Origin of the sequence: Streptomyces sp. NPDC007905 (assembly GCF_042959345.1) — a bacterium.
Classification (GTDB): Bacteria; Actinomycetota; Actinomycetes; order Streptomycetales; family Streptomycetaceae; genus Streptomyces.
On sequence record NZ_JBIBKS010000001.1, the window covers coordinates 412,856 to 466,267 of the forward strand.

At 73.0% G+C, this 53,412-nt stretch carries 58 protein-coding genes and 6 pseudogenes (2 of these 64 only partly in view); 36 read left to right on the forward strand and 28 right to left on the reverse strand.

Annotated features, from left to right (window positions below; all coding sequences use genetic code 11):
* Positions 1-1,136, forward strand: partial view of a SpoIIE family protein phosphatase gene (locus ACFZDC_RS02040; protein WP_391319422.1) — the 3' end only. 1,246 nt of this gene lie to the left of the window's left edge; only the last 1,136 of its 2,382 coding nucleotides appear in the window; the start codon falls outside the window, past its left edge; it ends in the stop codon at positions 1,134-1,136.
* On the opposite strand, the gene ACFZDC_RS02045 is transcribed toward ACFZDC_RS02040, so the two are convergent.
* A complete protein-coding gene (locus tag ACFZDC_RS02045) occupies positions 1,130-1,678 on the reverse strand; it encodes a sigma-70 family RNA polymerase sigma factor (RefSeq protein ID WP_391319423.1) in 549 nt (182 codons plus the stop codon). The two genes, ACFZDC_RS02040 and ACFZDC_RS02045, sit on opposite strands and share 7 nt — an antisense overlap.
* Positions 1,679-1,724: 46 nt before the next feature.
* Between ACFZDC_RS02045 and ACFZDC_RS02050 the strand changes: the two genes are divergently transcribed.
* From ACFZDC_RS02050 to ACFZDC_RS02070, 5 genes are all read left to right on the forward strand, one after another.
* Positions 1,725-3,113, forward strand: coding sequence for a protein kinase (locus tag ACFZDC_RS02050; RefSeq protein WP_391319424.1), 1,389 nt, complete (start codon positions 1,725-1,727; stop codon positions 3,111-3,113).
* A gap of 157 nt (positions 3,114-3,270) precedes the next feature.
* The gene (locus tag ACFZDC_RS02055; protein WP_391319425.1) at positions 3,271-3,960 is read left to right on the forward strand and encodes a DUF4232 domain-containing protein; all 690 of its coding nucleotides are present in this window, start codon (positions 3,271-3,273) and stop codon (positions 3,958-3,960) included.
* A gap of 189 nt (positions 3,961-4,149) precedes the next feature.
* Positions 4,150-5,394, forward strand: coding sequence for a hypothetical protein (locus tag ACFZDC_RS02060; RefSeq protein WP_391319426.1), 1,245 nt, complete (start codon positions 4,150-4,152; stop codon positions 5,392-5,394).
* Positions 5,395-5,457: 63 nt separating this feature from the next.
* Positions 5,458-6,723, forward strand: coding sequence for an SLC13 family permease (locus ACFZDC_RS02065; RefSeq protein WP_391319708.1), 1,266 nt, complete (start codon positions 5,458-5,460; stop codon positions 6,721-6,723).
* A 19-nt stretch (positions 6,724-6,742) separates the two neighbouring features.
* Positions 6,743-7,234, forward strand: coding sequence for a universal stress protein (locus tag ACFZDC_RS02070; protein WP_391319427.1), 492 nt, complete (start codon positions 6,743-6,745; stop codon positions 7,232-7,234).
* A 264-nt stretch (positions 7,235-7,498) separates the two neighbouring features.
* Here the strand turns inward: ACFZDC_RS02070 and ACFZDC_RS02075 are convergent, their stop codons facing one another.
* Positions 7,499-9,463, reverse strand: a complete 1,965-nt coding sequence (locus ACFZDC_RS02075) for a ricin-type beta-trefoil lectin domain protein (RefSeq protein ID WP_391319428.1) — start codon at positions 9,461-9,463, stop codon at positions 7,499-7,501.
* Positions 9,464-9,738: 275 nt separating this feature from the next.
* Positions 9,739-10,171 (reverse strand): annotated as a pseudogene (locus ACFZDC_RS02080) (helix-turn-helix domain-containing protein); the annotation flags it as partial.
* Positions 10,172-10,182: 11 nt separating this feature from the next.
* On the opposite strand from ACFZDC_RS02080, the pseudogene ACFZDC_RS02085 reads away from it, so the two are divergent.
* Positions 10,183-10,308, forward strand: a pseudogene (locus ACFZDC_RS02085) (phytanoyl-CoA dioxygenase family protein); the annotation flags it as partial.
* 4 nt (positions 10,309-10,312) lie between these two features.
* Here the strand turns inward: ACFZDC_RS02085 and ACFZDC_RS02090 are convergent.
* Positions 10,313-11,281, reverse strand: a complete 969-nt coding sequence (locus ACFZDC_RS02090; protein WP_391319429.1) for an aldo/keto reductase — start codon at positions 11,279-11,281, stop codon at positions 10,313-10,315.
* Positions 11,282-11,505: 224 nt separating this feature from the next.
* Here ACFZDC_RS02090 and ACFZDC_RS02095 point away from each other — a divergent pair, with 224 nt between their 5' ends.
* A complete protein-coding gene (locus ACFZDC_RS02095) occupies positions 11,506-12,291 on the forward strand; it encodes an endo alpha-1,4 polygalactosaminidase (RefSeq protein ID WP_391319709.1) in 786 nt (261 codons plus the stop codon).
* Between the two features lie 12 nt (positions 12,292-12,303).
* Here the strand turns inward: ACFZDC_RS02095 and ACFZDC_RS02100 are convergent, their stop codons facing one another.
* Positions 12,304-12,837, reverse strand: coding sequence for a flavoprotein (locus tag ACFZDC_RS02100; RefSeq protein ID WP_391319430.1), 534 nt, complete (start codon positions 12,835-12,837; stop codon positions 12,304-12,306).
* A 9-nt stretch (positions 12,838-12,846) separates the two neighbouring features.
* Positions 12,847-13,305 (reverse strand): DUF1348 family protein, encoded by a 459-nt coding sequence (locus ACFZDC_RS02105; protein ID WP_391319431.1) that lies wholly within the window; start codon positions 13,303-13,305, stop codon positions 12,847-12,849.
* A gap of 104 nt (positions 13,306-13,409) precedes the next feature.
* On the opposite strand from ACFZDC_RS02105, the pseudogene ACFZDC_RS02110 reads away from it, so the two are divergent.
* A pseudogene (locus ACFZDC_RS02110) lies at positions 13,410-13,964 on the forward strand (TetR/AcrR family transcriptional regulator).
* A 7-nt stretch (positions 13,965-13,971) separates the two neighbouring features.
* Here ACFZDC_RS02110 and ACFZDC_RS02115 read toward each other — a convergent pair.
* Positions 13,972-14,178, reverse strand: coding sequence for a ferredoxin (locus tag ACFZDC_RS02115; RefSeq protein ID WP_391319432.1), 207 nt, complete (start codon positions 14,176-14,178; stop codon positions 13,972-13,974).
* Positions 14,179-14,190: 12 nt separating this feature from the next.
* Positions 14,191-15,420 (reverse strand): cytochrome P450, encoded by a 1,230-nt coding sequence (locus tag ACFZDC_RS02120; RefSeq protein WP_391319433.1) that lies wholly within the window; start codon positions 15,418-15,420, stop codon positions 14,191-14,193.
* A 293-nt stretch (positions 15,421-15,713) separates the two neighbouring features.
* On the opposite strand from ACFZDC_RS02120, the gene ACFZDC_RS02125 reads away from it, so the two are divergent.
* Complete coding sequence (locus ACFZDC_RS02125) at positions 15,714-16,346, forward strand: LysE family transporter (protein WP_391319434.1); 633 nt, start codon at positions 15,714-15,716, stop codon at positions 16,344-16,346.
* A 51-nt stretch (positions 16,347-16,397) separates the two neighbouring features.
* Here ACFZDC_RS02125 and ACFZDC_RS02130 read toward each other — a convergent pair whose 3' ends face one another.
* Positions 16,398-16,886: a nuclear transport factor 2 family protein gene (locus ACFZDC_RS02130; protein ID WP_391319711.1), complete on the reverse strand. Its 489-nt coding sequence runs from the start codon at positions 16,884-16,886 to the stop codon at positions 16,398-16,400.
* Positions 16,887-17,048: 162 nt separating this feature from the next.
* On the opposite strand from ACFZDC_RS02130, the gene ACFZDC_RS02135 reads away from it, so the two are divergent.
* Positions 17,049-17,498: a nitroreductase/quinone reductase family protein gene (locus ACFZDC_RS02135; RefSeq protein ID WP_391319435.1), complete on the forward strand. Its 450-nt coding sequence runs from the start codon at positions 17,049-17,051 to the stop codon at positions 17,496-17,498.
* Between the two features lie 78 nt (positions 17,499-17,576).
* Here ACFZDC_RS02135 and ACFZDC_RS02140 read toward each other — a convergent pair whose 3' ends face one another.
* The gene (locus tag ACFZDC_RS02140; protein WP_391319436.1) at positions 17,577-18,497 is read right to left on the reverse strand and encodes a cation diffusion facilitator family transporter; all 921 of its coding nucleotides are present in this window, start codon (positions 18,495-18,497) and stop codon (positions 17,577-17,579) included.
* Positions 18,498-18,981: 484 nt separating this feature from the next.
* Here ACFZDC_RS02140 and ACFZDC_RS02145 point away from each other — a divergent pair, with 484 nt between their 5' ends.
* Together ACFZDC_RS02145 and ACFZDC_RS02150 are read left to right on the forward strand one after the other, a co-directional pair.
* Positions 18,982-19,998, forward strand: coding sequence for a glutathione S-transferase C-terminal domain-containing protein (locus ACFZDC_RS02145; protein WP_391319437.1), 1,017 nt, complete (start codon positions 18,982-18,984; stop codon positions 19,996-19,998).
* A gap of 28 nt (positions 19,999-20,026) precedes the next feature.
* Positions 20,027-20,332 carry a DUF4235 domain-containing protein gene (locus ACFZDC_RS02150; protein ID WP_391319438.1) on the forward strand — a complete coding sequence of 102 codons (306 nt, stop codon included), beginning with the start codon at positions 20,027-20,029 and terminating at the stop codon, positions 20,330-20,332.
* 21 nt (positions 20,333-20,353) lie between these two features.
* Here ACFZDC_RS02150 and ACFZDC_RS02155 read toward each other — a convergent pair whose 3' ends face one another.
* Positions 20,354-20,746, reverse strand: a complete 393-nt coding sequence (locus ACFZDC_RS02155; protein ID WP_391319439.1) for a VOC family protein — start codon at positions 20,744-20,746, stop codon at positions 20,354-20,356.
* Between the two features lie 54 nt (positions 20,747-20,800).
* Complete coding sequence (locus ACFZDC_RS02160) at positions 20,801-21,265, reverse strand: pyridoxamine 5'-phosphate oxidase family protein (RefSeq protein ID WP_391319440.1); 465 nt, start codon at positions 21,263-21,265, stop codon at positions 20,801-20,803.
* Between the two features lie 113 nt (positions 21,266-21,378).
* On the opposite strand from ACFZDC_RS02160, the pseudogene ACFZDC_RS02165 reads away from it, so the two are divergent.
* From ACFZDC_RS02165 to ACFZDC_RS02175, 3 genes and pseudogenes are all read left to right on the forward strand, one after another.
* Positions 21,379-22,369 (forward strand): annotated as a pseudogene (locus ACFZDC_RS02165) (amidohydrolase); the annotation flags it as partial.
* Positions 22,370-22,531: 162 nt separating this feature from the next.
* Complete coding sequence (locus ACFZDC_RS02170; RefSeq protein ID WP_391319441.1) at positions 22,532-22,894, forward strand: DUF1304 family protein; 363 nt, start codon at positions 22,532-22,534, stop codon at positions 22,892-22,894.
* Positions 22,891-23,454, forward strand: a complete 564-nt coding sequence (locus tag ACFZDC_RS02175) for a TetR family transcriptional regulator (protein WP_391319442.1) — start codon at positions 22,891-22,893, stop codon at positions 23,452-23,454. Before ACFZDC_RS02170 ends, ACFZDC_RS02175 begins: the two co-directional genes overlap by 4 nt.
* 4 nt (positions 23,455-23,458) lie before the next feature.
* On the opposite strand, the gene ACFZDC_RS02180 is transcribed toward ACFZDC_RS02175, so the two are convergent.
* Both ACFZDC_RS02180 and ACFZDC_RS02185 read right to left on the reverse strand, forming a co-directional pair.
* Positions 23,459-23,755 (reverse strand): hypothetical protein, encoded by a 297-nt coding sequence (locus ACFZDC_RS02180; RefSeq protein ID WP_391319443.1) that lies wholly within the window; start codon positions 23,753-23,755, stop codon positions 23,459-23,461.
* A 27-nt stretch (positions 23,756-23,782) separates the two neighbouring features.
* Positions 23,783-24,001 (reverse strand): hypothetical protein, encoded by a 219-nt coding sequence (locus ACFZDC_RS02185; RefSeq protein WP_391319444.1) that lies wholly within the window; start codon positions 23,999-24,001, stop codon positions 23,783-23,785.
* Between the two features lie 220 nt (positions 24,002-24,221).
* Here ACFZDC_RS02185 and ACFZDC_RS02190 point away from each other — a divergent pair, with 220 nt between their 5' ends.
* The 4 genes from ACFZDC_RS02190 to ACFZDC_RS02205 all read left to right on the forward strand — a co-directional run bounded on the left by ACFZDC_RS02190 (position 24,222) and on the right by ACFZDC_RS02205 (position 27,418).
* Positions 24,222-25,172: a zinc-binding dehydrogenase gene (locus tag ACFZDC_RS02190; RefSeq protein WP_391319445.1), complete on the forward strand. Its 951-nt coding sequence runs from the start codon at positions 24,222-24,224 to the stop codon at positions 25,170-25,172.
* Positions 25,173-25,420: 248 nt separating this feature from the next.
* Positions 25,421-25,801 (forward strand): anti-sigma factor antagonist, encoded by a 381-nt coding sequence (locus ACFZDC_RS02195; protein WP_391319446.1) that lies wholly within the window; start codon positions 25,421-25,423, stop codon positions 25,799-25,801.
* Positions 25,802-25,934: 133 nt separating this feature from the next.
* On the forward strand, positions 25,935-26,408 hold the full coding sequence (locus ACFZDC_RS02200) for a carboxymuconolactone decarboxylase family protein (protein WP_391319447.1): 474 nt from the start codon (positions 25,935-25,937) through the stop codon (positions 26,406-26,408).
* 86 nt (positions 26,409-26,494) lie between these two features.
* Positions 26,495-27,418 carry an RNA polymerase sigma-70 factor gene (locus ACFZDC_RS02205; RefSeq protein ID WP_391319448.1) on the forward strand — a complete coding sequence of 308 codons (924 nt, stop codon included), beginning with the start codon at positions 26,495-26,497 and terminating at the stop codon, positions 27,416-27,418.
* A 24-nt stretch (positions 27,419-27,442) separates the two neighbouring features.
* On the opposite strand, the gene ACFZDC_RS02210 is transcribed toward ACFZDC_RS02205, so the two are convergent.
* Entirely contained in the window at positions 27,443-28,396 is a 954-nt protein-coding gene (locus tag ACFZDC_RS02210; RefSeq protein WP_391319449.1) for a ribose-phosphate diphosphokinase, read from the reverse strand.
* A 264-nt stretch (positions 28,397-28,660) separates the two neighbouring features.
* Here ACFZDC_RS02210 and ACFZDC_RS02215 point away from each other — a divergent pair, with 264 nt between their 5' ends.
* Positions 28,661-29,323, forward strand: coding sequence for a DUF4230 domain-containing protein (locus ACFZDC_RS02215; protein ID WP_391319450.1), 663 nt, complete (start codon positions 28,661-28,663; stop codon positions 29,321-29,323).
* 14 nt (positions 29,324-29,337) lie between these two features.
* On the opposite strand, the gene ACFZDC_RS02220 is transcribed toward ACFZDC_RS02215, so the two are convergent.
* Genes ACFZDC_RS02220 through ACFZDC_RS02245 form a run of 6 tightly spaced genes read right to left on the reverse strand, consistent with a single transcriptional unit; the run spans position 29,338 to position 33,132 of the window.
* Complete coding sequence (locus tag ACFZDC_RS02220) at positions 29,338-31,104, reverse strand: proton-conducting transporter membrane subunit (protein WP_391319451.1); 1,767 nt, start codon at positions 31,102-31,104, stop codon at positions 29,338-29,340.
* Positions 31,104-31,451, reverse strand: coding sequence for an NADH-quinone oxidoreductase subunit K (locus ACFZDC_RS02225; protein ID WP_391319713.1), 348 nt, complete (start codon positions 31,449-31,451; stop codon positions 31,104-31,106). The genes ACFZDC_RS02220 and ACFZDC_RS02225 overlap by 1 nt, the downstream gene beginning before the upstream one ends.
* A 10-nt stretch (positions 31,452-31,461) precedes the next feature.
* Positions 31,462-32,202, reverse strand: coding sequence for an MnhB domain-containing protein (locus tag ACFZDC_RS02230; RefSeq protein ID WP_391319452.1), 741 nt, complete (start codon positions 32,200-32,202; stop codon positions 31,462-31,464).
* On the reverse strand, positions 32,199-32,459 hold the full coding sequence (locus ACFZDC_RS02235; protein WP_391319453.1) for a hydrogenase subunit MbhD domain-containing protein: 261 nt from the start codon (positions 32,457-32,459) through the stop codon (positions 32,199-32,201). The genes ACFZDC_RS02230 and ACFZDC_RS02235 overlap by 4 nt, the downstream gene beginning before the upstream one ends.
* A gap of 29 nt (positions 32,460-32,488) precedes the next feature.
* Positions 32,489-32,941, reverse strand: a complete 453-nt coding sequence (locus tag ACFZDC_RS02240) for a monovalent cation/H+ antiporter complex subunit F (RefSeq protein WP_391319454.1) — start codon at positions 32,939-32,941, stop codon at positions 32,489-32,491.
* Entirely contained in the window at positions 32,938-33,132 is a 195-nt protein-coding gene (locus ACFZDC_RS02245; protein WP_391319455.1) for a hypothetical protein, read from the reverse strand. Before ACFZDC_RS02245 ends, ACFZDC_RS02240 begins: the two co-directional genes overlap by 4 nt.
* 241 nt (positions 33,133-33,373) lie before the next feature.
* On the opposite strand from ACFZDC_RS02245, the gene ACFZDC_RS02250 reads away from it, so the two are divergent.
* Both ACFZDC_RS02250 and ACFZDC_RS02255 read left to right on the forward strand, forming a co-directional pair.
* The gene (locus ACFZDC_RS02250; protein ID WP_391319456.1) at positions 33,374-33,931 is read left to right on the forward strand and encodes a VanZ family protein; all 558 of its coding nucleotides are present in this window, start codon (positions 33,374-33,376) and stop codon (positions 33,929-33,931) included.
* A 118-nt stretch (positions 33,932-34,049) separates the two neighbouring features.
* The gene (locus ACFZDC_RS02255) at positions 34,050-35,282 is read left to right on the forward strand and encodes a ricin-type beta-trefoil lectin domain protein (RefSeq protein ID WP_391319457.1); all 1,233 of its coding nucleotides are present in this window, start codon (positions 34,050-34,052) and stop codon (positions 35,280-35,282) included.
* Between the two features lie 9 nt (positions 35,283-35,291).
* Here ACFZDC_RS02255 and ACFZDC_RS02260 read toward each other — a convergent pair whose 3' ends face one another.
* On the reverse strand, positions 35,292-35,537 hold the full coding sequence (locus ACFZDC_RS02260; protein ID WP_391319458.1) for a hypothetical protein: 246 nt from the start codon (positions 35,535-35,537) through the stop codon (positions 35,292-35,294).
* A gap of 471 nt (positions 35,538-36,008) precedes the next feature.
* A complete protein-coding gene (locus tag ACFZDC_RS02265) occupies positions 36,009-36,812 on the reverse strand; it encodes an SDR family oxidoreductase (RefSeq protein WP_391319459.1) in 804 nt (267 codons plus the stop codon).
* Between the two features lie 168 nt (positions 36,813-36,980).
* Here ACFZDC_RS02265 and ACFZDC_RS02270 point away from each other — a divergent pair, with 168 nt between their 5' ends.
* The 4 genes from ACFZDC_RS02270 (at position 36,981) to ACFZDC_RS02285 (ending at position 40,366) form a co-directional block, all read left to right on the forward strand.
* Positions 36,981-38,021 (forward strand): PHP domain-containing protein, encoded by a 1,041-nt coding sequence (locus ACFZDC_RS02270; protein WP_391319460.1) that lies wholly within the window; start codon positions 36,981-36,983, stop codon positions 38,019-38,021.
* 39 nt (positions 38,022-38,060) lie between these two features.
* On the forward strand, positions 38,061-38,717 hold the full coding sequence (locus tag ACFZDC_RS02275; protein WP_391319461.1) for an HAD-IA family hydrolase: 657 nt from the start codon (positions 38,061-38,063) through the stop codon (positions 38,715-38,717).
* A 310-nt stretch (positions 38,718-39,027) separates the two neighbouring features.
* Positions 39,028-40,059 carry an NAD-dependent epimerase/dehydratase family protein gene (locus tag ACFZDC_RS02280; RefSeq protein WP_391319462.1) on the forward strand — a complete coding sequence of 344 codons (1,032 nt, stop codon included), beginning with the start codon at positions 39,028-39,030 and terminating at the stop codon, positions 40,057-40,059.
* A gap of 61 nt (positions 40,060-40,120) precedes the next feature.
* Entirely contained in the window at positions 40,121-40,366 is a 246-nt protein-coding gene (locus tag ACFZDC_RS02285) for a hypothetical protein (RefSeq protein ID WP_391319463.1), read from the forward strand.
* Between the two features lie 15 nt (positions 40,367-40,381).
* Here ACFZDC_RS02285 and ACFZDC_RS02290 read toward each other — a convergent pair whose 3' ends face one another.
* Positions 40,382-41,671, reverse strand: a complete 1,290-nt coding sequence (locus tag ACFZDC_RS02290) for an ROK family protein (RefSeq protein WP_391319464.1) — start codon at positions 41,669-41,671, stop codon at positions 40,382-40,384.
* Positions 41,672-42,053: 382 nt separating this feature from the next.
* Positions 42,054-42,125 (reverse strand): annotated as a pseudogene (locus ACFZDC_RS02295) (M1 family aminopeptidase); the annotation flags it as partial.
* Between the two features lie 224 nt (positions 42,126-42,349).
* Here ACFZDC_RS02295 and ACFZDC_RS02300 point away from each other — a divergent pair.
* Positions 42,350-42,844: an FBP domain-containing protein gene (locus ACFZDC_RS02300; protein ID WP_391319465.1), complete on the forward strand. Its 495-nt coding sequence runs from the start codon at positions 42,350-42,352 to the stop codon at positions 42,842-42,844.
* Positions 42,845-43,120: 276 nt separating this feature from the next.
* Here the strand turns inward: ACFZDC_RS02300 and ACFZDC_RS02305 are convergent.
* Positions 43,121-43,675: pseudogene (locus ACFZDC_RS02305) on the reverse strand (TIGR03086 family metal-binding protein); the annotation flags it as partial.
* A gap of 167 nt (positions 43,676-43,842) precedes the next feature.
* Here ACFZDC_RS02305 and ACFZDC_RS02310 point away from each other — a divergent pair.
* The 8 genes from ACFZDC_RS02310 to ACFZDC_RS02345 all read left to right on the forward strand — a co-directional run bounded on the left by ACFZDC_RS02310 (position 43,843) and on the right by ACFZDC_RS02345 (position 52,040).
* On the forward strand, positions 43,843-45,096 hold the full coding sequence (locus ACFZDC_RS02310; protein WP_391319466.1) for an aromatic acid exporter family protein: 1,254 nt from the start codon (positions 43,843-43,845) through the stop codon (positions 45,094-45,096).
* A 46-nt stretch (positions 45,097-45,142) separates the two neighbouring features.
* Positions 45,143-46,228: a hypothetical protein gene (locus ACFZDC_RS02315; RefSeq protein ID WP_391319467.1), complete on the forward strand. Its 1,086-nt coding sequence runs from the start codon at positions 45,143-45,145 to the stop codon at positions 46,226-46,228.
* Between the two features lie 237 nt (positions 46,229-46,465).
* Positions 46,466-47,590, forward strand: a complete 1,125-nt coding sequence (locus ACFZDC_RS02320) for a beta-propeller fold lactonase family protein (protein WP_391319715.1) — start codon at positions 46,466-46,468, stop codon at positions 47,588-47,590.
* A gap of 117 nt (positions 47,591-47,707) precedes the next feature.
* On the forward strand, positions 47,708-49,345 hold the full coding sequence (locus ACFZDC_RS02325) for an AAA family ATPase (protein ID WP_391319468.1): 1,638 nt from the start codon (positions 47,708-47,710) through the stop codon (positions 49,343-49,345).
* A complete protein-coding gene (locus tag ACFZDC_RS02330; protein ID WP_391319469.1) occupies positions 49,261-49,881 on the forward strand; it encodes a hypothetical protein in 621 nt (206 codons plus the stop codon). Before ACFZDC_RS02325 ends, ACFZDC_RS02330 begins: the two co-directional genes overlap by 85 nt.
* A complete protein-coding gene (locus ACFZDC_RS02335) occupies positions 49,812-50,003 on the forward strand; it encodes a LuxR C-terminal-related transcriptional regulator (RefSeq protein ID WP_391319470.1) in 192 nt (63 codons plus the stop codon). Before ACFZDC_RS02330 ends, ACFZDC_RS02335 begins: the two co-directional genes overlap by 70 nt.
* 395 nt (positions 50,004-50,398) lie before the next feature.
* A complete protein-coding gene (locus ACFZDC_RS02340) occupies positions 50,399-51,889 on the forward strand; it encodes a hypothetical protein (RefSeq protein ID WP_391319471.1) in 1,491 nt (496 codons plus the stop codon).
* A 19-nt stretch (positions 51,890-51,908) separates the two neighbouring features.
* Positions 51,909-52,040, forward strand: a complete 132-nt coding sequence (locus ACFZDC_RS02345) for a hypothetical protein (RefSeq protein WP_391319472.1) — start codon at positions 51,909-51,911, stop codon at positions 52,038-52,040.
* Between the two features lie 196 nt (positions 52,041-52,236).
* On the opposite strand, the gene ACFZDC_RS02350 is transcribed toward ACFZDC_RS02345, so the two are convergent.
* Positions 52,237-52,974, reverse strand: a complete 738-nt coding sequence (locus tag ACFZDC_RS02350) for a DUF2470 domain-containing protein (RefSeq protein ID WP_391319473.1) — start codon at positions 52,972-52,974, stop codon at positions 52,237-52,239.
* 90 nt (positions 52,975-53,064) lie between these two features.
* Positions 53,065-53,412: the 3' portion of a TetR family transcriptional regulator gene (locus ACFZDC_RS02355; protein ID WP_391319474.1), read on the reverse strand. 258 nt of this gene lie beyond the right edge of the window; the window shows 348 of its 606 coding nt (coding positions 259-606); its start codon lies beyond the right edge, outside the window; it ends in the stop codon at positions 53,065-53,067.

Here is a 53,412-nt window from a genome sequence, read left to right on the forward strand (position 1 = left end):
GCCGCTACTCCCGCGAGCGCGACACCGCCCTCGCGCTGCAGCGCAGCCTGCTGCCCCGCAGCCTCCCGCGCACGGCCGCCCTGGAGGCCTCCTCCCGGTATCTGCCGGCGGCCCGGGCCGGGGTGGGCGGCGACTGGTTCGACGTGATCCCGCTGTCCGGGATGCGGGTGGCGATGGTCGTCGGGGACGTCGTCGGGCACGGTATCCAGGCCTCGGCCACGATGGGCCGGCTGCGCACCGCCGTCCGTACCCTCGCCGACATCGACCTGGCCCCGGACGAACTGCTCACCCACCTCGACGACCTGGTGGTCCGGCTGTCGGAGGAGTCCGGCGGCGACGGCAGCACCGGCGAGGTCGGCGCCACCTGCCTGTACGCCGTGTACGACCCGGTGTCGCGGCGCTGCACCCTGGCCCGGGCCGGGCTGCCGCCGCCCGTGGTGCTGGAGCCGGGCGGCGAGCCCCACCAGCTGGACCTGCCCGCCGGGCCCCCGCTCGGCCTGGGCGGGCTGCCCTTCGAGTCGGCCGAGGTGGAGCTGCCCGAGGGCACCGTCCTGGCCCTGTACACGGACGGTCTGATGCTGTCGCCGGAGCGCGCCGTGGATGCCGGGCGGGAGCCGCTGTTCCAGGCGCTCAGGACGTACGCGGACTCCCTGGACGAGACCTGCGACCGCATCCTGCACGCCCTGCTGCCGCGGGGCGGCGCCCCCGACGACGTGGCGCTGCTGCTGGCCCGCACCCGGGGGCTGCCCGCCTCCCAGGTGGCGACCTGGGACATCCCCGCCGACCCGGCGCTGGTCGCGCCGGTCCGCAAGCAGGTCGTGGAGCAGCTGGAGCGCTGGTCGCTGAGCGGGATCGCGTTCACGGCGGAGCTCGTGGTGAGCGAGCTGGTCACCAACGCCATCCGGTACGGCTCGCGCCCGATCCGGCTGCGGCTGATCCACGACGCGGCCACGCTGATCGTCGAGGTGTCCGACACCAGCCACACCGCCCCGCACCTCAGGCGTGCCAAGACCTTCGACGAGGGCGGCCGCGGGCTGCTGCTGGTCGCCCAGCTCACCCAGCGGTGGGGCAGCAGGCACACCGCGGAGGGCAAGACGATCTGGGCCGAGCTGGGCCTGCTGGAGGAGGATCAGTAGCCCCGCAGCCAGGGCCGCACCTGTTTGCGGGCCTCGTGCAGCCGGGACTTGAGGGTGCCGAGCGGGATACCGACGCGCTCGGCGACCTCGGCGTACTCCAGTTGGCAGATGTCCCGGTAGACCAGGGGTGCGACCAGGTGCGGGTGCTCGCGCTCCAGCCGGTCCAGGGCCTCCAGCAGATCGATCCGCGAGCCCGCGATGACGCTGGTGGTGCGCGGGTCGATGTGCTCGGCGGGCTGGATGACCGCGGGCTGTTCCGCGGCCCGCCGCTTCAGCTCGCGGTACTTCTGCCGGCAGCAGTTGGCGACGACGGTGTACAGCCAGGTGCTGAAGCGGCTGCGGCCCTCGAAGGCGGAGATGTGCCGGGCCACCTGGAGCAGCACGTCCTGCGCGGCCTCCTCGGCGTCCTCACGGCACGGCAGGAAGCGCCCGCAGCGGCGCACGACCTCGGGCCGCAGCTCGGTCAGCAGCCGGTCAAGGGCCGCCCGGTCACCCGCCGCGGCGCGCCGGGCGAGGTCTTCGGCGGTCACCGCGTCCTGCACGTCAGGGCCCCCTCCAAGTCGATCTCAGGCCAGGCATGATAGTCGTATGCACTCCCTGGAGCGGATCGGCCGCTACCGCCTCGAACGACGCCTGGGCAGCGGCGCCTTCGCCACGGTGTGGCTCGCCCACGACGACGAGCTGGACGCGCCGGTGGCGGTGAAGGTCCTCGCCGAGAACTGGGCGCACCGGCTGGACATCCGGGAGCGCTTCCTGTCCGAGGCGCGGCTGCTGCGCCGGGCCGGCTCCAGCAGGGTGGTACAGGTCTACGACATCGGTGAACTACCGGACGGCAGGCCGTACTTCGTGATGGAGTACGCCGACGGCGGCACCCTCGCCGATCTGCTGGCGGCCGGTCCGCTGCCGGTGCCCCAGGCGCTGGTACTGACCGCGCTGGCCGCGCGGAGCGCCGCCGCGCTGCACGAGGCGGGCATCGTGCACCGCGACATCAAGCCGACCAACGTGCTGCTGCACACCGCCCCGGACGGCGAACGGCGGGTGCTCCTGGCCGATCTGGGGCTGGCCAAGAGCCTCGCGCAGGCCTCGGTGCTCACGCTCGCGGCGGGCTCCGCGGGCTACCAGCCACCGGAGCAGGCCGAGCCCGGAGAGGGCATCGACGCGCGCGCCGACGTCTACAGCCTGGGCGCGGTCGGCTACGAGCTGGTCACCGGGAGCGTGCCGGGCCCGCCGGGGAAGGTCGTGCCGCCCGGGCGGCTGCGACCGGACCTCGGCGAGGACGTCGAGCGGGCCCTGTTGCGGGCCCTGGAGCCCGACCGGGAGCGGCGCTGGCCGGGGGCGCAGGCGTTCGCTGACGAGCTGGACCGACTGGCGGCTGCCTCCTGCGCCCGGGCGGGCAAGCGGCTCGACGGCGTCCGGGGCCGGCTCAGCACCGTGACGCTGGTGGTGGCCGCGGTGCTCGCCGCCGCGGCCGCCGCCGTCACGGTGACGGCGGTGCTCCACCGGCCCGGCACCGCCGACGGCGCGACGGTGAAGGACTCCACCGGCCGGGTCGCCGTCCAGGTGCCCGCGGCCTGGGCCCGTGAGCTGCGTGACTCCGGCTGGGACCCGCACACGCTCGGGCTGACAGCGGGACACGAGCCGGGCCTGGTGGTCGCCGACGACCTGGCGCACTGGTCCGACCTGAGGTCCGCGGTCGACGGCGTGTTCGTCGGGCTCAGCGAGCACGGCGACGTCACCGCCCGGGTGAACGCCCTCGCCCACTCCGGTTGCCGCTACGCCGGCAGCCGCACCTTCGCCGACGCCGAGTGGCACGGCCGGATCCGGACCTGGCACGCGTGTCCGGACGGCGGCTCGGTCACCGAGTCCGCGCTCGGCCCGGCGGACGGCTCCGCTCGGCCGCAGGTGTATGTGCAGGTGCGCCAGCGGGGTGACGCGGACGCGACCGACGGCATACTCCGCTCGCTGCAGGTCACCTGACACACGAAGGCGTCGGCCCGCGGTCAAGGCGGGGAAAAGAAGTCCGCGGGGACCGAACTTTTCCGGTGGCCCGTGCATCGAAGTGTGGTGACGGCGCACCCGGCGCCGTAGGCGCGCGTCCGCCGCGTGCCATGACGATCCAGGAGTGTTGAGCGACATGGCGTACTCATCCCAGTCATTGCAGCGCGGGGCCCTGCTCGCGGGCGCGGTCGCCGTACTGGGCCTCCTGACCGCGTGCGGCAGCCCGGACATCCACTCCGCGCCGCAGCAGGTGTCGGGCACGGCCGGTCCGGCGACCGAGGCCTCGAAGGGCTCGGCTCCCTCCTCCGCGTCCGCCGCCGTCTCCACGCCGAAGGGCACGACGCCGTCCTCCGCCCCGGCGGCGGCCACCTCCGGCAGCGGCACCGGCACCAGGACCGACAGCACCAGCGGCCGGTGCCACACCTCCGAGCTGCGCGCCTCCGTCGGGCGCAACAACCCGGGCGCCGGCCAGGAGAACTTCCCCGTCGTGCTCACCAACAAGTCCGGCCGGACCTGCACCGTGCGCGGCTATCCGGGCGCGGCGTTCGTGAACGCCTCCGGCTCCCAGCTCGGCGCCGACCCCAAGCGTGAGTCCGGCTCGCCGGTGACGGTCACGCTGAAGCCGGGCCAGAGCGCCTGGGCGGGCCTGACCTTCTCCAACCCGGAGGTCAGCGGCGCGAAGTCGGCCACGCCCGCGGCGCTGCTGGTCACCCCGCCGGACGAGCGGGACCAGCTGAAGGTGGCGTGGACGGCCGGTCCGGTCCCCGTCTCCGGGAACTCGTCCTCCGTCTTCCTGACCGTCTTCAACTCCGGCACCGGCGCCTGACCGAACGCCCCGTCGACCCCGCTGTCCGCTCCCGGGCAGCGGGGTTCGTCATGTGCGCGCCACAAGTGTCACAGGACGGCAACACGTCCCGGTCGCCGCGATCTTTCCCCGACTCCCCCTCATCGAACCCGTCGACCACACAGCGAGAAGGCTCCGCAGGGAGCCGCGACGAGGAAATCGGGGTAGACCATGACCGGCATCTCACGCAGGCGAGTGCTGACGGCGGCGGCGACTGCGGGCGCCCTCGGGGCCCTGCCCGCCTGCTCCTCCGACGGCCTCGGGCTGTCCGTGGGCGGAAAGGACCCGGCGTACGGCAAGGGCACCACGCAGGCCCGGCCGGTCAAGCCCATCGGGGACGGCTCCACCGCCGACACCGGCGCCCAGCCGCACCAGCCGCGGCCGACCCGGCTGAAGCCGGGCCAGAAACCCCCGCAGTTCGTGGTGTTCTCCTGGGACGGCGCCGGCGAGCTGAGCAACGGGCTGTTCTCCCGGTTCCGCAAGGTCGCGGCCGACCACGGCGCCAGGATGACCTTCTTCCTCAGCGGCATCTACACCCTGCCGGAGTCCAGGAAGAACCTCTATCGTCCGCCGCAGCACGCGGTCGGCGCGTCCGCGATCGGCTACCTCGCCGACCGGCACATCCACGCCACGCTCCAGCAGGTGCGGTCCGCCTGGCTGGAGGGTCATGAGATCGGCACCCATTTCAACGGGCACTTCTGCGGGGCGAACGGCGTGCGCAACTGGTCACCGGCCGAGTGGCGCAGCGAGATCGAACAGGCGATCGACTTCGTCACCAAGTGGAAGACGAACACCGGGTTCACCGACCTCGAACCGCTTCCCTTCGACTACCGCAAGGAGCTGATCGGCGGCCGCACCCCGTGCCTGGAGGGCCAGGCCAACCTGCTGCCCACCGCGGCCGCGCTCGGCTGGAAGTACGACGCCAGCAGCCCGGGCGGGCTGCAGATCTGGCCGGGCAAGGTGCAGGGCAACCGGATCTGGGACTTCCCGCTGCAGTCCATACCGTTCTCCGGCCACTCCTTCCAAGTGCTCTCGATGGACTACAACATGATGTTCAACCAGTCCGGCGGCAACCCGTTGGGCGACCGCACCCGTTACGACGCCTGGCGCGCGCAGGCCCGGGACACCTACCTGGCGGGGTTCCGGCGCGCGTACGACAGCAACCGCGCTCCCCTCTTCATCGGCAACCACTTCGAACGCTGGAACGGCGGCATCTACATGGACGCCGTCGAGGAGGCGATCGGCCGGATGGCGGAGTACGACGAGGTGCGGTTCGTGTCCTTCAAGCAGCTCGTGGCCTGGCTGGAGGCGCAGGACCCGGCGGTGCTGCGCAAACTGCGCACGCTGGCGCCGGGTCAGGCCCCGGTGGCCGGCTGGGACGAGTTCCTGGGCCCGGCGGGTACCCGAACCCCGTGACCCGTTCACCGACACGTCTGTTTTCATGGGCGGGCACCACGTGATCGATCCGGAGGACCCGCCCTGAACACCCCCCTCGCCGAGGTCCTGTCCGCCGTTCTGCTGGCCGCCGTGCTCGCCTGGGCCGTCGTACGGCCCTTCGGGTGGCCGGAGGCGGTGACGGCCGTCCCGGCCGCCGGGATCGCCATCGCCACCGGGGCGATCTCGCTGGAGCACGCCCGGGCCGAGGCGGAACGGCTCGGGCCCGTGGTGGGGTTCCTGGCGGCGGTGCTGGTGCTCGCCCATTTCTGCGACGTGGAGGGCCTGTTCCAGGCGTGCGGGGCATGGATGGCGCGCTGGGCGGCGGGCCGTCCGGTGCGGCTGCTGACGGCGGTGTTCGCACTGGCTTCGGCGATCACGGCGGTGCTCAGCCTGGACGCCACGATCGTGCTGCTGACGCCGGTCGTCTTCGCGACCGCCGCGCGGACGGGCGTACGGCCGAAACCGCACGTGTACGCCTGCACGCATCTGTCGAACACGGCCTCGCTGCTGCTGCCCGTGTCCAACCTGACGAACCTCCTCGCCTTCGCCGCGAGCGGGCTGAGCTTCACCCGGTTCGCGGCGCTGATGGCGCTGCCCTGGCTGGTGGCGATCGGCGCCGAGTACGCGGTGTTCCGGCGGTTCTTCGCCCGGGACCTCACCGCGGCGGCCCCGGCGGGCGGGGAGGCCGGTGAGGCGCCGGGGCTGCCGCTGTTCGCGCTGGTGACCGTGGGCTGCACGCTGGCGGGGTTCGTGGTGGCGTCGGCGTTCGGGGTGGAGCCGGCGTGGGTGGCGGCGGCCGGGGCGCTGGTGCTGGCCGGGCGGGCGCTGGTACGGCGGCAGACGACCCCGCTGGCCGTGGTGCGCGCGGCGGCGCCGGCCTTCCTGGTCTTCGTGCTGGCGCTGGGCATCGTGGTGCGCGCCGTCGTCGACAACGGGCTCGCCGACGTGCTCGGGCACGTCCTGCCCGGCGGCACGGGGCTGCCCGCGCTGCTCGGGACCGCCGCGCTGGCCGCCGTCCTCGCGAACCTCATCAACAACCTGCCCGCGGTCCTGGTGCTGCTGCCGCTCGCCGCTCCCACGGGTTCCGGCGCGGTGCTCGCGGTGCTGCTCGGGGTGAACATCGGCCCCAACCTCACCTACGCGGGGTCGCTCGCCACGCTGCTGTGGCGGCGGATCGTGCACCAGCACGAGCACGACGTGGACCTCGGGGAGTTCACCCGTCTCGGCCTGCTCGCCGTGCCCTCGGCGCTGGCCCTGTCCGTGGTGGCACTGTGGGGGTCGCTGCAGGTTCTCCGAGGGTATCCATGAGCCGAGGGAGGCCGACCGGATGCGCGTGATCGCCTGGCTCGTCGAGGGCACCTGGCCCGCCTGCGTGGACGCCGTCCGCACCCACGCCCCGCATGCCGCCGAGGTGGTGCTGCTGCACGTGACCGGTCCGGACGTGCCCGGGGTGGCGCACGGCGCGTTCGCCGGGCTGCTCGGCCGCGGCCACCCGGAGCGCGACCCGGGCGGCCGGCTGGAGGCGCTCGGCGGCAGCTCGGCGGCCGAACTCCTGGACGCGGCGGCCGAGCGGCTGGGGCGGCCGTGTGCCCGCGAGGAGCGGTCCGGGCGGGTCGAGCGGGAGGTGGTGGCGGCGGCCGACGGGGCCGATCTGCTGGTGCTGGCCCGGGACGGCGACCGCTCCCGGCTGGGGCCGCGCAGCCTGGGCCCGGCCGTCCGGTTCGCCGTCGACCACGCGCCCTGCCCGGTGCTGCTGGTGTGGCCCGAGCCGGCACCCGGCCTGGGGACGATCCCGCCCCCGCCGCCGCACCACCGCTAGGTCCTGGTGCGAAGGTCCGGTCGTTCGCCCGGAGGGCGGCCCCGCGGCGTCCGGTGCGTGCTCTCGGCGTGCCGGGTGACGCCTTCGTACTGGACGTACTTGGGCTTGTGCCCGGTGCGGCGAGTGAAGGGGATCCCCACGCCCTCAAGGCAGTGGGGAGGCGTGCCGGGCGTCGCGGGGCGGGCGGGACCTTCGCACCAGGCCCTGGGCGGCGGGCCGCCTCACGGTGTGCCGCCGTGCCGGCTGCCGGAGCCGCACCGCCGTTCAGCGGTGGCGCCGCCCGGTGCCGTCGCCGTAACCACCGCCGCCGTAGCCACCGCCCCCGTCGCAGTAGTACGGGTGGACCGAGCAGAAGTCGGGCGTGGCGCCGCGCGACGGCGTGGGGCTGGACTTGGCCGCCGCCGGGGTGGGGGCCGGCGACGGTGTCCTGGAGGCCTTGGGCGTGGCCTTCGCCGACGGAGACGGCGACGGCGACGGCGACGGCGACGGCGACAGGGGGCTGTCGGCGTCCCAGTTGACGTTCTCCATCTGCAGGTCGGGCTTGGTGGTGTCGACGGTCCAGCGCTGGGCGGAGGTCGCGGTGCGGTTCTTGAGGACGAGGGCGCCGGAACCGTCGGTCGCGGCGGGGGTCAGCGCCAAGTCCTGGTCCGAGCGGGGGATCAGGGCGCCCTGCAGGGTGAAGTCGTAGCGGATGTCCCTGGCGGCCTTCCCGGTGACCGAGCAGGGGGCGAGCCGCACCGAGTAGCCGAGGTGGGAGTCCAGACACAGGCCCGGGGCGGAGGAGTTGCGCAGCAGTCCGTCCGTCTCGTACGTCCACTGCTGGCTCGCCTTCGAGGAACAGGTGGCGAGTTCGGTCTCCGCGCCCTTGACGGCCTTCTTGCCGACGACGCCCACGCACAGGCCCGAGGCGAGGTTGTGCAGCCGGCCGCGCAGCGCGCCCTGGGCGGTTCCGCTCGCACCGGCCAAGGACGGGCCCGGTGTCGTGGAGTCCTTGCCCGGAGTCCTGGAGGGTGTGGCGCCCGGGGCCGGGGCGGGGTCGTCGCCCGAGCCGAGCACCGCCCACAGGACCAGCGGGAGGACGACCAGCCCGCTGACCGTGACGACGGCCAGGGAGAGGTTGCGGCGGCGGGCGCGGCGGGCGGCCCGGTGCGCGGGACGGCCGGTGGGGGCAGCGGTGTCGGCGGCCGGCCCGGCAGCGGGACCCTTCCGCCGCCGGGGTCCCCTACCCGCGTCCGCGCTCCGGGCGGGGCTCTGGCGCCGGATGGGTCCCGGACCCGCGTCCGGGCCGCCGGCAGGGACCTTCAGCCGCGTGCCCGCGATGGGGGTGAAGGGCTCGCCGCCCGCGGGAGCGGCCGGGGCCGGTGCGGATTCCGGTTGCGGGGCGGTGGCTTCCTCGGTACGGGCCGCCCGGGACTCCTGGTAGGCGCGGGCGCCCCAGCCGAGGACCGCCTCGGCGAGCGCGAGTCCGAGCCCCGCGTTGAACCGGCCGAGCTGGTCGCCGGTCTGCCGGCAGTGCCGGCAACCGGCCAGGTGCTGCTGGAGGTCGGGGTCGATGTCGACGCCGCCGCGCCGGAAGGTGACGTCCAGCATGCGGTGATACCGCCGACACTCGGCCTCGGGGGCGAGTTCGCGGTGGGCCTGGAGGCATTCCTCGCGCAGCCGCTCGCGGGCGCGGCGCAGTTCGATCCGGGTCTCCTCCTCGTCCAGTCCCAGCAGCGCGGCCGGGACGGCCAGGGGTTCGGCCTCGACCTCGGTGTGCCACAGCGCGGCGCGGGCGGCCTGGGGCAGCCGCTGGAAGGCGCGGGACAGCAGCCGCCGCCCGGACGGCGGGAGCAGCCGGGCGGCCGCACGCTCATCGCTGCCGGGGCCCGGCCGCAGGGTGGGGTGCAGGAGTTCCTGGCGGCCGTCGCCGTCCCACTCGGCCGCGATCCGGCGCACGGTGACCAGCAGATGGGGTCGCCAGGCGGCGGACGGGCCCGCCTGGCGGAGGGACTCGCCGAACAGCCGGGTGAAGGCGGCGGTGGTGAGCATGCCGGCCGCGTGGGGCCCGTCGGTGCACAGCCGGGCGTAGGCGAAGGCCGCTTCCCAGTGCCGGTCCAGGAGTTCGCCGACCGGGTGGAGTGCGGGTGCCGTTCCCGTCCACTTCTTCAGTTCGGCGCTCAGCTGTTCGTCCGAGGCGTCGAAGCGGCGGGTGGTTGGGGCGGACTCCGACGGGCCTGCGTCATTCACGGCTGCATTCCTCCGGCGCGACACGAGAATTAGTCCATACCAATGTGCCTGGCACGGCATTCGGCCTCTCGAACGTCCGCTGGGCAGCTCTTTTGAAGCGTGGGGGGCGTACGGGAGCGGCCTGGCGCATGCAGCGGAAAATGTAATTGTCTGCACGCCGACAGCGCACACTTTTGCACAGCCCGGCACTACGGAACAAGAGATCTCTCGCGCCCGGGCATGGGGTTCGGCGACCTTTTCATTGACATCCTGTCAATGGAAGCCATCGCCGGGGATTACGGCCGTTCACCTGCCCGGCAGACGCCCGGCGGCACTCCGTAGCGCTCGCGGAAGACCCGGCTGAAGTGAAACGGGCCCGGGAATCCCGATGCCGCCGCCACCCGTTCCACGGCCAGGTCGGTAACCAGCAGCCGGGCGGCACGCCGCAGCCGGGCCTCGCGCAGGGCCCGCACGGGCGGGCCGCCGGTGCGCAGGGTGAACAGGTGGGCGAACCGGGACGGGGAGGAGGGCGACGCTCTCGGCGAGCGAGTGGACCGTGTGCGGGACGCCCGGGTCGGCGGCCATCAGTTCCTCGGCGCGGCGCACCCGGGCGTCGGCGCCCGGCTCGTATGCCGGTGCCCGGGTGCCGGACGCGGCGAGCAACAGGACCTCTTCCCGCGCGCACAGGGCCGGCTCCCGCGCCAGGCTGCCGTGGGCCACCACGACCGGTTCCTCCCCGCCGTTCGGCCGAGCGCACCGGCGGCCACTACCGGACGCCGACCATGTCCGGCGAGCGGGTCCCGCTGCCGGAGAGCGGGGGTGCCGGTCCGTGCCGCACGGGGTTCGTGCCGCACGGACCCCACTGAGCCGTCAGTGGCCGCTGATCGCGCGCGGGGTGTAGGGCTGCTCCAGCTCCTCGATCTCCTTGTCGCTCAGCTGCAGTTCGACCGCGGCCACGGCGTCCTCGATGTGCTGCGGCCTGGCCGCGCCGACGATCGGTGCGGCCACCGTGTCCTGGTGCAGCAGCCAGGCCAGGGCCACCTGGGCGCGCGGGACACCCCGGTCCTGCGCGATCCGAGTGACGGCCTCGACGATCGAGCGGTCGCTGTCCAAGTAGAGGCGGCTGCCGAAGTTGTCGTTGGCGCTGCGCTCGGTGACGGTGCCCCAGTCCCGGGTGAGCCGGCCGCGAGCCAGCGGGCTCCACGGCAGGGCGCTCACGCCCTGGTCCGCGCAGAGCGGCAGCATCTCCCGCTCCTCCTCGCGGTAGAGCAGGTTGTAGTGGTTCTGCATGGACACGAACTTGGTCCAGCCGTGCAGCTCGGCCGTGTACTGGGCTTTGGAGAACTCCCACGCGTACATCGAACTCGCCCCGATGTAGCGCACCTTGCCCGCCTTGACCAGGTCGTGCAGCGCCTCCATCGTCTCCTCGATGGGCGTGGCGTGGTCGTAGCGGTGGATCTGGTAGAGGTCCACGTAGTCGGTGCCGAGGCGGCGCAGGCTGTGGTCGATCTCGGACAGGATGGCCTTGCGGGAGAGGCCGCCGCCGTTGGGTCCGGGCCGCATCCGGCCGTGCACCTTGGTGGCCAGGACGATCTCGTCGCGGTCGGCGAAGTCACGCAGGGCCTTGCCGACGATCTCCTCGCTGGTGCCGTCGGAGTAGACGTTGGCGGTGTCGAAGAAGTTGACGCCCGCGTCCAGCGCCTGCCGGACGAGCGGACGGGAGGCCTCCTCGTCGAGCGTCCACTCGTGCGCGCCGCGGTCGGGCAGACCGTAGGTCATGCAGCCCAGGCAGATCCGCGACACGTCCAGGCCCGTCGAACCGAGCTTCACGTACTGCATCGTTGCTGCTCCTGACTTCGGGGGCGATGGTCACTCAGGAGCGTACGTCCTGCTCCGGGGCCGACTTGACTGCCGCCGTGCGCGGGCGATTGGATCCTGACACGTGCCGCGCCGGCCGGCGGGGGCAGGATGGAGCGGACGTGCCCACGAAGGGGACGGGCCCACCGAGTGCGGGCCGCGCCAAGGGTCCCGGGGCGGGAACCGCCGGGGCCACGCTGCTCGCCCTGGCCCTCGTGGTGACCTCGTTGGCCGGCTGCGATCTCGGCGACACCGGGAAGGGGTCGTCCCCGAAACCCGCCGCGGTACGCCTACCGCCGCGCCACGCCGGCTTCGACTACCAGATCGGCGGCGCCTATCCCCCGCCCGCCGGTGTCCGGATCGTCAGCCGCGACCGGTCCGGCTCCCCGGCGCCGGGGCTGTACAACATCTGCTACGTCAACGCCTTCCAGGCCCAGCCGCAGGAGCGCTCCTCCTGGCCCGCGGACCTGCTGCTACGCGACGCCCGCGGCAGGGTGGTCATCGACGCGGACTGGAACGAGGCGCTGCTCGACCTGCGCACCCCGGCCCGGCGCGAGCGCGTGGCCGAGCGGGTGAACCGGTGGATCGACACGTGCGCGCAGAAGGGTTTCGACGCCGTCGAGCCGGACAACTACGACAGCTACACCCGCTCCCGGCACCTGCTCACGGCCGCCGACGCGAGCGCGTTCATGCGCCTGCTCTCGCGGCACGCGCACGCCCGGCACCTCGCCGTCGGGCAGAAGAACACCGCCGAACTGGCCGGACGGCGACAGCGGACAGGGCTGGACTTCGCGGTCACCGAGGAGTGCGGGCAGTACGACGAGTGCGGGGTGTACGCCAAGGCGTTCGCGGACCGGGTGGTGGACGTCGAGTACACCGACAGCGGCCTGCGCAAGGCCCTCGCGCACTGGGGCGACCGGCTGAGCATCGTCCGCCGGGACGTGAACGTCTCCACACCGGGCAGCGCGGAATACGTCCGAAAGGCGCGCTGAGGCGCAGGCCCCTCAGCGGGTTTGCAGCAGGTCCAGCGCGCTCTCCCAGGGGAACTCCGGCCGCACACCGTCCTCTTGGGGCATGCCGGAGTACGGTTCGCCGAAGCGGACGCCCATCCCGCGCAGGCGTCTCAGGCTGTCCTGGTAGGCGGGGTGGGCGGCCAGCGCGTCGGCCACACAGGGCAGGACGGCGATCGGCACGCCCAGCCCGGCGGCCTCGCACAGCGTGCCGACGGCGAGGGTGTCGGCCAGGCCGGCCGCCCACTTGTTGACGGTGTTGAAGGTGGCGGGCGCCACCACCACGGCGTCCGGCGGCGGGAACGGCCGGGGGTCGGCCGGGGAGCGCCAGGCGGACCGTATCGGGCGGCCCGTCAGAGCCTCGACGGCGGCGGTGTCGAAGAAGCCGCCCATGGCGACCGGCGTGGCGATGACCCCGACCTCCCACTCGCGTTCCTGGGCGGCGGTGATCAGTTCGCCGACACCGGCGGCGATGCCGGCCGCGCAGACGACGACGTACAGGAAGGGCTTCTCGGCCTGTGCGGTCATCCGGGCACCCTACTGAAGCGGGAAGGACAGCCCCCGCTCGGCCTCGGGCCGCGGTTCGCGGATGCGCCGCTGCTCCTCCTCGATGCGTACGTCGTTGATGCTCGCCTCCCGCCGGCTCATCAGACCGTGCTCGTCGAACTCCCACAGTTCGTTGCCGTAGGACCGCCACCACTGCCCGTCGGCGTCCCGGGACTCGTACTGGAAGCGGACGGCGATGCGGTTGCCGTCGAAGGCCCACAGGTCCTTGCGCAGCGCGTAGTCCCGCTCGCGCTGCCACTTGGCGGTGAGGAACGCGACGATCTCGGCGCGGCCGGTGACGAAGGTGTCGCGGTTGCGCCAGACCGAGTCCTCCGTGTAGGCGAGCGCCACCCGGTGCGGGTCGCGGGTGTTCCAGGCGTCCTCGGCAGCCTGGACCTTCTGCGCGGCGGTCTCCCGGGTGAAGGGCGGCAGGGGCGATCGGTCGGTCATGGTGTGCTCCTCGCCTCGGACGACATCGGAGAACGAGCGTTCTCCAGCAGGCTGCTACCGCAGGAGAACGCTCGTTCTCTGGTCAAGGAGTGATGGTGCCCCAGATGGACAGCGCGGTCGCCCGGGAGCAGGCGCTCGACGCCGCGGAGCGGCTGTTCTACGCCCGCGGGATCCAGTCCGTGGGCATGGACGAGCTGCGCGGCGCCTCGGGCGTGTCGCTCTAGCGCCTCTACCAGCTGTCCCCCACCAAGGAGCAGCTCGTCGAGGCGTATCTGGAACGGCGGGACCAGCGCTGGCGGCGGCGGCTCGCCGAGCACGTGGAACGGCAGCCGGACCCGCGCGAGCGGATCCCGGCCGTCTTCGACTGGCTGGAGGGATGGTTCGGCGAGGGCGGCTTCCGCGGGTGCGCGTGGATCAACGCGTACGGGGAGCTGGGCGCCGGCTCGGCCCGGGTGGCGGAGCAGGTGCGGGCGCACAAGGAGGCGTTCCGGGGCTACCTCGCCTCGCTGGTGACCGGGGCGGGACTGCCCGCGACGCTGACCGGCCCCCTGTTCCTGCTGGCCGAGGGGGCCATGGTCACGGCGGGCATCACCGGGAGCACCCAGCCGGCGGCCGAGGCCCGCGAGGCGGCCGGAGTGCTGGTGGCGGCCGTCGGCTGAGCCGGCCTCAGCCGGCCGCCCCGGTCACCGTGATCGCGCCGACCGGGCAGGCGCGGGCCGCCTCCCGGACCATCGGGTCGCCCGCGCCGTCCTCGCGGCCGGGGAGCAGAGTGCTGTAGCCGTCGTCGTCCTGGGTGAACACGCCCGGCGCGACCAGCGCGCACTGGCCCGCGCCGATACAGACGTCCTTGTCGATGTTGATGTCGATGTGCATGGGCTGAGCCTCTTACCAGGTCACGGGGAGTTCCAGCATCCCCTGGATCGTGTCGCCGGGTTTGAAGGGGATGTCATCGGCGGGTGCGGCCAGCCGGAGGCCGGGCAACCGCCGCAGCAGGGTGCCGAGGGCGATCTCCAGTTCCGCGCGGGCCAGGTTCTGGCCCAGACACTGGTGGATACCGAAGCCGAAGGCCACGTGATGACGGGCGGAGCGGTGGAAGTCCAGGGTGTCGGGATCGTCGTACTGGGCCGCGTCGCGGTTGATGACCGAGGTCGCGAAGAGCACGCCCTCGCCGGCCCGGATCGTGGTGCCGGCGACCTCGATGTCCTCCAGCGCCACCCGCAGCAGGCCGTCCGCGATGGACAGCATCCGCATCAACTCCTCGACGGCGGCGGGCAGCAACGCCGAATCGGCGCGCAACTCGGCCAGCCGGTCGGGGTGTTGCAACAGGGTGTAGGTGCCGAGGGAGATCATGTTGGCGGTCGTCTCATGGCCGGCGACGAGCAGGATGACGGCCAGCGAGAGCAGTTCTGCCCGGTCCAGCGCACCCTGGCGGAGCCGGTGGTGGACGAGGTCGTCCAGGACGCCGTCTCCCGGTTCCTCCTGCCGCGCCTTGCTGTCGATCAGGTCGCCGAGGTACGCCTCGAGCCGTTCGCGCGCCTCCTGGGTGTCGGCGGCCGTGGGGCCGCGCAGCAGCCTGCGGGACTGCTCCTCGAAGAACTCGTGGTCGGCGTAGGGCACTCCGAGCAGACCGCAGATCACCATGGACGGCACGGGCAGGGCGAAGGCGGAGACCAGTTCGGCCGGCGGCCCCTTCTCGATCATGGCGTCCAGGAGACCGTCGACGATCCGCTGGATCGTGGGCCGCAGTGCGGTCGCGCGCTTGAGGGTGAACGACGGGACCATCATCCGCCGCTGCGTGTGGTGCACGGGGTCGTCCACGCCGAGCAGCGCGACCCGGCGGTCGCGGACGGCCGCGAAGCGGGCGGTGGGCGTGGGGAAGCCGGGGCGGGTGCGGTCGGTGGACAGGCGGGGGTCGGCGAGCAGCGCGCGTGCGGTGGCGTGGCCGGTGACCATCCAGACCTCACGGCCGTCGAAGAGGGTGACGCGGGACAGGGCTCGCCCGTCGCGCAGCGGGTCGTATCCGGTGGGCGGGTGGTAGGGGCAGGTGCGGTCCTGGGGGAAGGCGACGGGTTCGGCCGGGGTCGCCGGGCCGGTGATGTCCGTCAGTTCCGTCATGGAAAGACCTCGCAGACGAAGAAGTGCGTCGTGCCGATCTTCATTAGATGCCCGAGGCACCTATGACACGACGGCAAGTTCGGCCAGATCGGTGATCGGGGCGATCTGGCCGAAGAACGCGGTCAGCGGGGGCGGGAACGCGCCGATATTCGCTTGCCGCCGTGGTGGCGGCGGCCCCAGGATCTGGCCATGTTGCTTACCCACACCATTGTGCCGCCGACCGTCACCGCCGTCCCTCCGGTGCGGGACCAGCAGCAGTCCGGGCGTCCCCGGAGGCCCGATCCCGCACGCCCGTGACGGCCGCGCTCCTCGCGGGCCTGCTCGCCGGCTACGGCATCGCCGTACCCGTCGGCGCGGTCGGGACCTATCTCGTCTCCCTCACCGCCCGCACCTCGCTGCGCACCGGCGCCTGCGCCGCACTCGGTGTCGCCACGGCCGACGGCCTCTACGCCCTGCTCGCCGCGGCCGGGGGCTCGGCCCTGGCGGCGGCGATGCGGCCGCTGCTGACCCCGCTGCGCTGGGCCTCGGCCCTGGTCCTCGGCGTCCTCGCGCTGTGGGGCGCGATCCTCGCCCTGCGCCAGTACCGTGCCCGCCGGCACTCCAGCCGCCCCGAGCGGCCGGTTCCCGGCGCGGCACGCGCGTATCTCGGCCTCCTCGGGATCACTCTTCTCAACCCCGTCACGGTGATCTACTTCGCCGCGCTGGTACTCGGCACCAGCACCGCGGACGCCGTACGGCCGCTGGAGCGGGCCGTGTTCGTGCTGGCGGCCTTCGCCGCGTCCGCGAGCTGGCAGCTGCTGCTGGCCGGCAGCGGCGCCCTGCTCGGCCGCGCCCTCACCGGACGGCGGGGGCGGCTGGCGACGGCGCTGCTCGCCAGCGGGCTGATCCTGGTGCTGGCGGTACGGATGACCGTGGCACCCGGCTGACCGTCGGCGGGTCAGGGCCCCTGTGAGTCCTCGGGCCTGGTGCGAAAGTGCCTAGGTGCCCGGTGCGAAGGCGCGGGCGACGGCGAGGCTGTCCTCGTACACGTGGTGGCGTACGACCAGGCCGTCCCGGACGGTGAGGTGCAGGGCGAACCGGGCGGCGTAGGAGCGGCCGGTCGGTTCGGCCGTCTGCCGGATGGCGCCGAGGACGACCGCGTCGTCGCCGTCGACCAGGATGCGCTCGATGCGGGTGTCCGCCTTCTCGGGGACGTGGTGGGCGGCCAGCTCCCGGTAGTGGGCGACGGCGTCGGCGCGGGTGGAGCGGTGCCGGATCCAGGGGGTGTCGGCGCGGCCGTGCTCGTCCTCCGGCCAGCTCAGCTTCCAGTCGCCGTGCTCCGCGTAGAGCTCACCGATCCGCTCGGGGTCGCCCTGGCCGATCCTGCGGAGCAGTTCCTCCACGACGGAGCGGGTCGGGGTGGTGCGGCTGGCGAACACGACGGTCCTGCCCTCTCTCTCGGCCGGATACGGCGGGCGTGTGGTCATCACCACGGGGACCACTGTGCCCGAGGGGCCCCGGGCGGCACGATGACCCGCGAGGTAATCACCCACCCGGGCGAACTGGCGCGCGGTACGGATGATTCGGGCAGCAGCGGGTGTTGTAGCTGGCCGCAGTAAGCCGTTGGACCGACGAAGGAGACGGATCCCATGCCACTTGAGGGCGAGTACGAGCCGAGCCCGACGCAGTGGGTGCGCGAACAGGTCGAGCTGTACGAGAGCTCCGGCGGGACGAAGGGGACGACGCTCATGGACACCGGTATGCCGGTCGTCGTCCTGACCACCCGGGGCGCGCGGAGCGGAAAGATCCGCAAGACGCCGCTGATGCGGGTGGAGCACGAGGGGAAGTACGCCGTGGTCGCCTCGCTCGGCGGTGCGCCCAAGCATCCCGTCTGGTACTTCAACGTGAAGTCCGATCCGCACGTGGAACTGCAGGACGGGCCGGTCAAGCGGGACATGCGGGCCCGTGAGGTCACCGGCGCGGAGAAGGCGCAGTGGTGGGAGCGGGCCGTGGCGGCCTACCCGCCGTATGCGGACTACCGGAAGAAGACCTCCCGGGAGATCCCGGTGTTCGTCGTGGAGCCCCTCGACGAGAGCTGATTCCGGCCGGGAAGCGGTTCCTTTTAGAAAAATCTGTGTCCGGGCGCATGTTCCCGCTTCCCGACGGGCACTCGTGCGTCAGGCCCCGCCGCGTTCCCCCGTCGCGGCGGGGCCCTGTCGTGCCTCGCCCGCCGGCCCGTCGGTCACGTCGAGGAAGATCTGGTCGGCGGCGGGAACCGCCCGCGTGATGGAGCGCTTGATACGGACGGCGACCTCCTCGACCCGCTCGCTGTCCAGGCCCGGCGCGAGGTCGATACGGGCGGCCACCAGCGTGGAGTCGAGACCCATCTTCATCGTGAACAGCGCCTCGACGCTGTCGATCTCGGGCTGGGCGTTCAGCAGGGCCCGGATCCTGCCGCTCACCTCCGGATCGGCGGCCTCGCCGATGAGCTGGTCGCGGGCGTCGCGGCCCAACCGGTAGGCGACGTACACCAGCAGCACACCGATCGCCAGCGAGGCGGAGGCCTCCCACACGACCTGACCGGTCACCATGTGCAGGGCCATGCCGATGATGGCGAGGGTCACGCCGACCACCGCCGTGCCGTCCTCGGCGACCACCGTGCGCAGCGCCGGATCCCGCAGGCCGGCCTTGGCTCCGCCCTGCCGGCGCACCTGGTACAGCGCCCGCAGCAGCGAGACGCCTTCGGCGATGAGTGCCACGCCCAGCACGATCAGGCCCGCCACATAGCCGCTGAACTTCTCCTCGGCGCCGTTGTGGAGGGCCTCGAAGCCCTGGAAGAAGGAGAAGCAGCCGCCCATGACGAAGATCCCGACGGCCGCGAGCAGGGACCAGAAGAACCGCTCCTTGCCGTAGCCGAAGGGGTGCCGTCGGTCGGCCGGACGGTTGCTGCGGCGCAGCGCGGCCAGCAGGAAGACCTCGTTGAAGCTGTCGGCGACCGAGTGCGCGGCCTCCGACAGCAGCGCGGGCGAACCGGCGAGCACACCGCCGGCGGCCTTGGCCACGGCGATCACCAGATTGGCACAGAGCGCCACGAGCACGGTGACCCGGGTATGGCGGTCGGCCGCCGAGCCCGCCCTCCCGTTCCCGTCACGCGGTGCGTCGGACGCACCGGCTCCGGCACGGGACGGAGTGCGATCGGGCGCCGCGTGCGACGACGGCTCCGCACCGGCGGCCGGGTCGGATGCGTGAGGCCCGGCACCGGCGGCCGGGTCCGACGTCCGAGGCGCTGCGTCGGCGGGAGGGGTCGGTGGGGTGGGAGGCGCTGGTCGGTCGGTCGAGGGTGGTGGGTTTTCGGTTGGGGGCACTGTTGCCGTTCCCGTCCTGTCCGCTGCGCCCGGTGTACGCGCCCCCGTGCTCGCCGTACCGGTCACGTCCTCGGCCGCCCGCGCGGCCCTGTCCCGTTCCGAGGATGTCCCGCTCACCTATCGCCGACTGCCCCGGCCCCGGCGGATCACACCGTGCCGACGGCGGAAAACGGGGAACGCGTCTCCCCGGAGCGCCCGAGCGCGGCGAGGAGGAGAGATGGACGGCGACGGCAACGCGGCGTACGGCCACAGGACGTTCACCCGGTCCAGGAGCCACTTCACGGACCGGATCACCGCGGACGGCCGGGACGGCTGGCCCGTGGCGGCCGGGCGGTACCGTCTGGTGGTCTCCCGTGCCTGCCCGTGGGCGAGCCGGGCGGTGATCTCGCGCCGGCTGCTGGGCCTGGAGGACGCGCTGCCGATGGCCGTCGCCGACCCGATCCAGGACGACCGCAGCTGGCGGTTCACGCTGGATCCGGAGGGCCGGGACCCGGTGCTCGGCATCCGGTTCCTCAGCGAGGCCTACGACAAGCGGGAGACGGACCACCCGGGCGGGGTGAGCGTGCCCGCCGTCGTGGACGTGCCCAGCGGCCGCCTCGTCACCAACGACTACCAGCACATCACCCTGGACCTGGCCACCGAGTGGACGGCCCTGCACCGCCAGGGCGCGCCGGACCTCTATCCGGCCGGCCGGCGCGACGAGATCGACGCGGTGATGGCGGAGGTCTACGAGGACGTGAACAACGGCGTGTACCGGGCCGGGTTCGCCACGCACCAGGCGCCGTACGAGGAGGCGTGCGCGGCGATCTTCCGGCGGCTGGAAGTGCTCGCCGAGCGGCTGGCCGGGCAGCGCTATCTGGTCGGCGACACGATCACGGAGGCGGACATCCGGCTGTTCACCACGCTGGTCCGGTTCGACGCCGTCTACCACGGCCACTTCAAGTGCAACCGCTGGAAGCTGGCCGAGAACCCGGTGCTGTGGGCGTACGCCCGGGACCTCTTCCAGACGCCCGGCTTCGGCGACACGGTCGACTTCGACCACATCAAGCGGCACTACTACCGGGTGCACACCGGCATCAATCCCACCGGCATCGTGCCGCTGGGCCCCGATCTCGCCGGCTGGCTGACCCCGCACCACCGGGAGGAACTGGGCGGCCGGCCGTTCGGGGACGGGACGCCGCCGGGTCCGGTGCCCCCGGGCGAACAGGTGGCGGCTCGAGGTCGCCCGGCATGAGAGTCCCCTGACGAGGAAGGAGTGCAGCATGGCGAAGAAGAACAAGAAGAGGAAACTGCCCGTTGTCTACCAGCCGGTCGGCTTCGTGCTCAGCTGGGCGGGCGGGGCGCTGGCCGGGATGGCCTTCCGCAAGGCGTGGATGGCGATCCGGCACGAGGAGGACGCGCCCGACGCGCTGGACCCGGACCGCAGCTGGGGCGAGATCCTGCTCGCGGCGGCGGTCCAGGGCGCCATCTTCGCGGTGGTGCGCAGCGCCGTCGACCGCACGGGAGCCAAGGCCATCGCACGGTCGACGGGTGTGTGGCCGGCCGCCGACAAGGGCGGCCGGGACTGAGTCCGGGCGGAGCGGGCGCGCTCAGCCCTGCTTGGGTGCCATGGGCGGGACGAGGCGCAGGGTGAAGGAGTGGCCGGCCGGGTCGGAGTAGCCGCGCTCCTCGTACGGGCCCGGCGCGTCGCGCGTCTCCAGCGGCCGGCCGCCGAGCCCGACCACCCTGCGCTCCGCCTCGTCCAGGTCCTCGACCAGGAAGTCCAGGTGTGCCTGGAGCGAGTTCTCCGGTCGCGGCCAGCTCGGCGGGGTCGCGTTGGTGTCGCGCCGGAAGGCGATCCGGAAGCCGTCGACGCCCCTGACCTCCACCAGGTTGGCGGACGCGTCCGTCTCCCGGGCGTCCAGCAACTCCTTGTAGAACTCGGCTAGTTTCTCGGGTTCGGCGCAGTCGAGCACCACGACGCCCGCGGTCACGAGGGGCATGCTTCCTCCCGGGGATTCCGTCCTTTTCCCTGCGGATATCCCCGTCCGCCGGATTCAGTCGGCCACCAGCCACGCTCCGTCGCGCATCAACTCCCGTCCGTCCAGCTCGTTCTCCTCGCGCCAGGCCTGGATGCGCTGCGGGAGGATGGTGAAGTACAGGTAGGGGGTGGCCAGTCGGCGCGGGTCGAAGCCGGTCTTGCCGGCGAAGACCTCGGCGTCCTCCTCGGGCAGGTCCTCCGGGGCCACGGCCCGGACGGTGCCCTCGACCATGACGACGTCCCGGGTCGGTCCGATGCCCAGGCGGGCCCTGCCGGTGGCCACGAGGTTGCGTCCGGTGGGGCTCGCGGCCGGGGTGGCGATCAGCAGGGTCGCACCGTCCCAGACGAACGACAGGGGGACGAGATGGGGCGCGCCGCCGTCCTCGCCCGCGGTGGCGACCCAGGCGTCCACCTCGTGCTCCAGCCGGTGGAGGGTGTCCTTCTTGCGCTGCTCGGCGGTTCGGGCGGGCGGCGGGGTCATGGTCGTACGGCCTCCTCGGGATGGGTCGCACACGTGTGACGTGCGAACGCCCTCCAGTGTGACCGTCAGCCTTCCGTCTGCGCACGGAAGGCGTCGAGGCGTGTCCGGGCGGCAACCGGGACCACCACGGTGCCTGGGTCAACAGCCGCGCGCCGGCGCCGGCCGGCATCGACCGGGACACGCCCGATCCGGCCGACGGGCGGATCGAGCGGGACGCCTCGGGCGAGCCGAGCGGCACCCTGCAGGAGGGCGCGATGCAACTGGTGGGCCGGCTGGCACCGGCCGCCACCGCGGCGGACCGGCCGGCCGCGATGCTGCACGCCCAGCGGCGTCTGCACGCGCTCGGCATCACCGCCTGGCAGGACACGCTGGTCGGGGACTTCCTCGGCATGGACGATCCGGCCGGGGCGTATCTGACGGCGGCCCGGGACGGCTCGCTCACCGCGCGGGTGACCGGCGCACTGTGGTGGGACCGGGAGCGGGGGGCCGAGCAGATTGCCGAACTCGTCCAGAAGCGAGCCGCGTTCAGCCACCGCCGGTTCCGCGCGGGCACCGTGAAGCTGATGCTGGACGGGATCACCGAGAACCACACGGCCGCGCTGCTGGACCCCTACCTGGACAGGTGCGGCTGTGCCACCGCCAACCGCGGCAAGAGATTCCTCGATCCGGGGCAACTGCCGAAGTACGTCACCGAGTTGGACGCTCTCGGCTTCCAGTGCCACTTCCACGCGCTGGGCGACCGGGCCGTACGCGACGCGCTGGACGCCGTCGAGGCGGCCCGGACCGCCAACAGGCCGAGCGACACCCGGCCGCATCTGGCGCATCTGCAGGTGGTGCGCCCGGACGACGTGCCGCGCTTCGCCCGGCTCGGCGCCACCGCCGACATCCAGCCGCTGTGGGCCGCGCACGAGCCGCACACACGGCCGGGTCGGCCTACGTGAACCACCTGGACGACGGCGGCCGGGTGGCCGTCGGAGCGCTCGCCGATCTGGTCGTACTGGACCGCGATCCGTTCGCCGGGCCGCCGGAGGCGATCGCGCAGACCGCGGTGGCGCTCACCTATGTGGGGGGGGCGAGCGGGAGTACGCGGCTGCCGAGGCGTGAGGGGCTCGTTCGTCAACGGCACACAGGTACGGCACGGACAAGCGCCTCTGCGCCGCGGTTCGGGCGCGGGAGCTGCGCCGGGGTGCGCCGACCCCCGGGCAAAACTTGGACAGGTGTCTGGTTATCCTGGACACCTGTCCAAGAAGGGGAGGCTCGCTGGTCATGGAGATCGTGGCGAATCTACTGGTCGGCCTGGTGGCCGCGCTGCATGCGTACATCCTGGTGCTGGAGATGTTCCTGTGGCAGAAGAAGCCGGGTCGGGGGTTGCACGGGTTCGATCCGGAGATGGCTCGGGCGACCGCGCCGCTGGCCGCCAACCAGGGCCTGTACAACGGCTTCCTGGCGGCCGGCCTGGTGTGGGGGCTCGTCGCGGCCGACCCGACCGGGTTCCGGGTGCAGGTGTTCTTCCTGTCGTGCGTCGTGGTGGCGGGCGTGTTCGGCGCCGTCACGGCCAGCCGCCGCATCCTGTTCGCCCAGGCGCTGCCCGGCGCGCTCGCCCTGGCGGCCGTCCTCGCCGCACGATGAGCCGGGCGTCGCAGGAGGACCCGCGGGCCGCGCGCACCCGCGCCCGGCTGCGCGCCGCTCTGCTCGCCGAGTGTGCGGAGCGCCCGCTGGAGGAGGTCGGCGTGACCGCGCTGGTGCGCCGGGCCGGGGTGGGCCGGGCCACGTTCTATGTGCACTACGACGGTCTTGAGGCGCTGGCGGTCGACGCGTGCGCGGACGTGGTACGGCAGGCGGTGGACGCGCTGCACGCCTGGCGGGGGCGGCCGGATCCGGTCAACGCCCCGCCGGCGCTGCGGGAGTTCTTCTCCGGCCTGGCCCCGCACGCGGCCTTGTACCGGTCGCTGCTCGCGCCGGGCGGCGGCGGGCCGCTCGGCCGGGTGCTGCACCGGGACCTGCGGGCCCGCAGCCTGGCCGAGCGGGAACTGGCCGGTGCGGCCGACGCCCCGCTGGTCGCTTCGGCGGTGGCGGCGACCTTCGCGGGGGTCCTCGCGGACTGGCTGCACGGGCTGCTGGCGGCCGCTCCGGACGCAGTGGCGGACCAGGTGTGGCAGTTGCTGGTCGCGCTGCACCAGAGCCGGTGACCGGTCATGTGCAGCCGACACCGTGCTTCGCCAGGGGCCGGGCCTCCACTCCGGCGGACGTGCGGACGTAGGCCGTGTCCCGGCCGTCCGTCAGCCACAGGTGCCGACCGCGGTAGTGGTATCCGGTGTCGCGGGCACCCGCCGGCATGCCGACATGCCCACGGTACGGCGCCCTGAGCAGGCCGTCACGGCCGAGCACGCCCTCGGGGTCGCGGACGTACGTCCGGTCGCCCAGGGCGAGGAAGCGGGCCGACTGCCAGCCGCAGTGTTCCGGGCCGGTGGAACTGCCGAGCCGGCCCACCGGTACCCGTTGGCCGTGGGCGTCCGTTCACACCTCCCAGCCCTGGGCGGCCGCGTACCTGGCCGGGAGTTCGGCGGGATCGCAGGAGGCGTTCGTCTCCGGGCCCCAACCGGGGCGGTGCTTCTGGTCCTTGGCCACGACGACGGCCACCTTGGGGCGCCCCTTCACGTCGAAGGAGTACAGCACCCGGTCGGCCTCCTGGCGCTCCACCCGGTAGCCGCGGTCGGGCTGCACGGGCTGGAACATGCCGAAGTAGAGCTTCAGCCCCTCCTCGGGCGTGTCACCGCCGTCCGACGCGGCCCAGCCGTCGGGTCCGCCGCCTGCGCTCCTGCGACTACGGCGTGGGACCGGAACGTTCGGCGGGCTTGCCGGAAGGTCACCCCGCGGGCCGCCGCGTGGATCAGCACCCGCCGGCCGGGCATCATGCACTTTCCCGGACGGGCGGACCCGGGCAGGCTGGGTGACCATGAGTCAGGTGAACACGATGCGTGCCATCAGCCAGGATGTCCTCGGCGGTCCCGAGGTCCTGAAGGAAGTACGGGTGGAGCGACCGGCGCCGCGCCCGAACGAGGTGCTGGTCCGGGTGCGGGCCGCCGGGGTCAACCCGACCGACTGGAAGCACCGGGCGACCGGCGGGTTCCTCGGCGAGCCGCCGTTCGTCCTCGGCTGGGACGTCTCCGGCGAGGTGGCGGAGACGGGGATCGGGGTGGCCGCCTTCGAACCGGGCGACGAGGTCTTCGGCATGCTCCCCTACCCCTTCGGCCACGGCTCGCACGCCGAGTACGTCACCGTCCCGGCCCGTGCCCTGACGCACAAACCGGCCTCGATCGACCACATCCAGGCGGCCGCCCTGCCGCTGGTGTCCCTGACCGCCTGGCAGGCGCTGACCGAGCACGCCGGCCTGCAGCCCGGCCGGCGGGTGCTGATCCACGCGGCGGCCGGCGGGGTCGGGCACGTGGCCGTGCAGATCGCCAAGGCGCACGGGGCGTATGTGATCGGCACGGCGAGCGCCGGGAAGCACGACTTCCTGCGGGAGATCGGCGTGGACGAGACGATCGACTACCGGTCCACCGACGTCACCGAGGCGGTGCGGGACGTCGACGTCGTCCTGGACACGCTGGGCGGCGAGACCTCCGTGCGGTCCCTGCGGGTGCTGCGCCCCGGCGGCATCGTGGTGTCGATCCTGCCGGTCGGCGACAGGGACTTCCACGACGAGGCCGAGCGGCTCGGCGTCCGGGCGGTGCGGATGCTGGTGGACGCCGACCGGTCCGGCATGCGGGCCGTCGCGGACCTGGTGGAGCAGGGCAGACTGCGGGCCACGATCGCGGGGACCTTCCCGCTGGCCGATGCCGCCGAGGCGCACGAGCTGGGCGACACCGGCCGGACGACGGGCAAGCTGGTCCTGCTCGTGGACTGAACCGCCGGGCTCGGAACGTGAGCCCGGGCCGGGTGGGGCGATCCCGACGATGCCGGCGTCGAAGGCGTAGCACCCGCTGTCGCAGCGCCTTCGCAGGCTGTCGAACCCTGTCTTCCGCATCACAGAACGACACGCGGCGCCAAACTCGAAGACATATGTCAATCGAACATGCTCAAATTCCTTCTATCGCGGGTAACTTGACGGTCGGGAAACGGTTTCCAGGCGCGTGCGTGGGAGGTGGTGCCGTCGTGCAGCAGGAGCCCACGTCGCCCACCCGGCATCTGCGCATCCGCGAGGAACGCGGGCACACGGTGCTGGAGTTCCGCGGTGAGATCGACATCGCGGCGGCGACCGAGATCGCCCCCGCCCTGGACCGGGCCACCGACCGGCCCGGCGTGAGCATCGTGATCGACCTGCGGTCCGTCGAGTTCTTCGACTGCTCGGGCCTGCGCCTGCTGTACCGGGCCCGCAGCCGGGTGCTGGAGCGGGGCGGCCGGCTGCACCTCGTGTGCACCCACCCGCTGACCCTGCGCGTCTTCCGGGTCACCGGCCTGTCCCGGCTGCTGCCGCCGCAGCCGACCCTGGACGCGGCCGTGGCACAGTCCGAGGCCACGTCCGGTTCGCTGTGAGAGCGGTTACCGACGATGCCCCACGGCTGACGCGCACCGACAGGGAGACGCAGGTCACATTCGTCCATGTCACAGAGGGTCGGGCCACCCCGTCTCAGGGGTGTAGCCACGGACGACCACGGAGGAGCACACCATGGACGCGCGACTGAACTACTTCGCCGGCCCGACCGCAGGCAAGGCCCTCAAGTACGTCATGTCGGCGGGCAAGGCCCTCAAGGACTCGCCACTGCCGGCCGCGACGCAGGAACTGGTGGCGCTGCGCGTGAGCCAGATCAACGGCTGCGCCGTCTGCATCGACATGCACACCAAGGAGGCCGCCGCCGCCGGAGAGACCCCGGTGCGGCTCCACCTGGTCGCGGCGTGGCGGGAGGCCACGGTCTTCACCGAGGCCGAGCGTGCCGCGCTGGAGCTGGCGGAGGAAGGGACCCGGGTCGCGGACGCGGCCGGCGGGGTCGGCGACGAGGTGTGGGCGTGCGCCGCCAAGCACTACGACGAGGAGCAGCTCACCGCCCTGGTGACGCTGATCTCCTTCATGAACATGGTCAACCGGCTGAACATCATCACCGAGCAGCCGGCCGGCACCTACGAGCCCGGCCGGTTCCGCTGACCGGCGTCGGTGGCCGATCACCGGGAAGATGCCCGCGCCTGCGAGTACGGCCGGGTGGGAGGGCTTCGAGCGGAGGGGTGTCCGGCGTGCACCAGGTCGAGGACTTCGAGGAGTTGCGGCCACTGCTGTTTTCGATCGCCTACCGGATTCTGGGCAGCGTCAGTGAGGCCGAGGACGCGGTGCAGGAGACGTGGCTGCGCTTCGACGGCTCGGCGACCCGGCCCAGGTCGACCAAGGCCTTTCTGTCGGCCACGGTGACCCGGATCTCGATCGATGTACTGCGTTCCGCCCGGGTGCGGCGGGAGGAGTATGTCGGGCCGTGGTTACCCGAGCCGCTGCTTAGCGATCCGTATCAGGATCCGTCGCGTTCGGCGGAGCTGGCCGACTCGGTGTCGATGGCGGCGCTGGTGCTGCTGGAGCGGCTCAGCCCGCTGGAGCGGGCGGTGTTCGTGCTGCGGGAGGTGTTCGCCTTCGGGTTCGACGAGGTCGCCGCTGCGGTGGGGCGGTCGGAGGCGGCGTGCCGGCAACTGCTGGTGCGGGCGCGACGGCACATGGAGGCCGGGCGGCCGCGGTTCGAGGCGGACCGGCGGGAGCGGCAGGAGCTCGCGACGCGGTTCTTCGACGCGCTGACGGACGGCGACGTGGGCGGCCTGCGGGATCTGCTCGCCGCCGACGTGCAGTTCGTCGGCGACGGCGGCGGCAAGGCCCCGCAGCTGGCCAAGGCCGTCGTGGGCGCGGAGAACGTGGCCCGGGTGCTGGGCGCGGTCGTCCCCTGGCTGCTCCGGATCGACGTGACGTTCGAGCCGCACGAGGTCAACGGCCAGCCCGGCGCGATCTTCCGCGACCGGGACGGCAGGGTCCTGCACACCCTGGTCCTCGATGTGCTCGACGGCCGGATTGGAGCCATCCGCGCGGTGATCAATCCCGACAAGCTCGGCCACCTCGGGCCGGTCGCCGACGCCTGGGCCGTCGACCGCGAGCTGAAGCGGGCCCGCCGGCAGCGGAACTGATCTCGACTGCCCGGGCCGGCATGTCTAGGCGTTGCGCGGCTCCTCGAACAGGGCGCTGACCGACTCGCCGTTGTGAATACGGCGTACGGCCTCGGCGAGGGCCGGGGCGATGGACAGGACGCGCAGCTTGTCGGTGTGCTCGTCCTGGGGCACCGGCACGGTGTTGGTGCACACGATCTCCAGCACGTCGGGCTGCTCGCTCAGCCGCTTGAGGGCACCGGCCGCGAACAGCCCGTGCGTGCACGCCACCCGGATCGAGCGTGGGCCCAAATCCCGCAGCCGCTGGAGGAGTTCGAGCACGGTGCTGCCCTTGGCGATCTCGTCGTCCAGGACGATCACGTCCCGGTCGTTGACGTCGCCGATGACGGAGCTGATGCTCACCCGGTCGTCCGCGAACCGCTGTTTGGCGCCGGCCGCCACCTGCGCGCCGATCAGCCGGGCGAAGGCGGCGGCCTCCTTGGCGTTGCCGAGGTCCGGGGAGACGACCGTGGTGCGCGTGAGGTCGTACTGCCGGAAGTGCGCGGCCAGTTCGCCCAGCGCGTGCAGGTGGTCCACCGGCACCGAGAAGAACCCGTGCACCTGCGGCGCGTGCAGGGTCATGGCGAGGACCCGGCTCGCGCCCGCCGTCACCATCAGGTCGGCGACCAACCGCCCGCCGATGGAGATGCGGGGCGCGTCCTTCTTGTCGGAGCGGGCGTAGGAGTAGTGCGGCATGACGACCGTGATCCGGCCCGCGGAGGCGCCCCGGGCCGCGTCACACATCAGCAGCAGTTCGACCAGGTGCTCCTGCACCGGTTTGACCAGCGGCTGGATCAGGAAGACGTCCCGCTCCCTGCAGTTGGCCTGGAGCTGTACCTCCAGGCAGTCGTTGGCGAACCGGCTGACCCGGGTCGGACTGAGCGGCACGCCGAGGTGCGCGCAGACCTCCTGAGCCAGTTCGGGATGGGCACTGCCACTGAAGACGGCGATGTCTCGCACGGTCCGCTCCTCGCATGATCAACACGGGCTGGCGCCGGTCATGCTACTGGCGGCACCTCTCCCACCAGCAATTCCGCACTGCGTGGGGGTGCGAACCGTGGCCCGATCCGACCGCTCCCGGCCACTGGGGCCACCTCCCGACCGCCGGCCCCTCTGGTGCGGGGACCGGCCCGGCTCGTACGTCGTTGGGTGCCATTCGGCCGCATCGGCGGTCTGGCGGGGCGTTCGGCGGGCATCCGGTCAGCAGGAAGGAGGAGCGTCGACATGACGACTTCCGTCAGGCGCCCGCCCCGGCGCATGCCCGGCTGGGCCAAGGTGGTGACCGCGCTCGTGCTGGTGCTCGTGGTGCTGTTCGCGGGCATCAGACTGGCCGTACTCCCGGGCATCAAGGACCTGTTCGGCACCGAATCGCACGACCGTTCCGGCCCCGCACTCCTCAAGTCCATCCAGGACATGAGCCGTTACGATGCCGCCTCCGGCAACTTCCAGGTCGTCGTGGACCTGGAGAAGGACGCCAAGTACCTGCCCGACGCGATCCGCGGCAGCCGCACCCTGTACGTCGGGGCGGGCACCGTGGACGCCTACGTCGACCTCGGCCAGGTCGGGGACAAGGACGTGTCGGTCAACGGCGACCGCACCTCGGCCACCCTCCGGCTGCCGCACGCCCGCCTCGGCAAACCGGCCCTCGATCCCGACCGTTCCTACGCCGTGTCCAAGCAGCGCGGCCTGCTCGACCGGCTCGGCGACCTGTTCTCGGGCAACCCCAACAGCGAGCAGGCGGTGCAGAAGCTCGCCGTGAAGCACATCGGCGCGGCCGCGAAGGACAGCGGGCTGACCACGCGGGCCGAGACCAACACCACCGGCATGCTGCAGGGACTGCTGCGTTCCCTCGGCTTCAAGGAGGTGCACGTCTCGTACGGGCCCTGATCCGCGCCCGCCGGTCAGCCGCCCAGTAGCCCCGGCAGGACCAGCGCGCCCAGCACGGTGGCGCCGAACAGCAGCCAGGCCACGTAGTCGCCGACGTGGCCCGACTGCAGGCGGCGCAGCGGCAGCGCCCAGTCGGGGGCGGCCACCCGGCGCGGACGGGTCACGGCGAGGGCGGCGAGGCCCACGGCGAGCAGGGCGGAGAGCAGGCCCAGCAGGATGCCCTCCAGCGTCCAGTGGGCCAAGGCGTGGGCGCCGCCCGACCCGGCCTCGTTGACCGAGCGGGCCACCAGCCCGCCGAAGCCGGGGGCCACGCCGACGGCGAAGGCGGCGGCGAGCAGTACGGCCGGCACCGCGGTCATGGAGTCGGGGATGCGGCGGAGGATGCCGCGGGTCTCGGGCCGTTCGTCGGAACCGCTGGTCTCGTAGTCGGCGTCCCGCGGGCGCGGTCCGAGGCCCAGGAAAACCCGGCCGGTGACGCGCAGGACGGCGCCCGCGGTGATCGCGGAGGCGGCCACGTAGACCACGGTGAGCGGGCCGCCGACCGCCTCCTCCGCGATCGCCTTGCCGAGCGCCGTACCGAACGGCGGCAGTCCCGCGAGGGCGAGCCCGCCGATCGCGAACATCACCCCGAAGCCGCGCAGGGCGCGGGCCCGGCCGTGCAGGGCGTGCTCGTCGACGCTGCCGTAGCGGTCGAGGAGGGCGCCGGTGGAGGCGAACAGGGCGGCCTTCACGCAGGCGTGCCCGACGATGTACAGCGCGATCCCGTCATCCCCCTCGGGGGTCAGCACACCGAGGCCGACGAGGAACAGACCGGTGTGCGCGATCGTGGAGTAGGCCAGCAGCCGTTTGATGTGCCGCTGGTACCAGCACATGACGGAGCCGATCGCGGCGGTGAGGACCCCGAGTGTCACCAGGGCCCGGGTCAGGTCGGCGGCGGGGATGCCACCGGGTCCGGCGAAGACGGTGCTGCACACGCGCCAGACGCCGTAGGAGCCGAGCTCGACCATGACGCCGGACAGCAGCATGCACACCGGGGTGGGGGCGACCGCGTGCGCGTCGGGGAGCCAGAAGTGGAAGGGAACGGCGGCCGCCTTCACCAGCAGCCCCGTCAGGACCAGCACGAAGGCGGCGAGGACGAGGGCGTCCGGGCCGCTCTGGGTGGCCGCGTTGTCGATGCCCCGCCCGATCTTCGTCATGGCCAGCTCGCCGGTACGGGCGTACAGCAGGCCGATGCCCATCAGCATCGCGTAGGCGCCGAGGGAGTTGACGACACCGAAGGTCAGCGCGCCCTGTACGGCTTTGGCTTCGTCGATCCGGTAGCCCGTCAGCGCGTAGGCGACGACGCTCATCAGCTCGAAGAACACGAACGCGTTGAACAGGTCGCCCGCGATCGCGAAGCCGCACATGGCGCCCTGGAAGACCAGCATCAGCGCGGGGAAGGAGCCCGCGTGGCCGCGCGGCGGCTCGTCGAAGTAGCGCCAGGAGTAGGCGAGCGCCGACAGGGTGAGCAGCGAGACGAGCGCGGCCATGCCCAGCGCCGGACCATCCCCGACCAGTACGATGCCGACGCTCTCGCCGTCGACGGGCCGCCAGCCGCCGACCCACTCCACCAGGGGTGGCGAGGAGTTGAGGAGCAGCACCAGGGCGAGGGCGGCCGTGCCGCCGGAGACCACGCAGCCGGTGATCTCGGCGGCGGGCCGGGGCAGCAGCCGGTCCGCCGCGACCAGCAGGGCGGCACCGAGCAGCGGCACGGCGACGAGCAGCGGGAGCAGGTGGGGCATCAGCCACGCAGCTCTCTGAGTTCGTCGGGGTCGACCGTGCCGTGCCGTTTGGCGATCTGCAGGACGAGGGCGAGCAGCAGCGCGGTGACGGTGGCGCCGACGACCACGTCGGTGAGGGTGAGGGCCTGCACGACGGGGTCCACGACCGGCCGGGAGCCCGGCTTGATGTCGGAGAAGACCGGAGCGGTGCCCCCGTCGCGGTAACCGACCGCCAGCAGCAGGACGTACGTGGCTGCCTGGCACACGGCCAGGCAGCCGACGGAGTGGATCAGGTTGCGGCTGGTGGCGAGGCCGTAGCAGCCCGTCAGGAAGACGTAGGCGGCCACCAGGTAGGGCAGGACGTGCATCACGGCCATCTCAACTCTCCGGCTCCTCCTCGATCTCGACGGCCTGGTCCAGGAAGCTCGCGAGCAGCACGACGACCGCGCTCGCCACCTCCATGCCGATGGCCGCGTTCAGCAGCGGGACGGTGCCGCCGGAGGACAGCGTGTTGAAGGTGCCGTACGGCAGCAGCGTGTTGGCCAGGAACGCGGTGCCCGCGAGGATGCCGGCGAGGCCCAGGACGAGGTAGCCGCAGACGGCGAGCGCGTCGGCCGTCTTGTACGGGCCGAGGGGACGGACGCGTTCCAGGGCGCGGTAGTCGGCGCCGAGGTACAGCAGGTGCAGGGCGGTCGCGGCGACGACCCCGCCCTGGAAGCCGCCGCCGGGGCTGAGCTGGCCGTGGGCGATGACGTAGAGGCCGCTGAGGAGGGCGACGGGCAGCACGACGAGCGCGTAGCGGCGGACGGGCCGGGCCACTTCGGCGGGCTCCGGCTGTGCCCGGTGCTCGTCGCCTGCCTGGCGCAGGAGCACCACGCAGCCGAGGACGGCGGCGAACAGGATGCTCATCTCGCCGAGGGTGTCGTAGGCGCGCTGGTCGAAGTTGACGGAGGCGACGGTGTTGGCGATGTGCCGGCTCAGGGAGGCGCGCACGGCCCGCTCGCCGTACGGGTGCCACCGGCCGCCGAAGGAGGGCAGGTCGAGGCAGGCGGCGACCAGCAGGGCGGCCACTCCCGCGCCGCCGACGGCCAGCAGCCACAGCCGCAGCCGCCGGCTCACCGTGTGCCGTCCTTCGTCCGGCCGCGCCGTCTGACCTTGCGCACCGACAGCATGATCAGCAGCGGGGTGAGCGCGGAGCCCACCGCCAGCTGCGACAGGCCGACGTCCGGGGCCTGAAGCACGGTGAACAGGGCGGCCAGGACGACTCCGAGCAGGGACAACACCAGGGCCTGCCGGGCCGGGTCGCGCAGGGCCACGGCAGCGGTGGCGCAGCCGGCCACCAGGAGCAGGGCCACGACGATCACCGCATCAGTCATGCCGTACCTCCCCCACACCCGGCACCGCGTCAGCCACCGCGCACGCCCCGGAATCCGCCCGACAGCGCCCGCGAGGCGATCACGTTGCCGGCGATCAGCAGGGCACCGATCACCAGCAGTTTCGCCATCGCCCGGCCGGGACCGGTGGCCACGCACACGGCGACCACGACCACCGCGCTCAGGCCGGCGGCGGTCCAGGTCAGTCCCCAGGCGCGGGGCTGGTCGTCCTCCAGCTCGTCGGCGAGCAGGCGGGCGAAGACGAGGGTGCCGACCGGGCCCAGCAGGGCCATCAGCAGGGCGAGGTCGACGTAGGAGGGGCGGCCGTAGCCCTCGGAGAGCAGAAGCAGGGCCGGGCAGACCACGGAGGTGGCCAGGTTCTGGGCCACCGCCCGGCGGGGCAGCGGGCCGGTGGCCACCCCCCACAGGGCGGCCGCGCCTCCCGCGCCCAGCACGACGGTGGCCGCGAGGATCCAGCCGTTCACCGCCAAGTCACCGCCCGCCGCCCGGTCCGGGCCAGGAGTGCCGCCACGGCGGCGGCGCTCGCGCCGACGATTCGCTCCAGCGTGTCGACGGACGTGATGAACACCAGCCACAGCAGGGCCAGTCCGGCCCACCAGGCCAGGAGTTCGCCCACCACGAGCAGGGCCGTACGCGGGGCCGTACGCCGGGTCATCCGCCACCTCCTCTGTCCGCTCTGCATGGCGGTGCGGGCTTGTGTCCGATTCGCCGCTTGGGGCATCCAAGCACCGCCGGGCGTGTGAAGGGCAGCGGCACGCGGGCCCGAGGCCGGAGTGCCCCGGGAGCGTGAACGGAAACCGACGGTGCGCACCCGGTGCCGTGCGGGCGGGGGCATCCCGGGCCGTTCGGCGGGTATGCGCCTTACGACACTGGGAAGTTGAAGACTGGAGGACCGAATGTCCCGTCCCGCCCTGCACCTGCCCGCGGTCTTGCGCTCCCCCAGGAAGCGGGCGCTGACCGAGGAGGACCGCCCGGGACCCGCACCGCACGCGCTTCCTCTTCCCGTCCGGCTGCTGGCCATGCTCGTCGCCTTCGCCTTCACGGTGGCGTTCGCGGTCGTCCTGGCCCGGCTCACACTGCAGCCGTCCCCGGCGTCGGTGCACCTGACGCACAGCAACCTGCACCCCGGCCGCTCCCTGCGGGCCTACGTCGATCACGCGCAGATGCGGGAGGCGGTCAAGCAGCTGGGCGGGAACCTGCTGCTCGGCGTCCCGTTCGGAGTACTGGTACCGGTCCTCGCCCCACGCGCCCGGGGGGTCCTCCAGGTTCTGGCACTCACGGCCCTGGTGATGCTGATGGTGGAGCTGGTCCAGGGGGCGTTGGTCACCGGCCGGGCCTTCGACATCGACGACGTCATCCTCAACACGGCCGGTGCGCTGATCGGTTGGCTGGTCCTGGGGCGGCGGCTCGGGCGCGCGGTGCACGCGCGGGTGCGCAGGCCGTCGGCTGAGTGATCGTCAAGGCAAGGTCCGGACCAAGGTATTGACGCCGTCTTATCTCACTTCTTAAATCAAGAGGCATCACACTCCCCCACGCCGAACGCATCACACCCCCCACGCCGAACGGAGAACCATGGCCTCCCCACGCCTGCTCCGCAGATGTCTGCTCGCCGCCCTGTCCGCCGCGCTGGTCGGCTCGGCCGCCGTCGGCCCGGCCCGGGCCCAGACCGCCGCCCCGGCGGCCGCGGCCGTCACCAGCTTCTCCGACACCTTCGACGGACCCGCCGGTTCGGCGGTCGACGGTTCGAAGTGGACGCTGGAGACCGGTGACAACATCAACAACCACGAGCGGCAGTACTACACCTCGGGCACGAGGAACGCGGCCCTGGACGGCCAGGGCCACCTGGTGATCACGGCCCGCAAGGAGAACCCGGCGGGCTACCAGTGCTGGTACGGCAGCTGCCAGTACACCTCGGCCCGGCTGAACACGGCCGGGAGGTTCAACGCACAGTACGGCCATGTCGAGGCCCGGATGAAGATCCCGCGTGGCCAGGGGATGTGGCCCGCGTTCTGGATGCTCGGCACCCCGGTGAACTGGCCGGACTCGGGCGAGATCGACGTGATGGAGAACGTCGGTTTCGAACCCTCCACCGTGCACGGCACGATCCACGGGCCCGGCTACTCCGGCTCGGGCGGCATCGGCGCCGCCTACTCCCTGCCGGGCGGACAGGCCTTCGCGGACGCCTTCCACACCTTCGCCGTTGACTGGGCGCCCGACTCGATCACCTGGTCGGTGGACGGGAACGTCTACCAGCGGCGCACGCCCGCCGACCTGGGCGGGAAGACCTGGGTGTTCAACAAGCCGTTCTTCCTGATCCTGAACCTGGCCGTCGGCGGCTACTGGCCGGGCGACCCGGACGCTTCCACGCAGTTCCCGCAGCAACTGGTGGTCGACTCGGTGTCGGTGACGGCGAGCGACAGCGCGGCCGGGGTCCCGATCCGGGGCCTCGCGGGCAAGTGCGTCGACGTGGCCGGCGCCGACCCCGCCAACGGCACCCCGGTCCAGCTCTACGACTGCAACGGCACCCCCGCCCAGGCCTGGACCGTCGGCTCGGACAGCACGATCCGGGCGTTGGGCAAGTGCCTGGACGTCACCGGCAACGGCACGGCGGACGGCTCGACCGTGCAGCTGTGGGACTGCACGGGCGGCCCCAACCAGAAGTGGGCCGTCTCGGCGGCGCACGACATCGTCAATCCCCAGGCCGACAAGTGCCTCGACGTGACCGGGAACAACTCGGCCAACGGCACCCGGCTGCAGATCTGGACCTGCACGGGCGGCGCCAACCAGAAGTGGACGGTCGGCTGAGCCGTCGCCTCAGTGCAGCGTCCAGGTGTACTTGCCGCCGCCCACCCAGCACACCGCGTCCGGGTCGTCCAGGTCATGGATGGGGATGCCGTGGGAGGCGGCGGCCTCCAGTACGTCGGTGACGGTCCTGGCCTCACCGACCACCTGACCGTCGATCTCCATGATCCTGAAGGGCGGTTCACCCGGCCTGCCCGGACACACCCCGAGCACCAGGACCCGTGGACGGGCGATGTGCGGAACTCCTTGTTCGGTCATGCAATAGAGCCTAGAACGCCGGGCGGGCCACGACTCGTCCGCGGGGGCCGTCCAGGAGATCGAGGACCGCCGCCTGCGTGGCCGTCGTCCGAAGCCCCCGTGCTCCCCCAGCCGGGTGAGCGCGGGGGCGATGGTCACGTCCTGATCGAAGAGCTCAAAGACGTTCGGATCGATGGAGGAGGCCCGGCACCCGGCCGATGTGCCGCCCGGGTAGTGGCCGGCCTCGCGGACGGCGCGGGCGGTCTGCCGACGACGGTGGCCTCGGTGGTGCGGGCGCTGCGGTCGGTGACGGCGCCCGCCACGGCGGTGGGATCCGTGTCGGCCCAGGCGCGGAAGTCCTGCGCTGACGTCCGTGCCGGACAGCCGGCGCAGCGCCTCGTTCAGGTCGTCGCCGTGCGGGTCGTGCCGGGCACCGCGCTCACGGCGGGCGAGGAACTGGTTACGGACCGGGCAGGACAGGACAGGGCCGGCTCAGGGACGGCGCCAGTCGTCGCTGGTCAGGTGCGAGCCGGCCTGCGGGCCCATGCGGAGCATGCCGCCGTCCACGCTCCAGGAGGCGCCGGTGACGTAGGAGGCGTCCGGGCTCGCGAGGAAGGCGATCACGGCGGCGACCTCGCGGGCGTCACCGGGCCGGCCCAGCGGCACGCCGGGGCGGCGCTCGGTGTGCGGGTCGATGTCCTCCTGGCCGGTCATCGGCGTGGCGATCTCGCCGGGGGCCACCGCGTTCACGGTGATGCCGTGCTCGGCGAGTTCCAGGGCCATCACCTGGGTCAGCAGACCGAGTCCGCCCTTGGCCGCGCAGTACGGCGCCGCGCCCACCCGGGGCTGGTGCTCGTGCACGGAGGTCACGTTGACGATCCGGCCGCCGTCGCCCTGCCGGATCATGTGCCGGGCCGCCCTCTGCCCGCACAGGAACGGGCCGACGAGGTCCACGTCGAGCACCCGCCGCACGTCCTCCAGCCCCAGGTCGAGGAAGGGCGTCATGGTGCCCGTACCGGCGTTGTTGACCAGGACGTCCAGGCGGCCCAGCTCGGCGCACAGCTCGTCGACGGTGTCCGCGGCCTCGGGCAGCCGGGTGAGGTCCAACCGGGCGACAGCCGCTCGACGGCCCTGTGCGCGGACTTCCTCCGCCGTCTGCTCGGCGCCCTTCTCGTCGTGGTGCCAGGTGATGCCGATGTCCAGTCCCGCCTCGGCCAGGCGTACCGCGGTGGCGCGCCCGATGCCGGAGTCAGCGCCGGTGATCACGGCGGTTCGCTGCGTGGCCGGTGCGGGCATGGCAAGCCTCCCTGGGGGACGGTCCCTCGGACGGGTCACCGCAGTACCCGGGGGTGCCGTCGGCAAACCGGCCGCGGTGGTCAGGGGCCGTCGCCGGCCGCGGCCGGGTCGTGGCGGGTCGCGGTGTTCCCCGCGCCCCTTCGGGGCACTGGTGCCACCCTGTTGTGCATGGATCCCGTCGCCGCCCTGGACCGGATCGCCTTCCTGCTGGAGCGGTCGCTGGCGCCCACGTACCGGGTCAGGGCCTTCCGCGCCGCCGCCCGGGTGCTGGCCGGGCTGCCCGAGGAGGAGGTCGCCGAGCGGGCGTCGGGCGGGACGCTGGAGTCGCTGAAGGGGGTCGGCCCGAAGACCGCTCAGGTGGTGCGGGAGGCCCTGGCCGGGGAGGTGCCCGGCTATCTGCGCAAGCTGGAGGAGGAGGCCGGCGCGCAGGTCGTCTCGGGCCCCGGCGCGGACCTGCGGGCGCTGCTGCGTGGGGACTGCCACACGCACTCGGACTGGTCGGACGGCGGCAGCCCGATCGAGGAGATGGGGCGCGCGGCGGCCGGGCTCGGCCACGAGTGGACGGCCCTGACCGACCACTCACCCCGGCTCACCGTGGCCCGGGGCCTGTCCCCGGAGCGACTGCGCGAACAACTGGAGGTGGTGGCGGGGCTGAACTCGCACTGGGCGCCGTTCCGGCTGCTCACCGGCATCGAGTGCGACATCCTGGAGGACGGTTCGCTGGACCAGGAACCGGAGCTGCTGGAGCAGCTGGACGTCGTGGTGGTGTCCGTGCACTCCAAGCTGCGGATGGACGCCCACTCGATGACCCGCCGGATGGTGGCCGCCGTACGCAACCCGCACACGGACGTCCTGGGCCACTGCACCGGACGCCTGGTCACGGGCCGCGGACGGCCGGAGTCGGAGTTCGACGCCGACGAGGTGTTCGCCGCCTGCGCGGAGTCGGGTACGGCGGTGGAGATCAACAGCCGTCCCGAGCGGCTGGACCCGCCGAGGCGGCTGCTGCGCAGGGCCGTGGCGGCCGGGGTGCTGTTCTCCATCGACACCGACGCGCACGCGCCCGGCCAGCTGGACTGGCAGATCCTCGGCTGTGCCCGCGCCGAGGAGTGCGGGGTGCCCGCCGAACGGGTGGTGACCGCCTGGTCCGCCGAGGAACTGCTGGCCTGGACGCGTGAGGGCCGTACGCCGGCACGCGTGGCGGGTTCCTGACGTGGTACTCGAACCGGATCGGAAGAAAGGACCTTCGGGATGGACCGTGCCGCCGTCTTCGACGTCGACGGAACCCTCGTCGACACCAATCACCTGCACGTCGTGACCTGGTGGGAGGCCTTCCGGCAGGCGGGTCACCACGTGCCCATGCACGCCATCCACCGGGCCGTGGGCCTCGGCTCCACGGACCTGATCGCCCATCTGCTGGGCGAGGACCGCGACAAGGACCAGGACGCCGGGCTGAGCGCCGCCCACACGTCGCTGTACGGCCAGTACTTCGACCGCCTGCCCGCCCTGCCGAAGGCCGGGGAGCTGCTACGGCGGCTGCGCCGGGACGGCTGGACGGTCGTACTCGCCACCTCCGCGAGCGGCGCCGAGCTCGGCGCGCTGCGCCGCGCGATCGACGCGGACGAGGTTATCTCCGGCACCGCGAGCGCCGAGGACGTACGGGAGGGCAAGCCCGCCCCGGAGCCCGTGGAGCACGCCCTGGAACTGGCCGGGGCGCCCGCATCCCGGTCGGTGTTCGTCGGGGACACCGTGTGGGACATGCGGGCGGGCACCCAGGCCGGGGTGCGCTGTGTGGGGCTGCTGTCCGGGGGGATTCCGCGGGCCGACCTGGAGGAGGCCGGGGCCGAGACGGTGTACAACGATCCCGCGGACCTGCTGGCACAGTTGGCCGGGAGCCCGCTGGCCTGAGCTTCGCCGGGAGTGACGCAGGTCATGGGGTGCGGCTGGAACACCCCGAGGTGGTTGCTCGTTGAACAAGCCGTGGGTGCGGATGGGACAGTGTCCCCGGGCCTCACCTTTTGCCCACAGGGACGATCGTTCGGCTGAAGCCCTGTGGAGCCTTTCGCCGAGAGGCGACCGCCATCCGTGCCCACCACATGGCCGCCCCGGTCGTGATTCCCCCGTCACGGCCGGGGCTTTCCCGTGCCGCCACCGTGTGCGGTCGCCCCGCACGGGTACCCGGCGAGTTCCCCGAAGCCTCCACCGAGAGGAGCCGAAGGTGAGCGGCACAACGGGCAGCAGGGTCGTGGTGACGGGCGCCACCGGCAACGTCGGTACGAGTGTGGTGCGCCTGCTCTCGGAGGATCCCGGGATGAAGTCGGTACGGGGCCTCGCCCGGCGGACCCCCGAGTGGTCCCCGCCGAAGGTGGAGTGGTCCTCGGTCGATCTGGCGTCCGAGACGGCCAGTCTGGCCGAGCGGTTCGAGGGTGCCGACGCCGTCGTCCATCTGGCCTGGGCGTTCCAGCCGACGCACGATCCGGTGGTCACCTGGCGGACCAACGTGCTCGGTGGCATCCGGGTGTTCGAGGCGGTCGCCGCGGCCCGGGTGCCGGTGCTGGTGCACGCCTCCTCTGTGGGCGCCTACTCCCCCGGTCCGAAGGACCACGCGGTGGACGAGTCGTGGCCCACGCACGGCTGGCCGGACGCCGCGTACTGCCGCGAGAAGGCCTACCTGGAGCGCACCCTGGACACCTTCGAGCGCGACCATCCGGAGGTGCGGGTGGTCCGGATGCGCCCGGCCTTCCTGTTCAAGTGGGAGTCGGCGAGCGAGCAGCGCCGGATCTTCGGCGGCCGTTTCCTGCCGGGCCCGCTGGCCCGGCCCGAGCTGCTGCCGTTCCTGCCGGACATCCCGGGGCTGCGGGTGCAGGCGCTGCACACCGACGACGCCGCCGAGGCCTACCGGCTCGCGGTGCACTCGGAGACCGCGCGGGGCGCCTTCAACCTCGCCGCCGACCCGCCGGTCGACGCCGCGTTCCTGGGCGAGATGCTCGGCACCCGCCCGGTCCGGCTGCCGCGTACGGCGGCCCGGTCGGCGATCGCGGCGGCCTGGGGGCTGCATCTGCTCCCCGCCTCCCCGCACCTGTTCGACGCGGTCCTGCGGCTGCCGCTGATGGACTGCGGCCGGGCGCACACCGAGCTCGGCTGGCGCCCGCGGCGCACGGCGGACGAGGTGCTGCGGGAGTTCCTGGACGGGCTGCAACGGGGCGGCGGAATGGAGACCGAGCCGATGCGGGGCCGCAAGGTCGGCTGAGCCGGGCCGGCCGAACCACGAGAGTCGGCTGAGCCGGGCCGGCGAACCGAGGAGGAAGCACATGACCGCACAGCCCGACCCCGAGACCGGTCAGCACGAGCGCCCGGTCCCGCGCGACCTGCCGGACCAGCAGGCCCGTCCCGGTGAGGACCGGTGGGACGCCGCCCCGGGGCGTGCGTCCGACGAGGAGCCGGACACGGACGAGGACGTTCCCGACACCGACGAGGCCGGTTCCGGGCCCCGTGGCGCACCACGCTCGGGCACGGTGCACCCGGGAGACCCGACGCCGGACGAGCCCACCGGCTGAGCCCGCGGCGGGCCCTCAGCGAGGTGCCCGTTCCTCCAGTGCGGCCCGCCAGGCGGGGTGCCGGTCCTCGACGACCGGTTCGGCGCGGCGGCCGCCGCGGGCGAAGAAGTCGGCGAGGGGCAGGATCGCCGCGCCGACGGTGACCGCGTCGGGGCCCAGCCGGCCGAGGTCTATGGTGACCTTGTCCGCCGGGTGGCGCAGGGCGTACGTCGTCGCGTGGCGGCGTACGGCGGGCAGGAACCGGTTGCCCAACTGGAGCCCGGCCCAGCCGCCGATCAGGATCCGCTCGGGCTGGAAGAGGTTGATCAGGTCGGACAGGCCTGCGCCGAGATACTCGGCGGTCTCCTCCAGGACGGCGAGCGCGACCGGGTCGGGGTCCCGGCCCTCGGCCGGGTAGGCGGCGGCGAGCATCGCGGTGAGCGCGGTCTCCTCGTCGGCGCCCTCGGGCGGCCGCCCGCCCCCCTCGCGCCAGCGGGCAAGCAGCGACTCGGCACCGGCGTAGGCCTCCAGGCAGCCCGGCGCACCGCACCGGCAGCGGCGCCCCCGGACCCGTACGGTCAGATGGCCCCACTCGACGGCGCGCCCGTGCTCCACCTCGGGGGTGACCAGGCAGGCGCCGACGCCGGAGCCGAAGAGCACGACCACCGCGTTGCGGGCGCCGCGCCCCGCGCCGAACCACATCTCGGCCTGGCCCAGGGTCTTGGCGCCGTTGTCGATGAAGTACCGCACGCTCTCCGGCAGTTGGGAGGTGGAGCGGAGCAGCTCCTCGAGCGGGACCGCGTCCCATCCGATGGTCTGCCCGTGCACCACGGCGCCCCGGTCCGCCGTGTACTCGACGATGCCGGGGACGCCGACCCCGACGCCGAGCAGCCGCTCGGGCGAGGCCGTCTCGGCCGCGAGGACCTCGGCGATGCCGTCGCGGATGTGGCCGACGATGACGTCGACGTCGTAGCCCTGCTGGGTCAGCGGGCGCTCGGTACGGGCGAGTTCGGTGAGCGCGAGGTCGAACAGTTCGACGCGGACGCGGGTTTCACCGACGTCGACGCCGATCATCTGTCCGTTGTGCGGGGCGACGCGCAGCAGGGTGCGGGGGCGCCCGCCGTCGGAGTCGACGCTGCCGGCCTCCTCGACCAGTCCGTCGGCGACGAGGTCCGCGACCACGTTGCTGACCGAGCCGGAACTCAGTCCGGTGGCCGGGCCCAGCTCGAAGCGGCTGAGCGGGCCGTCGAAGTAAAGCCGCTGCAGCACGGCCGTGCGGTTGCCCCGTCTGAGGTCCCGTACCGTGCGCCCGTTCCGCCCCGCCATATGGCTCCCTCCGAACCTTGTCCCGACCTGCAACATACCCTCCGGAACAGGCTGGCCGCGACTTTACGACAACCCTTATTTCATGTAATGAGCTAAGCGGGGCCGCCTTGATCCCGTCCAGCGCGGCGACGGGTTCCGGGCGACCGCCTCCCGGACCCGGCGGGCGTGCCCCTCCCCGGCTCCCCGAGGGACCGTCTCCACCAGCATGATCAGGTCGAGGCAGGCGCGGCAGAGGGCGAGCCGGAGGCGCTCCGCGGGCCCGAACGCGGCACGGCCGCCACCCTGCCGGTTGCCCGCGAGGAAGGCCCCGTCCTTCTCGATGTCGCCCAGGGCGAGAGAGACGACGGGCCGGCGCCTCGGGCGCGGAGGCCTGGCAGGCGATGGAGGTGTAGGTGGCGAACGACTCGTTCAGCCACAGGTCGTTCCACCACTCCATGGTGACCAGGTCGCCGAAGGCAGCCCGCCGGGCACCCGGTCGGGGTGGAAGTTGAGCGTGATGCGCAGGCCGGGGTCGAGCGGCGGGCCGGACGCGCGCGTGGCCACATGACCGACCGCCCGCCGGGCGCGCGGCGGCAGCACCTCCCCGAAATCCACTCGCCACTCCCCCCTTGGCTACCTAGGCTAGCGATGAACCTAGACCCCCTAGGTTCATGGCCTCGGATCCGGAAGGACCCCTCAATGAAATCCCTCACCGAGCAGGACATCCGCAACTCCTTTATCAACTGCTCCAAGGGGGAGGCCAAGCGCCTGGCAGTGCCGCGCGACCTCGGCGAACGCCCTTGGGAGGACCTGGACTTCCTCGGCTGGCGGGATCCCGGGGCGCCCGACCGCAGCTATCTGGTCGTCGAGCGGGACGGCCGGCCCGTCGGGGTCGCGCTGCGCTTCCCCGCCTCGCAGCGCGGGTTCCTGCACCGCAGCATGTGTTCGGTGTGCCTGACGACACACCCCGGCGGCGGGGTGTCGCTGATGACCGCCCGGAAGGCGGGCGCGGCGGGCCGCGAGGCCAACTCGGTCGGGGTGTACATGTGCACGGACCTGGCATGTTCGCTGTACGTGCGCGGGAAGAAGGTGCCGGAGTCCGGGGCCCGGTTCGAGGAGAGCCTGACCCTGGACGAGCAGATCGCGCGGACGGCCGGCAACCTCTCCGCCTTCCTCGACAAGCTGTACGTCTGAGGGTCAGCCGCCTACCGCGCGCATGGTCGCGCCCCGGTCGTCCCGGCTCTCCAGCCGCCCGTTCGTGGCGCGCGTGTCGGACAGCGGCAGCACGCTCTCGCCCGGCACACCCGGCGGGTGCCCGCGGCTACCCGCTCGGTCAGTGCACGAAGGTCGCGAAGGCGGACCGGCTACCGGTGGCGCAGCCGGTCCGCCTTCGGCCTCGAGCCCGTCCAGGGGAGACAGGCCGTCCGCCGGTCACGGGCGGAGCCGGCTCGCCGCCCCGCAGGGCCTCGCTCAGAGCGCCGCCGGACGCGCCCAGTGCGGGTCGCGGCCGAGGAAGGCCAGGAGCGACGCGGCGGCGTCGCCGTCCTCCGCCGGTTCGACCTCGGGGCCGAAGACCCGGTACGTCGCACGGAGGTACGGCACCAGCCGGTCCGCGACCGGCCGGACGGCCGCGGCCGGCTCGGGCGCGAGAGGCCGGTCCTGGCCGGTGGCCACGGCGATGTCCCAGGCGCGCACGGCGGCGTCCATCGCACCGGCCGCCGCGGCGAGCGGCAGGGGCAGCGGGTCGAGCGGGGTCGGCACCGACTCGGCGTCGGCGGGCAGCCGCGTGTAGGTGTCCGCCACGAAGTCCAGGACCTTCGCCGGCTCGGCCACCGGCTCGCCGTCGAGGGCGCCGGACGGCTGGAAAGCATCGGCGTCGGGACGGCCGCCGGTGATCGTGAGGCCGTACACCTGCTGGTCGACCCGGGCGTGATTGAGCACCTGCCGTACGGTCCACTCGGCGCACGGCGTCGGCGCGCCCCACGCCTCCTCCGGTACCGCGGCCACCACTTCGCGCAGATGGACGTGCGCCCGGGTAAGTACCTCGACACCTGGAAGACCTGCTTCGCCCCCATGCTCTTCCCCTCACGTCGTGTCCTGACCGATGCGACCAGTCCAGAAGCGCTTGCGGGCAATTTCCGTCCTCAATCCCACACGTTCGACGCGGCCGATGAAGGGGAACAGGCCAAGGGATGCTCGACTCACGAAAGTGGACCGCGGAACTGCAGCGCCTGGTGGGGCGCCGCCGGGAGCCGGTGGTCGTCCAGACACTGCGATCGGCCGCGGCGGCCACGATCGCCTACGTCATCGCGCTGCGCCTGAGCCCGGAACCGGCACCGCTGACCGCTCCCCTCACCGCCCTGCTGGTCGTCCAGGTCACCTTCTACGCCACGCTCACCAACGGCATCCGGCGGGTGAACTCGGTGGTGGCCGGGGTCCTGGTCGCCATCGCCTTCAGCCTCCTGGTGGGGCTGACCTGGTGGAGCCTGGCGCTGCTGATCGTGGCCTCGCTGGCCGTGGGGCACCTGGTGCGGGTCGACGAGTACGTGGCCGAGGTGGCGATCAGCGCCATGCTGGTGCTCGGGGTCACCACGGTCGGGTTCACCGCCTGGGCCCGGATCGTGGAGACGCTGATCGGCGCGGTCGTCGGCATGGCCTGCAACCTGCTGCTGCCGCCACCGGTGTGGCTGGACGAGGCCGGGCAGTCGATCGAGGACCTGGCACGCCGGGTGCGGCAGCTGATGCTGCGGATGGGTGAGGAGGCCGCGGGCCGCATTCCCTGGGAGCAGGCGGCCGAACGGCTGCACGAGGCGCGCCGGCTCGACCACGACATCGCCCAGGTGGACGCGGCCCTGCGGCAGGCCGAGGACAGCCTGCGGCTCAATCCGCGCGTCAGGGAGGGGCTGCTGCACCGGGTGGTGATGCGCACGGGCCTGGACACGCTGGAGATCTGCACGGTCGTGCTGCGGGTGCTGGCCCGTTCCTTCACGGACCTGGCGAAGGCCCGCAAGTCCGAGGAGCTGTTGCCGCCCCGGGCCGGGGCCACGGTGGAGCGGCTGCTCTCCGAGATCGCCGACGCGGTGGTCAGCTTCGCGGTACTGGTGACCACCCAACTGAGCGAGAACGCCGAGTCGGCGGAGGCGCGGCTGACGGCCGAGCTGCACACGGCGGCCGGCACCCGCGACCGGCTCGCCGAGCTGCTGCAGGAGGAGGTCCGCGAGGACTGGGCGAACTGGCAACTGCTGGGCGCCGTGCTGACCGAGGTGAACCGGATGCTCGACGAACTCAACACCGAGCACCGCACCCGCCGCCTGCTGGAGGAGCTGGACCGGGTGTCCCGCGAGCAGCGGGCGAAGCTGCCGCGGATGACCCGGCTGCGCGAGCGCCTCGGCGTCCAGGAGGAGCTGTGGCGGAACCGCACCGGGGTCGGCGAGCGTTCTCCGTGAGGGAGTGCCGGACCGGGGCCGGCACCGCAGGCGAGGGGGCAGGCCGATGGCCGACACCGGGGTACGGATCGACGGGAACACACTGCGGCTGCCGGGCGGCGTGTCGGTGCGGTTCGTCCGCACGCTGCGGCTGCCCGAGACGGGTACGCATCCGCTACCGCCGGGGCTCGGCGAGTTCCCGATCCGGCGGGTGGCCGACCACGCGGACCGGGTCCCCGAGGAGTGGCGGGCGCGCGGTGGCGTGATGCTGCCGGTGTACCTGCGGGAGGCGATGTGGCTGAGTTTCGCCGGTACGACGGAGCCGGCCGCCCTCCAGGTCGGCGTGGGCAAGGTGTGCGCCGTCTCCGGCAAGCCGTGGCGCGGCCGGCTCGCCCGCGGCCCGCAGAACTATGTGGTGCTGCCCCGCCAGCCCTGGCTGGACGGCATCAATTCGGGCCGGGGGACGGTCCGCCAGTTCGTCGCCGTACCGCTGGGTCTCGGCGCGACCGTGGAGGGACAGGTCACCGGCGAGGAGGTGTGGGGCGGCGTGCAGCTGCAGTCGTTCCCGCTGAGGCAGGAGGTCCTGGCCGAGTGGCGGCGCCGGGAGCGGGAGCTCCGCGAGCAGACGCGGTACACGGCGTCGGCCGGCGGCTACGGCGGACCACTGCCGCCCGCCGGCTTCGGCGGACCCGTGCCCATGGCGGCGGCCGCCCCCGGCGGGCCCCCGCCGCCTCCCTCGGCCTCGGCGGCCGCGGCACCCCCGCGGCGCGCGGCGGCCATGGGACTGGGTGTCGGCGGCTCGATGCGCCAGGAGGTCTACCGGGACGACCGGCCGCTCACGGACTGGTGCCAGACGCCCGCCGGGCGGGTGTTCGTCCACCTCGTCACGCCGCCGGAGTGGCGCCGCATCACGGGCGAGGAGCCTCCGCCGTCACCGGTGGACCGGGCGGCGTACACGAGCGCGGGTCTGCCTTGGTACGACTACTACGACGAGGATGCCGAGGACCTCGCCCCCGTGGACACCCTGGAGGCGCTCAAGCCGGTGGGCGACTGGATCGGGGACGACCTGGACCCCTGGCAGCAGCCCTCCGCGGGCCAGGTGACGCCCCTGGAGGACGCGCCGGGCAAGCCGGTCGAGGACGGGGAGTGGTAGCACCCAGTCCGTTGCACCCTGTGCAACAGTCATTGCCCGTCTTGCCTTTGACAGCCCGACCACGCCAAGGTGACTGTCACGAGCGGGACCATCGATGACCTGAGGTGCGGCATGGACACGGACGCGCGGGCGGCGCGACGGGGATCTCCCCTGCTCGGGCGGGGCCGGGAGCTCGGGGGTGGCTGGAGCAGGCGGCGGTTCGTGGGAGCCGCGGCGGGCGCGGCCGCCGTCCTGGTGATGCCCTCACCGGCCGCCCCGCCCCCGCAGAGCGCACCGGCGGCACACGAGCGGACGGCGCCCCGGCCGCCCGGGAGGGGCGACCGCCGCCCGAGGCCGCTCCACATCGGGACGTACACCTCCGTGGAGGGCGGCGGGAAGGGCATCGCCCTGGCCTCGTACGATCCGGTGACGGGCCGGATCAGCGGCGCGGGGACGCTGACCGGAGTCGCCGACCCGTCCTACCTCGCGGTGCACCCCGACGGCCGCACGCTGTACGCGGTCGACGAACGCCAGGACGGCGCGGTCACCGCGGTTCGCCTCGCGGACCGGCGGATCCTCGGCAGCCGGAGCACGGGCGGTGGCGGACCCTGCCATCTGTCGGTCCACCCCGGCGGCCGCTGGCTGCTCAGCGCCAACTACCAGTCGGGCAGCGTCGCCGTGCACCCGATCGACGCCACGGGCGCCCTCGGTGAGCGCACCGACCTGGTCACCCACACCAGTCCGGCCCCCGGACCGGGGCAGCAGGGCCCGCACGCGCACCAGTTCCTCACCAGTCCGGACGGCGGTCACGTCCTCGCTGTCGACCTGGGCACCGACACGGTCTACACCTACCGCCTCGACCAGGCGAAGGGCACGCTCACCGAGGTGGCCCAGGCGCACACCCGGCCGGGCGCGGGCCCGCGCCATCTGACCTTCCATCCGGGCGGCCGGTACGCCTACCTGGCCAACGAGGTGGACGACACGGTCGCCGTCTGCGCCTACGACCCGGCCACCGGGCGCCTGAGGATCGGCGACCCGCAGTCCACGGGCTCGGACGCGGGCACCAACTACCCGGCGCAGATCCTGGTGACCGCGAACGGCTCGTACGCCTTCCTCGCCAACCGCGGCCACAACAGCATCGCGCGGTACGCCGTGGAGGGTGGCGGGGCCCGGCTGCGGCTGCTTGGCACGGTGCCGGTGGCCGGGGACTTCCCGCGGCACATCGCCTTCTCGCCGGACGGCCGGCTGCTGTTCACGGCGAACCAGCGCTCCAGCACGGTCAGCGTCTTCCACGTCGACACCGGAAACGGCGAACTGCGCCTGGCGGGCGAGCCGTTCGCGTCACCCGTCGCCGTGTGCGCGCTGCCGCTCCAGCTGGGCTGAGGGGCCCCAAGCAGCGGGCTCCGGCTGGGTGTCGTCGGCCGCTGTGAAGATGAGAGACGGCGGCCGGCAGCGGTTAGGGTGCTCGGAACAGAGGGTTCGACGGGGCGGGGGCTGCGCGTGGGGGATCTGGGCGGGCTGGACCGGTTCGTGGGGCGGGAACGTGAACTGGCGGAGCTGGACAAGGCCGTGGCTGCGCACCGGCTGGTGACCGTGCTTGGGCCGGGCGGGGCGGGCAAGACCCGACTGGTCCTGGAGGTGTGTGAGCAGGTACGCGCCCGCTTTCTGGACGGGGTTCATCTAATCGAGCTCGCCGCGCTCACGCCGCAGGCTGATCCACTCGACCAGGTGGCGACCGCGCTGGACCTGGCCGACGACGACGGGCGCCCACTGACCGAGTCGGTACCCGCGCGGCTGGCGGACCGCAGCGTGCTGCTGCTCCTGGACAACTGCGAGCACCTCGCCGCGGCCTGCGCGCGGCTGGCGGTGGACCTGCTGGCCCGTTGCCCTCAGCTGCGCATCATGGCGACCAGCCGTGAAGCCCTCGCGGTGCCCGGGGAGGTGCTCTACCCGCTGCAGGGCCTGTCCCTGCCCGTGGCCGGTGGCCACGACGGGGCAACAGCGGCACCGGGCGCGCAGTCGGAGGCGGTGCGGCTGTTCGCCGAGCGCGCCGCTGAGAGCGATCCCGGCTTCGCCCTTACGGCGTCCAACTACGCCACCGTGCAGCAGATTTGTGTCCGGCTGGACGGGCTGCCGCTGGCCATCGAGCTCGCGGCTCGCCGGGTGCGCATGCTGCCGGTGGAGGAGATCCACGACCGCCTGTCCGACCGCTTCGCCCTGCTGACCTCCGCCCCGCGCACCGCCCCGGACCGGCAGCGCAGCCTGCGGGCCACGGTCGAGTGGAGTTACCGCCTGCTGGAGGCCCGGGAGCAGGCGGCACTGCGCCGACTGGCGGTGCTGCCGGCCGCCTTCGACCTGGCAACCGCGGCGGCCGTGTGCGTGGGCCCCGGCCTGCCCGAGGGAGAAGTGCTGGAGGTGGTCTCCGCGCTCTTCGACAAGTCTCTGCTCAGCCGCGAGCCTGTGGCCGTCTGCGGCGCGCCCGCAGCCGCCGGTGGCGTGGCCGGGAGGCTGGTGCTGCTGGAAAGCATTCGCGCCTACGCTGTTGAGCAGCTGCAGGCGGCAGGCGAGGCGGAGAGGGCGTATGACCGGCTGACCGAGTGGGCCTGCGGCTTGACCGCGCACATGGCGCAGCGCCTGAACTGGGTCACGCTGGTGAGCGGGCGCCTGCACGCCGACCATGCCAACGTCACCGCCGCCCTGGACTGGGCCCGAGCCCGACTTGACCCCCGTACGACCGCGCTGACCGCACTCCTGGCCTCCTACTGGACCATGCGCGGCTTCCAGGGCCGGCGGATCGAACTGCTGGCCGCCCACCCCGACATGTTGGACAGCGACCCCGTTCACCGGGCGTGCCTGTTGCGTGCCGTGCCTGGCTGGCGGGCGACCAGGGCGACTATCGGCTGTCGGTCGAGCTGGCAGGACGGGCGCTGGAGTCGGCCCTGGGCGCTGAGGCGCCCGGACAGGTGCTGGCGGCATACCGCCAGCGCTCCCAGGCCCGGCAGGGTCTGGGCGAGCTCGAGGGTGCGTACCAGGATCTGGTCGAGGGCGTCGAGGTGGCCCGCGCACGGGGCCTGCGTGGGGAGGCTGCGGGCTTCGAGGCCGAGTTGGCCTGGTTCGCGCTCAGGCGCGGCGACCTGACCACGGCGGCGGAACGCATCGAGTCCGCGCTGCCGGTCCTGCGTGCCGCGGGGCCCGCGATGATCTCCTCCGCGGCTGGCGCCCAGCACACAGCCGCCGTCGCCGCCCTGCTGACCGGGCGGTTGGACCACGCGGAGGAACTGCTGCGCGAGCTGTGCGCACTGGAGCTGCCCATCGAGCAGTCCGGCATGCTGGCCGAGACGTTCGCCCTGCTGGCCCACCGACGCGACCGACCCGAGCGGGCCCTCGCGCTGGCCGCGGCCGGACGCAACGCGCAGGACCGGGTCGAGATGCTGGCCGACCCCTGGTGGAGCGCACACCTGGACACTGCGATGGGGCAGGCGGAGACCGCTCTGGGACCGGAGCGCGCCAAGGCGGCCAGGGCCGAGGGGGCCGCCGTCCCGGCCGAGGAACTCGGCGCCTACCTGACGGCCGAACTCCTCAACGGCCCGCAGTCCCGGCCGGGGTGCCGACTGCGACCCCGGCGCTCAGCGACCGGGAATGGGCCGTCGCCCGCCTGGTCGCCCAGGGCCTGACCAACCGCGAGATCGCGGGCGAGCTGCACCTGAGCGTCCGTACGGTGGCCACCCATCTGAGCAACATCCGCACCAAGCTCAGCCTGCGCTCCCGTGCACAAGTGGCGGCCCTGGTCCGATAGGCCATCAACTCGCCGTCCCTGCACCGCTGTGCGGACCCTGCGGCCGAGCCCGCACCTGCCCTCGCGTGCCGACTGCACAAACATGCAAGGCAGCTAGCGCACCGCCGCTCCAAGTCTGCACGAAACACCGATGCGGCCCTGCTGGCGCCTGGGTTGTATGGACTTCGCGGCCGACGACACCGGTCCAACAGACACCGCCGGGCACCCATCCCCTCCGGGCGGCCCCACCGCGCGCACCAAAACGCCGTCGCGCCATACCCAGGCGCCGCCTACGACGCGTCCCGTCGGCGGTGAACCCCGCCGACACAGGACACCCTCCTGCCGCCTGGCCATCGCCACGCCCGGACGCACGCCGGCCTTTCTCGACTCGCTATCTGTTCGTTCAGGAGACACGCATGGCTTCCCGACCTCGTCGCACACGCGGCAAGCACGCCAAGAAGGTCCCCCCTACCTGGATCCCGAAGGCCAAACTGGCCGGCATCCCCCTGCTGGCCCTCGTCGCGATCAGCCTGTCTGGCGTCCAGCAGGCATCCGCAGCCACACCCGGCCCGCTCACGACCGGCACACACGAACCCCCGGCCGCACCTCCGCGTGCGTACACCGCAGAGGAAATCGCCGAGCAGGAATCCCTCCTCAAGCACGTCAAGCATTACCAGAACATGGCGGCCCATTACGCGGAAAGGGGGGATGCCGGGAGAGCGGCTGCCGGCGAGTGGCAGGCAAAATACGGCACCGACATGTACCGCGAAAAATACGGGTACGAACCCAGTCAAGCTGAAATAGACGCGGGCACGCCAGCCACCGCGGAAGGAAACGCTCCTGGCGCAGGTGAGACCACCGTCCCCGGTGAGGCTGCCGCCCCCGGTGCGGGGGAGGCCACCGTCCCCGGTGAGGCTGCCGCCCCTGGTGCAGCCAAAGCCGCTGGAACGGCTGGAGCCGCTGCCACCGGCGCCGGCGCAACCGCCGCAAACACCGGAGAAGCCGCCACGACCCCCACCGGAGAAGCCTCCGGTGGGGCTGCTGGGTCTGCTGCTGGCGCCGGAGAAGCCGCCGGTGACGCCGCCGGGTCTGCTGCCGGTGCGGCCGAGGCCACTGGTGCCGCCGCTGGCGCCGGAGAAGCCGAAGCCGCAGGGGCCGCTGGCAGCGCTGAAGCTGCTGGCTCTGCCACTGGTACGGGAGAAGCCGCCGAAGCCGCAGGGGCCACCGCAGATGATCCCAGTACGGACCCGGCTTCTGACCGCGGTGCTTCCTCCCCGGACGGCGGGGACGCCGCGGGCCACAGCGGTGATGTTCCCGGCTCTGAGCAGTCCGCGGGTGAGCAGCCGCGAGCCGAACAGCCCCAGGGCGGTCCGGCAGCGGACAGTGGTGCTCAAGCCGACGAACCCGCCGCCCCCGTTCACGGGAAAGACGACGCGGATGTCACAGCGAGCGGCGACAGCGCCGGAGACACGACACCCCGGCCGATGGCCTGGCCGGGTTATGGCAACGTCTCCGATGCCCCGGTCATCGAGGGTGCAGACGGGGACGGGCAGCACTCCCAGGCACGGCCGATGACCTGGCCGGGCTACGGCAACGTCTCCAACGCCCCTTCTGTGGACGAGGTCACCTCCGGGGGCCAGGGCGACACCGAGATGGGCAAGCGGTCGGACTCCGGCGGCACCGAGATGGGCAAGTCACCGACACCGCGTGGTGATGGCGATGGGCACGGGCCCGGTGAGGTCTCCTCCGTACCCACGCACGTCACCAACCCGTCGAATTCCGCGCAGGTGACCAACCTCGGCCCCGGGACCGAGGCGGGGTTCATCCCCAAGCTGGAAACGCCCGCGGCAGACGAGGAACAGGGTCGGCGACGATGCCGTCCAATTCAGGGAGTACCGCCACGTTGAGCTGGGCAAGCGTGACGAGTTGTTCATCGTCGTGCGGACCGGCGACGTCATCGCGACCTATAGTTCCCTGGATATCGGTCGCACACCGACCCTCCCCGCCGAGCCGGTCATCAAGCCAACCGAGCGGCTGCGCGACGCCCAGAGCCAGTGAAGCAGGACTGGACGGCCCATCACCCGAGGCGCCCGTCCCACCGCTGGTCAACTGCCGCCTCCGGACCTGCCGGTTGATGGCGGAGTAGTGCGCGAAGACGTCCGGCCCGCAGCAGAGCGCCCGCGCCGGTGCGCGGGCGGGCACTGCGAACCACCTGGTACTTTGCCACCTCTCCGGACCCCACTCACCCGGCTGCTCAACCACCGCTGTCGCCCTGCGACGTGATCCCACGGACAGGTCCCGGCGTGCGGGGGCGGGCGGCGGCCGCCTGTGCCAGCAGCGCGTGCAGGCGCTCGGTGAGCTGCGCGATGTCGTCGGCGGGCGTGTGGAACGGCAGCCGTACGTCGCCGTCGGAGCGGGTGCGTTCGATGCGCAGGGTGAGGCCGTGCCGGTCGACGGCAAGGGGCGCCACCCGGGTGGCGGCGTACAGGCTCTCGGGCCGCACGAGCCGGGTGAGCCGCTCGACGGCGTCCGGGTGGGCGTCGGCGAGATGGGTCAGCAGCCGGGCCTCGGCGGTGGCCAGCGGGTCGGGCCGGGCGGCGGTGAACTCGTCGAGGTCGATGAGCACCGCACTGGACGGCTGCCGCAGCACCACGCGGAGGGGCCGGAAGAGCAGCGGGCCGTCGGCCGGTGTGAACCACCCGGCCAGCCACACTCTGGCGCGGATCCGCCCGCGCACCGGGACGGGGGCAACGTCGGCGAACTCCAGCACGGCGGACGGCTCTCCGCGTGGAGCGCACAGCGCGGCCGCGACCAGGGCGCTGTCCTCGGGCACGTCGAGCAGCACCCCTGCGTCCTCGGTCACGGAGTGCGCGCCCACGTACTCCTCGCGGGCACCGTCCGCGGTCACCCCGCACGACCACGCCGCGGCGAGCACCGAGCGGGCCCGCTGCGCCGCACCGGGTCCGGCCGCCCAGTCCTGCGTGTCCACCATACCGAGACCTCCTTAGGTAAGCCTCACCTAACCTAGCGAAGATGCAGGCGCACGCCAACCACGCCTCACCCGCGGAAGGAGTTACGCGCGTTACGCGATGACGCCCAGAAGGGCCCGTGCACACAGGTCCCGGACCTGTTCCCGGGTCAACTCGCCGTCGCGCAGCCACTCCAGGCACACGGCGGTGGTGAAGGCGAGCCAGCCGAGCACGGCGAGGCGCACATGCGGGGCGCCCTCGAAGACGGGCCCGAACTCCGGGTCGGCCGCCAGTGCGGCGAGGATCTGCTGCTCCTGGACGGCGAGGGCCCGCCGGTAGACGCGGCGCACGGCCTGGTCGCCGGCCGCGTCGGCGCGGTGGAAGGCACGGAAGCCGTGGGCGTGGGCCTGGACGTAGGCGAGGTAGGTGTCGAGGCCGGCGGTGAGCTGTTCGCGCACCGG

What these genes read in the sequence shown, in the direction of transcription:
- ACFZDC_RS02050 (WP_391319424.1), top strand. Translation starts at nt 1,725, where the DNA reads ATGCACTCCCTGGAGCGGATCGGCCGCTACCGCCTCGAACGACGCCTG.
- ACFZDC_RS02055 (WP_391319425.1), top strand. Translation starts at nt 3,271, where the DNA reads ATGGCGTACTCATCCCAGTCATTGCAGCGCGGGGCCCTGCTCGCGGGC.
- ACFZDC_RS02060 (WP_391319426.1), top strand. Translation starts at nt 4,150, where the DNA reads ATGACCGGCATCTCACGCAGGCGAGTGCTGACGGCGGCGGCGACTGCG.
- ACFZDC_RS02070 (WP_391319427.1), top strand. Translation starts at nt 6,743, where the DNA reads ATGCGCGTGATCGCCTGGCTCGTCGAGGGCACCTGGCCCGCCTGCGTG.
- ACFZDC_RS02090 (WP_391319429.1), bottom strand. Translation starts at nt 11,281, where the DNA reads ATGCAGTACGTGAAGCTCGGTTCGACGGGCCTGGACGTGTCGCGGATC.
- ACFZDC_RS02100 (WP_391319430.1), bottom strand. Translation starts at nt 12,837, where the DNA reads ATGACCGCACAGGCCGAGAAGCCCTTCCTGTACGTCGTCGTCTGCGCG.
- ACFZDC_RS02105 (WP_391319431.1), bottom strand. Translation starts at nt 13,305, where the DNA reads ATGACCGACCGATCGCCCCTGCCGCCCTTCACCCGGGAGACCGCCGCG.
- ACFZDC_RS02115 (WP_391319432.1), bottom strand. Translation starts at nt 14,178, where the DNA reads ATGCACATCGACATCAACATCGACAAGGACGTCTGTATCGGCGCGGGC.
- ACFZDC_RS02120 (WP_391319433.1), bottom strand. Translation starts at nt 15,420, where the DNA reads ATGACGGAACTGACGGACATCACCGGCCCGGCGACCCCGGCCGAACCC.
- ACFZDC_RS02130 (WP_391319711.1), bottom strand. Translation starts at nt 16,886, where the DNA reads ATGACCACACGCCCGCCGTATCCGGCCGAGAGAGAGGGCAGGACCGTC.
- ACFZDC_RS02135 (WP_391319435.1), top strand. Translation starts at nt 17,049, where the DNA reads ATGCCACTTGAGGGCGAGTACGAGCCGAGCCCGACGCAGTGGGTGCGC.
- ACFZDC_RS02145 (WP_391319437.1), top strand. Translation starts at nt 18,982, where the DNA reads ATGGACGGCGACGGCAACGCGGCGTACGGCCACAGGACGTTCACCCGG.
- ACFZDC_RS02150 (WP_391319438.1), top strand. Translation starts at nt 20,027, where the DNA reads ATGGCGAAGAAGAACAAGAAGAGGAAACTGCCCGTTGTCTACCAGCCG.
- ACFZDC_RS02155 (WP_391319439.1), bottom strand. Translation starts at nt 20,746, where the DNA reads ATGCCCCTCGTGACCGCGGGCGTCGTGGTGCTCGACTGCGCCGAACCC.
- ACFZDC_RS02160 (WP_391319440.1), bottom strand. Translation starts at nt 21,265, where the DNA reads ATGACCCCGCCGCCCGCCCGAACCGCCGAGCAGCGCAAGAAGGACACC.
- ACFZDC_RS02170 (WP_391319441.1), top strand. Translation starts at nt 22,532, where the DNA reads ATGGAGATCGTGGCGAATCTACTGGTCGGCCTGGTGGCCGCGCTGCAT.
- ACFZDC_RS02175 (WP_391319442.1), top strand. Translation starts at nt 22,891, where the DNA reads ATGAGCCGGGCGTCGCAGGAGGACCCGCGGGCCGCGCGCACCCGCGCC.
- ACFZDC_RS02185 (WP_391319444.1), bottom strand. Translation starts at nt 24,001, where the DNA reads ATGTTCCAGCCCGTGCAGCCCGACCGCGGCTACCGGGTGGAGCGCCAG.
- ACFZDC_RS02190 (WP_391319445.1), top strand. Translation starts at nt 24,222, where the DNA reads ATGAGTCAGGTGAACACGATGCGTGCCATCAGCCAGGATGTCCTCGGC.
- ACFZDC_RS02200 (WP_391319447.1), top strand. Translation starts at nt 25,935, where the DNA reads ATGGACGCGCGACTGAACTACTTCGCCGGCCCGACCGCAGGCAAGGCC.
- ACFZDC_RS02215 (WP_391319450.1), top strand. Translation starts at nt 28,661, where the DNA reads ATGACGACTTCCGTCAGGCGCCCGCCCCGGCGCATGCCCGGCTGGGCC.
- ACFZDC_RS02220 (WP_391319451.1), bottom strand. Translation starts at nt 31,104, where the DNA reads ATGCCCCACCTGCTCCCGCTGCTCGTCGCCGTGCCGCTGCTCGGTGCC.
- ACFZDC_RS02225 (WP_391319713.1), bottom strand. Translation starts at nt 31,451, where the DNA reads ATGCACGTCCTGCCCTACCTGGTGGCCGCCTACGTCTTCCTGACGGGC.
- ACFZDC_RS02235 (WP_391319453.1), bottom strand. Translation starts at nt 32,459, where the DNA reads ATGACTGATGCGGTGATCGTCGTGGCCCTGCTCCTGGTGGCCGGCTGC.
- ACFZDC_RS02245 (WP_391319455.1), bottom strand. Translation starts at nt 33,132, where the DNA reads ATGACCCGGCGTACGGCCCCGCGTACGGCCCTGCTCGTGGTGGGCGAA.
- ACFZDC_RS02250 (WP_391319456.1), top strand. Translation starts at nt 33,374, where the DNA reads ATGTCCCGTCCCGCCCTGCACCTGCCCGCGGTCTTGCGCTCCCCCAGG.
- ACFZDC_RS02255 (WP_391319457.1), top strand. Translation starts at nt 34,050, where the DNA reads ATGGCCTCCCCACGCCTGCTCCGCAGATGTCTGCTCGCCGCCCTGTCC.
- ACFZDC_RS02260 (WP_391319458.1), bottom strand. Translation starts at nt 35,537, where the DNA reads ATGACCGAACAAGGAGTTCCGCACATCGCCCGTCCACGGGTCCTGGTG.
- ACFZDC_RS02265 (WP_391319459.1), bottom strand. Translation starts at nt 36,812, where the DNA reads ATGCCCGCACCGGCCACGCAGCGAACCGCCGTGATCACCGGCGCTGAC.
- ACFZDC_RS02270 (WP_391319460.1), top strand. Translation starts at nt 36,981, where the DNA reads ATGGATCCCGTCGCCGCCCTGGACCGGATCGCCTTCCTGCTGGAGCGG.
- ACFZDC_RS02275 (WP_391319461.1), top strand. Translation starts at nt 38,061, where the DNA reads ATGGACCGTGCCGCCGTCTTCGACGTCGACGGAACCCTCGTCGACACC.
- ACFZDC_RS02285 (WP_391319463.1), top strand. Translation starts at nt 40,121, where the DNA reads ATGACCGCACAGCCCGACCCCGAGACCGGTCAGCACGAGCGCCCGGTC.
- ACFZDC_RS02290 (WP_391319464.1), bottom strand. Translation starts at nt 41,671, where the DNA reads ATGGCGGGGCGGAACGGGCGCACGGTACGGGACCTCAGACGGGGCAAC.
- ACFZDC_RS02300 (WP_391319465.1), top strand. Translation starts at nt 42,350, where the DNA reads ATGAAATCCCTCACCGAGCAGGACATCCGCAACTCCTTTATCAACTGC.
- ACFZDC_RS02310 (WP_391319466.1), top strand. Translation starts at nt 43,843, where the DNA reads ATGCTCGACTCACGAAAGTGGACCGCGGAACTGCAGCGCCTGGTGGGG.
- ACFZDC_RS02315 (WP_391319467.1), top strand. Translation starts at nt 45,143, where the DNA reads ATGGCCGACACCGGGGTACGGATCGACGGGAACACACTGCGGCTGCCG.
- ACFZDC_RS02320 (WP_391319715.1), top strand. Translation starts at nt 46,466, where the DNA reads ATGCCCTCACCGGCCGCCCCGCCCCCGCAGAGCGCACCGGCGGCACAC.
- ACFZDC_RS02340 (WP_391319471.1), top strand. Translation starts at nt 50,399, where the DNA reads ATGGCTTCCCGACCTCGTCGCACACGCGGCAAGCACGCCAAGAAGGTC.
- ACFZDC_RS02350 (WP_391319473.1), bottom strand. Translation starts at nt 52,974, where the DNA reads ATGGTGGACACGCAGGACTGGGCGGCCGGACCCGGTGCGGCGCAGCGG.